Source organism: Leptospira weilii serovar Ranarum str. ICFT (assembly GCF_000332415.1).
Taxonomy (GTDB): Bacteria; Spirochaetota; Leptospiria; order Leptospirales; family Leptospiraceae; genus Leptospira; species Leptospira weilii_A.
The window spans coordinates 1-57,671 of the sequence record NZ_AOHC02000012.1; the positions used below are offsets into that span (position 1 = coordinate 1).

A 57,671-nucleotide genomic window follows, 5' to 3' on the forward strand; every position below is an offset into this window, starting at 1 on the left:
GTAGAATTGTTTCCCGCGGTTGTCATTCGATCCGAAGAGTGATTGTTCAAGCAGCTTGGAGCCTGGTCCGTTGTCAGCATGGCGGTAAGATTAAAGAGTTCTACGGAAGGTTATATGCTAAAAAAGGAGCAAAGAAATCGATCATTGCTACTTCACGTAAAATGATCGAAGTTCTTTTTTCTATGATTCGAACAGGGCAACTCTTCGACTCTATGCCCGAAAATGTTCTGAATCGGAAATTAGCTCAATATGGTCTTATGTAAAAAAAATAGCGGAGGGGCTTGACACAAGGAACATAGGAGGGAGCGAAATAGAGTTTCTTCCCTGAATTGCGCCCCTGAAACGCGATCCGTAGAAAGCGTTTCACTTACTTCTGAGAACGATTTATTGAAATAGGTGCCTCATTTTCTAAGGATCATTCGGCAGGAAGCAATTCATTGAGTTTTCCACCCAAAATCAGGGTGGGGCATAAGTTTCACGGAGGATTGTCGTAATTCCGACAGATTTATCTTGAGATCCAATTACTTGTGGGGTTGGTTATGAGAAAAAGGAAGGCCCGCATTTTGTGAAACGAAAGGGTCTCGTTTTTATCGGCGCTCGACGGGTTTTGGGACAAGTTCATAATCATAAATGCGAAATCGATTTATGATTTTGTTTCGAACATGTTCGCGGCGCAAAGCCAAACGCCCGCAAGAATGAGAAGGATCCCCACCCACTGAGGCCAGGTCAATCTTTCCTTAAACGCGATGGAAGATACAATGAGCACGATGATAAATCCCGCGCTCGTAAATACGGGATATGCAAGAGAGAGTTTTAAACCTTTCCCTAATACGAAACGATACCCTAAGAGCGCCAAACCGAAAGAAGCCAATCCTCCGATAAAAATCGGATTGAAAATCACTTGCAGAATTCCTTGTAGTCCTTCCGGTTTTTCGGAAGCGTCGCCTAAAGAGCTGGCCTTTATGAGAATGTTGGCAAGCGCGTTAAACGCAAGAGCGATGATAAAAACGATAAGAATTTGAATCTGCATGATAGGCTCCGGTTTTGGCTTTACGAAAACCAGTCCATCGAAGGAGTTGGAAAGATCAAGGTCAAATCTCTCCGTTATGCTCAGAAAAACATTCTCCTTTCAGGGACTCAATCTTTCTTATATCGATACGAACTCCAATTCCAATTCAAAACCGACGATCCTTCTCTGTCACGCAAACGGATATAGCGCGCTTACGTATAAGTTTTACATCGAGTCTTTACAAAAAACGCACAGGGTGATCGCGCTCGATTTTGCGGGCCATGGAGAATCCGAACCCACTTTAAATTTTCGAGATTGGTATTTTTTCAGAGACCAAGTTCTTTCTCTCATAAATGCGGAGCGCTTGGAGAACATCACCGGGATCGGACATTCCTTAGGGGGAGCGAGTCTTCTTTTAGCGTCGTATCATTCCCCCGAAAAGTTCAAAAAAGTGATCGCACACGATCCGGTTATATTAAATTTTCTGCAAGTAACTTTTTCTCGGATCTTTCACAACCCGCTTGCAAAGGTGGCGATCAAACGCAGAAGGGAATTCAAAGACTTGAATACCGTCCGCAAGATTTATAAAAGAACTCCTTCCTTTTCCCGTTGGGACGATCAAATTTACGAAGACTACATTCAAAGTTGTTTTCGAATCGGCGATAACGGAGAAGCCTTTTTACGTTGTCTGCCCGAAGTAGAAGCGAAAATTTTCGATTCGGTGAGTTATCGGAGTTTGTTCCAGTTCGGAAAAATCAAAACGGAAACTCATATCACGATTCCAAATCCGCACGAAGTTTGTTCTCCCAAAGGTGCAAGACGCATTCATTCGGGAAACGATAAATCGACCTTGGAGATTTGGCCGGGAACCTCTCATTTTTTTCCGTTTGAAGAAAAACAAAAAACTTTGGAAAGAATTTTAAACGTTCTCTGATTGAAAAAATTACGAAACGCGTCCTTATCTTACAACTAAGACTTATGCGTCGATATTCTCAAAAACTCCGGATAAAAAATTCCGGATTTATGATTTTACATTCTGTCCGCGCTTATTAATATCGGTTTATCATTAGTGACGATTCTACAAGATGATTGTAAAATGCCTCAAATCCGGATTTCTCGCTCTTTTGCTCGTTCTTTTTGCGAGTTCGGGATTTCATACCCACTCTGAAAAAGAATTTCAGTCCTTTTCCGGGCCATCCTATTCCGTTCATCAGGACGTAAAACAAACTCCTACTTGTCCGATCTGCCAGTTTCAAATCGAAACCCGGTCCGTCTGGAATCCGAATTTTTTAACGGAAAATTCCGTTCCTCTCCTTCAAATAGAGAATCCAATCTCTTTCGAAATTTTTATCCGTCCTTTCGATTGTTTCCAAATCCGACTCGGTCGCGCTCCTCCGCTTTCACTCCCCCTTTCTTAAATCAATCTTCTCTCGTTTGTTTTGATTTTTTAGGACTTTCGTCCGGGAGTTTCGCTTGAAAAAGCAATTGCATTCGTATTTTAAAATATTCTTATTTTCGATTTTTATTTCACCCGTTTCCGTTTTCGCTTTGGATGTCGTATTAACGGGAACCGTCAAGGGCAGAAACGGAAATCCGATTTCCAACGCGAGGGTTTTCATCCAGGAATCCAGAAAAAGCGCGGTTACGGACGACAAGGGTGAATTCGTTTTGGATCACGTTCCTCCGGGAAAATACACTCTCAGCGCGATCGCAAGAGGTCATCAATCCGAAACCCTTTCGGTTACGATCGGTGAAAAAGATCAAAGGATCCGGTTCACTCTCCTCGAAAGTTCCTTGGACGAATCCGCAATCAACGTCACCGCAAAGTCCACGATTTCGGACTTTCTAACCGCTCCCCAGCCGATTACGGTTTTGTCCGGCAGACAACTGGATCGTCAACGAGGCGAATCGGCGATGTCGGCAATCAACAACACTCCGGGGGTTTCCAACTTAACCACGGGTGCGGGGACTTCCAAACCGATCATCCGGGGTTTAACGGGTCAGAGAGTTCTCGTTATGACGGACGGTATCCGTCAGGAGGAACAACAGTTCGGAGACGACCACACGGTTGAATTAGACGCTTTTAATATTCAAAAAATTGAAATTATTAGAGGTCCGGGCAGTTTGCTTTACGGTTCGGACGCTCTCGGCGGCGTTGTCAACGTGATTCGGGACAAGGCTCCTCTTTCCGGCGAAGGTGTTCCCAAAACGGCGGGACTTTTCAATTCCAACAGTTATTCCAACAACAAACAGGACGCGGGCAACTTTGCGGTTTTCGGTAACATCGACGGTTTCGGTTATCGCGCCAGTTCCAACGTCAGAAAGGCGGGCAGAATCACAACTCCGAACGGCACGTTGCGTAATACGGGAATGATCGAAAAAAACCAAAACGCTTCCGTCGGTTTGGACGGGAAATGGGGAAATTTTTATCTGGATTCTTTTCGAAGAGAACAAACTCAAGATCTTTTGGACAATCCGAACGAAAATCCGGGAGCGACCGTTTCTCAAAAACTTCTGCATGAAAAATCTCACTTTCATTCCTTTTTTATTTTTTCAGCGGGTAATCTGGAACTTGATTTTTCGTATCAAAGGAACAACCGTAGAGAGATCGAATCCAAAAACAAACTTCTTCCGATCAAAGACGTTCTTTGGGACGAGAACGCGGATATCCTTGATAAATCGTTTCAATTTTATCAAACGACTTCCAGAGCAAAATATCAGGGTTTAAATCTTTTTTTGGATACGGCGACCGCGGACGCAAAATTTCATCACAAACCTATATTCAATTTTTTGAAAGGAACTTTCGGGTTATCCGGCTTGGAACAAAAAAACAGAACGATCGGAACGGAAGCCTTGACTCCTTCTTACGGTATCGTCAACGTTGCGGGTTATTTTTTGGAAGAACTCAAACTCGGTTCCTTAACTTTCAGCGCCGGGGCTCGAGGCGATAAACGATCGGCGGATATCCGGAATAACGAGACGTTAGGCGTCGCGGAACAAAACAAAAATTATTATGCGACGACGGGTTCCACCGGACTTGTCTGGAGAATCGATAAGTATTTTTCCGCGGTTTTTAATTTCGGCCGAGGTTTTAGAGCGCCTACCCCGTTCGAACTTTTTTCCCACGGAGTTCACGAAGGTACGGGTAAATTCGAGATCGGTAAGAACGATCTAAAACCTGAATATTCCAATAATATGGATTTCTCTCTGAGATACGGCTCTTCCAAAATTCAATCCGAAATCAGCGTGTTTCAAAATAACATTCAAAATTTCATATATTCTGCAAGTATTGCGGAGATCGACGTAGTTTCGGGTTTGCCGAAATACGCCTACAAACAGGGCGACGCGATTTTGCGCGGCGGAGAGTTTTCGATCCAAGCCGAACTGTCCCGCAAACTCGTCCTCTCCGGCGGAATCGATATCGTTCATGCTAGAAATCAGAACGATACAAATCCGCTTCCGCGTACGACCCCGAACCGCGCGCGCGCCGGTCTTCGGTGGACGGAAGATTCCGTTCTCGGCTTGAAGGATTTTTATTTTTCGATCAACGGTAGATTCTATGATTCCCAATTTCGCGTGGATCCGAAGGAGACACCGACAAAGGGTTATAACCTTACGGACATCGGACTCGGTTTCGAACTTCCTTATTTTGGAGACGGCATTTCCAAACCCACGGTGGATCTAAACGTTCAAAACGTATTCAATGTTTCTTATGTGGATCACCTGAGCAGATACAAGGACTACGCTTTAAATCCGGGCATAAACGCGATTCTTAAAATTTCTTTTCCGTTCACGGCGGTTCCGTAAAAGGTCATATGAAACAGTATATTCTAATATTCTTAATCGTTCCGATTCTTTTCTGTCAAAAGGACAAGGAGGAATACGACAAGGATCAACTCGTTCGTTTACTTGCAAGCGCGTTTTTCGAATCCCGTTCCGACTGCGTCTATTGTACGGATACTCAGGCTTTTCAAGGTAACTGTTCCTGTTTTTCGAACATTCCGGTTTGGAGTTGCCAAGGTTATTCTGCGGGACGTCAAAAATCGAATTCTGTGAAAGTTTCCTGCGAGGATTTGACTTCGAAAGGGATTTGGTCCGAAGATCCGGAGAACGCGGGAGCAAAGTCTTGTTCTTATTTAACTTGTCCGCCGGAAGCGTATCGGGCTGCGTTTTCTCCGGACGGAGTTTGACGTGGTCCGTCGTGAATTATCTTGACCGGATTGTAGTGTTAGTGCGTCGCTTCCATCGCCGACTCCGTGTTAGGTTCTAGAACTCGGATGCCGGTAAGGCCATTCTAATCGTCTAACGTCGTCTCGACCGCGTGAGGTTGCCCAATGCTGTCAAATTAGGATACGAACGTAGTCAAGATCGATTTGTCCTCGCCACTCGAAGTGTGGGAACTCCCGCTTGTTTCTTGATTTAGAATTCTTTACTCATTTTCCTAAAACAATGGGATGGATCCAAGTTCAGACTTTGAGTAAAAACACTTTTGTTTTTACGATGGAAACCAATCTCGATAATCCAATGTGTAAAAATAGGATCTCGGTTGACAGCGAAGTCTACGGATTACTTCATTTTCGACCAAGTTGACGTGGAGGACATAGGTGTAAGATCGATGAAATGCAGGAACTCCACCGTTTACCGTATAAAGGATCTCATCCCCGAACTCGACCTCATCTAACCGCAAGAGATAATTGAAAAGATAACAGCGAGAAACGCCGTGCGCCTGGGCGAGTGTCCCAAAAAGAGTCCAACTCCCGCTGCTCACACGGACGTTCACGCGTTTCATCTTTTGTTTTCCCGGACTGGGTTGGTATAAGGTTCGGCCGGCCTTCTTACCGAGACGTTGTGTTGAGGACAAATACTTTCCATACGTTCTCAAAAGTTCAGGAATTTTCCTAGGAAGCTCCTTCAAATCTTTCTCGGAGAAACACAACCAAGTATCTTCCGGGATCAAAAGAGTAACCGTCTCGGAACGTCCCTCATTAAGAGTGGAATTGATTTCAAAATCGGAGTTAAGTAACAAAGTTCCCATACCTAACACGGGTCTCGAAAAACGCAGAGTGGATTGAATTTGCCTGAAAAAAGGATGCCCCTTCCTAAAAAAACATAAGCTTAATTTGCAGGAGTTCCCACGTTTCAAGTGACTAGGGGATTAGTGGCGAGGAGTTAGGAGGGATTGTGACTTGAAAGAAAAGTCTTATCCTGTTCTAGGATGATACAAACGACTTTACAGGAAAGCCTAGCCCACAATTTTTCAACGTGTAATTTCTCTTAAAAAAATTGGACTTTTAAGACAAACCGTCATTTTTAAATTAAAAACTTGTCCGAAACTTAAAAGGAAATTTGCAGGAGTTCCCACGTTTCAAGTGACTAGGGATTAGTGACTAGGGGATTAGTGGCGAGGAGTTAGGAGGGATTGTGACTTGAAAGAAAAGTCTTATCCTGTTCTAGGATGATACAAACGACTTTTACAAGAAAGCCTAGGAACTCCCGCATTTTTCTTTTCAAACACCGACCCTATCTTAAAACCATTAGGAGAAACGGGACATTCAAGTCCCGACCAAACAAAACATGTCCACGATTTTATTCTCGATTTCAAAACTTGCGACCCTCGTTCTTTTCCCTTTGTCCCTGGTCCTTCTGATCCTCTTATTTGTGGGAGCAAAACTCAAGACCTGGAAAGAAAAATTTTCCGTCTGGATTCCCGTTCTGTTCCTTTGGATTTTATCCACGAGTACGGTTTCACAAAAGTTAATTCAATCCTTGGAAATTTATTATCCGCCGGTTTCTCTCGAGCAGCTCCCCAAAGCGGACGTAATACTCGTGTTAGGCGGAATGGTTTCCACCTTAAGCATCCACGACGAACCGGTCGATCTCTCGAACAGCGCGGAAAGACTAACGGAAACGGTAAGACTTTATAGGGCCAAAAAGGCGCCTAAAATTCTATTCTCCGGAGGTTCCGGAAATCTTATGTATCAGACGGTTCCCGAGTCCGAACCCGCAGGAAGGTTCCTAAAACAAATGGGTATACCCGATTCTTCTCTGATCTTGGAATCGAAAAGTAGAAACACCGCAGAGAACAAAAGATTTGCATTGGAGCTACTCAAAGAACAAGGTTGGACTTCCGTAATCCTGGTAACTTCTTCCTTTCATATGAAAAGATCGGTCGAAATTTTTCAGGAGAAGGGAATTACGATCCTTCCCTTTCCGACCGATTTCCGCACTCAGAAGGAAGTTTTGACCTTGGATAATTTTTTTCCTTCCACAGGCTGTCTCGAAAACTCCACGATCTCGATCAAGGAATGGATCGGAATTCTCGTCCATAAGATCCGAAATTACGGAAGCGCGGTTTGAACGGTGTTTGAAACACGGTTTGAACTGGGATATTTCCACTTTTCTCCGTCCATCCGTTCCGATTTTATGGTCTAAAACAAAAGACAATCGGAACTCTTACGATGAACATCAAATTTACGGTCCTCGCAGGGATCATTCTTCTTTCCCTCGGCTCCATCGCTTACTTCTCCTCCAAGGAAACATCTTATACACTTCTGGACGTTTCGGAACTGACCGCCGCTCCGGCAAAATACCAAGACGATCTTTTACGAGTGAGGGGTTTTGTGAAATTAGGATCGGTGGTTCGCGAGGGCAAAACCGCAAAGTTTGTCTTGGAATTTAACGAAAAACAAATCCCGGTTTTTTTTACGGGTAAAACCCTTCTGCCCGACGCTTTTAAAGAAGGAACCCGCGCGCGAGTCGACGGCTATATGAAAGACGGAGTGTTGGTCGCCGATCACGTCGAAGCGAAATGCGCTTCCAAGTACGAAGCCGACTACTCGGAAGAAAATAAGTAAATTCAACTTTTCTAAATCGCTGTTAAGCGAAAGGATCTGGACTCTCCGATATGAATGATTTTGGCGCCCTCTGTATTATAACCTCTTTCGCGATCCTTCTTTTTTCGATCGTTCAGACTTCTTACGGAATTTGGAAGCGAGACAAACAAGCGATCGAACTCGGAAGATACACCTTGATGACAAACACGGCCGTCATCCTACTGGCCTTTATCGTCCTACTCGTTCAACTTTTCAGAACGGATCTTTCCAACTACTACGTAGTGATGCACTCCAACGAACACCTACCGTTGTTTTACAGACTTACCGGAATTTGGTCCGGATCTTCCGGTTCTCTTCTTTTTTGGAATCTTTTACTTTCCCTCTTTACGTTCGTCGTTCTCTGGCAGACGAGACAACTCGTAGAGGATAGAATCCCGATCCTAAATCTTACGTTAGCCGTCACCTCTGCGTTCTTTTCTTATCTCGCGGTGTTTTATCCGGACGCTCAACCCTTTCGAGAATTTCAACCCGCCGCGGTCGCGGGCCGGGGCCTCAATCCTCTTTTACAACACTGGGCGATGGTCATTCATCCTCCGATTCTCTACATCGGTTACGTAAGTTTTGCGATCCCTTTTGCGATCGCGGCCTCCGCTCTGATCACGGGACATCTTTCCGAAAACTGGTTTCGTTTTGTAAGAAGATGGACCATCTTCTCTTGGTTCTTTTTGGGAACGGGAATTCTTCTCGGTTCCAAATGGGCTTACGAAGAATTGGGTTGGGGCGGTTATTGGGCCTGGGACCCCGTGGAAAACGCCTCTCTCATGCCCTGGCTTTTATCGACCGCGTTTCTTCATTCCATGATCATTCAGGAAAGAAGAGGTATGTTAAAGTTTTGGAATCTATTTTTGATCATCCTCGCCTTCCATTTCTGTTTATTAGGAACTTGGATAACACGAAGCGGAGTTCTCGAAGGTCCCCATAGTTTTTCAAAATCCACGATCGGAACTCCGTTTATCGTCTACATCGGACTCAGTTTCGTATTCTTTATCGGGTTTTTGATTTATAGAAGGGATTCCCTCAAACCCGAACGCAATCTCGAAGCGATGACTTCCAAAGAGGGAAGTTTTCTTTTTAACAACTTTCTTCTCGTGATCGCAACTCTCGCGATTTTACTCGGGGTTTTTTCCCCTCTTCTCTACGGAAGAGAATTCAAAGCACCTTGGTTCAACTCTTGGGGAGTTCCCGCGGGAATTCTTTTGATTTTTCTGATGGGTTCGGCGCCTCTTCTGGCCTGGAGAAAGGGCGCGGATAAAATTTTCTTTTCCACCCTCGTCAAACCGTTGTTAGTCGGTCTTGCCGGAGCGGGAGTTTACATACTTTTTTATACGCAGAACTTTACGATCTCCGATTACAGCCTCGGGGACGTTTTGGGCGAAGTGTATTCGGTGATCGCCGTCGGTCTCGGAATTTTTACGATCGCGGGTATCGCTCAGGAGTATCACAGAGGAATCGTCGCGAGAAAGGTTTCGTATCCTTCTGAAAATTATTTCTTTGCGGGTCTTAGAATGCTCTTAAAAAACAAAAGAAGATACGGAGGTTATCTCGTTCATTTGGCGATGGTGATTCTTTTTATCGGCTTTGCGGGGAACGCGTTCAAACAAAACACATCCATTAAGTTTTTCTACTTTTTAAACGTTCCCGAAAAAAACGAGATCGTCTATTCCAGTCAGGACACGGGAGTGCTCGGAAACTATCAGATTTCGGCGAACACACTCAAAATCAAACCTCTCGTAAACGGGGACGCAAAAAACGGACTCAACATTCAGAACGTGATCGTTTCTCACGAAGCGACCTTTCAGGTAAAACGTCATCTCAAGGAATTTTCCACGATGGTGACCGAAAGAAGATTTTATCCTCAGATCTCCCATTTGAGCGGCGACTTTGAAACTCATATTCCTACGAGCGAACCCGCGATCACTTCCACTCCGAAAGAGGATTTATACATTCAGTTGGGAGCGATCGAACACTCCGATCTTTCGGATGAAAATCCGGATCTTCCTCTTCTGTTTATGAACTATCTTTTTACGAACGAAAATCAACCGGTTCGTAAATTGGAAAACTTCAACCGGTTTCCGAGGCAGATCGTCGCCAATCTCGAAGTCTGGGTCAATCCTCTGGTAAAATTCATCTGGGTGGGTTCTCTTCTTTTTTTCTTTTCGGGTCTTTTGATCCTTCTTCCCATCGGAGAATCCAGACCATGAAAACAGTATTTCATAATATTCTAATTTTCATTATATTTCCGGGAGTTTGCGCCGTCGGTTCGTCTTTGTCCGCAGACTCCACGTTTACGAACCTGACGGAACCGGATCAGATCCGTACCTTTCACGAGGTCACTTCCAAAATCCGATGTATCTGCATCCCTTCGATCACGATCAAAAGTTGTTCGTTTAACAATTGTACCGTTTCCGCAAAACTGAAACTGTTTATCGAAAATCGGATTCAAAAAGGCGAAAACGCGGACGTAATCGTGGATAAAATGGTTCACGGTTTCGGAGAGGAAGCTCTGAGCGATCCGATCATCCAAAAGTTCGTGGAAGCGGGTAACACGGGTATGGCGAACTCGGTCGTTTTCGGATTCGGGGAGAATATTCTGGCCTCTCCCGATTCCACATGGATCGACCTGAGCCTTGCACTTGCGGGTTTGTTCGGAATTTTATCGATCTATCTTTACATCAAACGCAAAAACCCGAACGTTCCTAAACCGACCTCCGACAAACCCATTCAACATGGCGAAGATTCTTTCCGTAGATATCTTTCCGAAATACAGGAAAAACAAAAATAATGGATCTTCTACTCATTCCGTTTTACATCGTTCTTCTCGGGATCGTAGTCTCCCCTTTTTTATACGTTCGATTTGCAATCAACGCGAAAGCTTCCGAAACGGATTCTGAAAAATCGGAACTGATCCACCGAAGAGAAGTGATCTTGGAGAATCTAAGAGACATCAAAATCGAATTCGATACGGGCAAACTCACCGAACCCGAATTTCAATCCATCTCTTCCGGAATCGTAAAGGACCTGGAAGACTTCGACGAAAAAATTCGAACGATCGCGCAGAACATTCCCAAAGACGCGGTCTTACAAACTCCGGGTTCGTCTTCCTTTGTTTCCAAATACTGCCACGAATGCGGTTTTAAAATCGAAATCTATGGAGCCAAGTTTTGTCCTTCCTGCGGAACCAAATTGATCGTCTGACGGACTCGCCGCCGAAACCGTCCTCGAAAATCCTTTCGAAAGTATTTTCGATTTTTATTATATTCGTATATTCTATAATTCAAATTTCCTGTTCCGGCAAAAATCTGAAACTCCAAGGGGAACCGAACCGACTTGCCGAACTTCCTTTTTACGGCGGCGGCTTTTTCGTTTCCGCTTCCAAAATCGAAAAGGAGGATCTTGAGGAAATCCGAAAGGATCTTAAAAACGAATTGGCTTCCAGGATTCCCAAAAACGGCGTCGAAAAGTGGAAGGAATTGAACGCTCTCAACGGCTCGGAAGGGATTTATATCCTATTTCAGATCGTTCCGGAAACGAGGGTTCTTCCCGAATTTTTGGACTTTCAATTTTCCTTAAACGAGAAACCGCCGGAAAAAACTTGGAGTTATTACGTTCAAACCTTTACCGCGAGGGTTCGCAATTCCCGCTTTTCCGCTCTTCCCGTTTACGGAACGTTCGGTTATCCGTTTTATACGGTCCCTCCCGGAGTTTATCCTTCCGGAACGGTCCTTTACGATTCGGACGTAACCGCGGAGACCGAACATATCTATCGTTTTTTGGTTCGTTTTCCCAAGGACGTTTCGGCTCGTAACCCCCAGAGTAAGATTTTTTTTCAGGTCGTTACACCGGCCAAATCCATTCTTCTTTTTGAATATTAGAATTTGATCCAAACTTAAGGTTGAATGATAAACCGAATCGGATTTCCTTTTCTTTCGTCCAAGGCTTTAAGACATTCATTCAATTCCTCTAATGGATGATGGGAAGTGATCGAATGAGAAAGATCGATTTTTCCCTTCAGGTAGAGATCGATCAGTTCGGGAATCGCCCGGCGATCGGAACCGTAGGAACCTACAACCGAAATCATCTTTTCGATCAACAGAAAAGGAACCTGAAACTTCAAAGGTTGTTTTCCGATTCCCACGAGGACGATTCTTCCTCCGGGATTCATCGCACGAACCGACTCTTCCACGTTGGACATATGCGCCGAAAAGTCCGCGAGTAGATCCACTCCGTTCGTAACTTCTTTGAGAGCCTTTCCCGGATTTCGAACTTCTTTCAAATTGATCGTTTCATCGGCGCCGTACTTCGCCGCATTTTCCAAGGCGCCTTTGTCCACGTCCAAAGCGATCACCTTTCCGCCGGTCAAAGCCCTTGCAACCGCAACCGCGTGAATCCCAAGACCTCCACAACCGAAAACCGCGACCGTATCTCCGTCTTGTATGTTTCCCCTGTATCGAATCGCGTGATACGGTGTGGAAACCGCGTCCGCAAGAATCGCTCCTTGATCGAACGGAATCGTATCGGGAAGAGAATACAAATAACGTTCTTCCGCGATATTGTATTCCGCAAAACTTCCGTCCCGATCGAATCCGAAAACTCCTAGATCCTTACATAAATTCTCGCGGCCCGCTTTACAATAAGAACAAACTCCGCAGGAAGTTCCGGCTGCGATTACAACTCGATCGCCTTTTCGAAAGCGACTAACGTTCTCCCCTACTTCCTCGATTACACCCGAGGATTCGTGACCGGGAACCCTCGGAAAATGTTTACACTTGAGAGTTCCGTGGATCACGAGATGTACGTCCGAGCCGCAGATCCCGCAGGCTTTGATTTTTACTTTTACTTGTCCGGGTCCGAGTTGTGGAACGGGAACTTCTCTGATGTCTAAAACTTTTTTACCGGATTCTAATACCGCAGCTTTCATTTTCCATTCTCCCTAATAAGGCGCGAAGCCGACTAACGTGAGTTCGATGTAACCGATGCGAAAGCGATTGCAGCGGAATCAACAAATTGGAATGCCGAAAGATTTACGTTTTCGGGCAAACCGTCAATTTGTTGATTGGAGCGAAATTAAGAAACTCAATCTCGCTACGCGAGATAGGTCCAGCCCGGCCCTTGGAATCCAAGGGCCGGGCTGGATTCGCCCAAACTTTCTTAAGCCAAATCCGCGTTAGATTAAGATCATTGATAAGTCAGTCAAGATCATTTGGCGGAGAACTTACGTTATACATTCGGATTTTTAAAAATTCAAATCGCACAAAACGTCTTTGTACTTCGAAATTTTTCCGGGTTTCGCACTTGAATCCGGAAGAAGCGATTTTTTCATGGAAGTAGATTCGTTATCGGTGTAGAATCGACGATTCGATCGACGGATCCAACCGGAGGAACAACATGGAATCGGAAACAATTTTCCGGGAAATCAAAGCCAGCCAAAACGGTCAGGACTGGCATCATAAAAACTGCTTCGGTTGTGGTCCCGATAACGTAAAAGGGATTCACGCGAGTTTTCCATTTCACGAAGAAAGTGGAGAAGTTCGATTTCCGTTTAAAATTGAAAAGTCTTTCGAAGGCGCGCCCGGTTACGCTCACGGCGGAGTTCTTGCGACTCTTCTCGACGAGGCGCAAGGTGTTCTTTGTTTTCATCTCGGACATTTCGTGATGACCGATCAACTTTATATGCGTTATCACAAAGCGGTCCCTCTCAACGAAGAAGTAGAAGTTCGTTGTTGGGTTACGATGGTTAGAAGAAGAAGACTTTATACGAAAGCTACGATTCATCTTTCCAAAACCGGAGAACTTTTGGTTTCTTCCAAAGCGCGTTGGTATGATATGTCGGAAAGAACGATGAAAAGAATGTTCCAAGATTCCGTTTTCCCGATCGATACTCTTCTTCAAGTTTTAGAAGTGAATCAAAGACGCGGTAAGGAAATTCGTAAACGCCTCAAACTTCAAAAGATAGATCCCTGATTTCAATCGAAGCGTTATCTGGATGTTTCTAAAAACGGTCAGGAACTTCTTTTTATCGCCTTTGAAAAAAGGCCGGATCTAAAAGCGCTCGAATTCGGAATCAAAGCCGAACAAACAAATCTCGCCTTACAAAAGTCCTTGGCGATTCCCGATCTTAAACTCGGAGGAAATTGGGATCGCGCCGTTTTAAGATTGCGTTTTGTGATTCCTCTCACTTTATTTGCAATTTTTGTAATACTCTATACCATGTTTAAAAGTCCTCGATTGGTTTTACTCGCCATGTCCGGAATTCCGATCTCCATCAGCGGGGGCTTACTCGCGTTACTTTTCAGGGGAATGAATTTTTCCGTTTCGGCGGGTGTGGGTTTTATTTCCCTTTTTTTGATGTAACGCATGACGTGTGTACTTTTTATATCAATATTATTGAATATGATTGAGAAAAACAAAAAACGAAATCTCAAAACCTCGGTGATCTAGGCCACGGTCATTCAATTGAGGCCGAGAATTATGACGATTTTTTTGGATGTATTGGGTTTAATTCCCGCGACGATCGCGAGCGGAATCGGCTCCGACGTTCAAAGACCTCTGGCTACGGTCATCGTCGGCGGGCTTAGAGCCGGTCTCAAAACTATCTATTAAAGAAATTGAAAACAATAATAGAGCTCGCGAGGTAAAGAGAAGCCATATAATTTACCGATTTCCTTTCCCAACGGATGAGAATAGCTCTGAATCGATTGTGCCAACTGTTCGTACTTTCAACGACCCATCTTCGAGGCTTTCCTTTGTATTTACCGATCAATGGTTTCTCGCCTCTTCTTCGAATGTGAGGCCGGATATTCCTTCTTCTAATTAATTTTTCCGTATCTTTAAAGTCATATCCTTTATCAAGACAGAGATGTTTTGGTTTCTTTTTTCTTCTACCGGAAAAAATCAGGATTGAATTTAAAGTCTCTTTTACGTAATGCTTGTCATGAACATTGGCTCCACTCAATGTTATAGCCAATGGAATTCCATTTCCATCTGTAAGAATATGCCGTTTAACCCCCAATTTGGCGCGGTCCGTAGGGTTTTTCCCGGTTAAGCTCCCCCTTTTGGCACCTTAACCATTACGCTATCCATCGAAGCCCAGTCCCAAGCTATCTTATTCTTTACATCATAATATTTTAAAATAGATTTATAAATCTTTTTGAATACTCCGGCTCGTTCCCATTCTTGAAATCTCCTATGACAAGTTTGACCGGATCCAAACTCTTTCGGAATTGCACGCCACTGACAGCCTGTTTTCATTCGATAGATGATACCTGTCATTACTACTCTTGCAGGTACACGATTTCGCCCTCCTTCTGGCTTTCGCTTTTCTTTCGGGATCAATGGGGCTATTTTTTCCCAAAGTGCATCTGGAATCTCTGAATAATTTTTGTCCATTTCACAAGTAAATATTTACGATTCAAAAGTACAACCAGTTTTGAGACCGGCTCTTAGTTTGGAATGGTTGGTAACCTTGGTTTGTATCCCGTCTCTATTTTATCTTACGAAAAAAAGAGAAGATTGATTCTTTCGGAAAAACACAATGACAGAGACGCATAACGTGTAGGAACACGATCCTACAACGACCGCACTTGGCCTTGCAATTTTTGCCGATGTTTTTTAGGGTACACGGAAAATAAGAGTCTGTCGAATCATTGTCATTTTTTATAATATGATTGGAATCGAACTCTTCCGCATTTCAAGCTGCGCCCCTATAAAGATAGGCATTCATACCTTTGAACGCTTTCATCAAAATCCACTTTGAAAAAAGATCCCGAATACCGATTCGCGAGAAAAGAAATCGACTTTTCATAAACTGAGCCGTCACAACAGATCCTTAAAGACTTATATTCCGAAATAGATTTTCAAAAGCTCCTTGAGTTACATTGAAGAAACTTTTCCCAAACTTCCATTTATAATAAGCGGAAATGAAATTTTGTAAAATACACTCAAATTATAACCCGAAAGAAAAAAAGAATCCTTATAGCAATACATGAGAGGATTATTCAAAAATTAAAATAAACAAACGTGAAATTTGGCCGACGAAGAAATTACAAGAATTTAAAAAATTGAATGAATTCTATAACGTTCTATAAAATAATGTGCAAAATTTAACTCAATTTATATTTTTCAATAGTAGAACATTATAATTTTAGAAATTAAAACTATGCAATATCTTGAACTCAAATTTCCCATACAAGGCAAGTCCATACCGGCTGATCATGGATATAAACTCTACTCTGCGCTTTGCAAGCAGGAAAAAATCATTCACGAAACGGAAGAACTATCTATTTGCGGAATCTCCGGAGTCCCTGACAAAAATAGAACCTTACATTTAAACGCGGCGAGCAAATTGAGAATCCGAGCCACACAACCTCTACTATCTTCTTTATTGAAATTAGCGGGTAAAAGTTTTGAATTATCGCAGGATAAAATTCGGTTAGGGATTCCTACGATCACACTTTTGAAACCTCACAAAATTCTGTATAGCCGTTTAGTTACCATCAAAGGACATACGGAAGAAGCTGACTTTTTGGATTCCGTCCAAGATAAATTAAGAAAACTTGATATAACCTGCGAAACTCTTCTATTCAGAGGAAACATCTCGGAAAACAACCAACGAAGCATACGCAAAACGATTCGAATTCATGATAAGGAAGTCGTAGGTTTCCCTGTCTTACTTTTAAACCTCTCACCGCAGGATTCTATCAAAATACAACAAATAGGAGTGGGTGGCCGACGAAAGATGGGTTGCGGTCACTTCGTTGGAGTGCGTGTGTAATGGAAGGAAAGTTGTTGGCGAAAACTAAAACCAATGACGGCAGAGAAATTTCCCTTCAAGAACATTCATTGGATACGGAAACGGCCGGTAGCGCCATCTTCAAAAAAGGCTCGCGCTTTTTAAATAATTGGCTTCGATTTTTTAAAGTAAAAAAAGAAGACGAAGAGAAATTTCTTTTAAATCTTAGTGTGGCTTGCCTTTTTCATGATATAGGAAAAGCGAATGAAGATTTTCAAAAAGCGATTAATGAGACAACTTTTTTTCATCAGGGAATCAGACACGAACATTTAAGCGCGTTTGTGTTGCACTTACCAGAGATCAGAAAATGGCTTTCTCAAAATAAAAATTTAGATCTTCCTATCATTACTTCGGCGGTACTGTGCCATCATTTAAAAGCTACAGATAAAAATGAGCATCCGTATAAATGGTTAAAAAAACCACTTCGTGATTTAGTAATATTAAATCTTTCCCATGGGGAAGTAAAAAGAATTTTAGAAAAAGTAAATCAGCTTTTGAATGGAAGCTTATCCATTCCTCAACTAAATTATAAATCTTTTAGAATAGAAGATGAAAACTGGAATAAAGCGATTCAATCAGGAGCAAAAGAATCGGGAATACTTGTCTTTAAGTTAGATGAAGATAGAAAACAACTCTACCTTGCATTGAAAGCGGCATTGATCGTCTCAGATAGCGCCTCATCCGGTCTTGTGAGAGAAAATCATTTAATTGAAAAGTGGATACCAAATGTTATTCATTCCGATGAAATTAAAGAAAATGAAATCTTAAAAGAAATCATCGAAAAAAGAATGAATGATAAAAAAATCTCTACGCTTCATCAGTTTCAAAAGCAAGTAGTAACAAAAGGCAATCGAGTTTTACTGATGGCCGGCTGCGGCATGGGCAAGACATTGGCCGCTTGGAACTGGGCGAATGAAGTTTCTAAAAAGCAAAAAATTAGCAAAGTCATTTTTCTTTATCCTACTCGCGGAACTGCAGCAGAAGGGTTCAAGGATTACGCATCTTGGGCACCGGAGTCAGATGTCACGTTAATGCATGGAACCTCTGAATACGAATTGGATTCTATGTTTAAAAATCCCGAGGATGAAAAATCAAAAAAAGATTTCGGCATTTCAGAAGAGAATGAACGGTTATTTGCCCTTGCCTTCTGGTCTAAAAAATTCTTTAGTGCAACAGCGGATCAATTCTTAAGTTTCTTACAAAATAATTATAAAGGAATCTGTTTATTACCTGTTCTATCAGAATGCGCTTTGGTAGTGGACGAAGTGCATAGTTTCGATAAAGTAATGTTTGCCTCTCTACTAAGCTTTTTAAAACACTTTGATTTGCCTATTCTCTGTATGACTGCGACTCTTACTCCCAAGAATAAGCAGAGTCTATTAGAATTAGGTTTAGAACAATTTCCTAAAAATGAAGATAAAAAAGAGTTAGAAGATTTAATAAAATTAGAAAATCATCCAAGGTATAATAAAACAATTTTAGAAAATTCTAAACATGCTAAAGAAATCGCAATTAAAAGTTTTAGAGAAGGTAAACGAGTCCTTTGGGTTTTAAACACTGTTACTAGATGCCAGGAGATGTATAAAGAACTGACAGAAGAATTGCAAACAGAGGTTTATTGTTATCATAGTCGTTTTAAATTATCGGATAGAAAAGACATTCATGAAAAAACCGTAAATGCATTTCAAGGCTATAGTCAGAATTGCATTGCGGTAACAACTCAAGTTTGCGAGATGAGTTTGGATTTAGACGCAGATGTGTTAATTTCCGAGTATGCGCCAGTATCTTCGATGGTACAAAGATTTGGCAGAGCAAACCGACATTTAAAAAAAGGGGAAGATTTTAGGGCAGAACTCTATTTATACGAAGTAGTTGGATGTTTAAAGCCATATTTACCAAGTGACATTGCATCCGCAGAAAAATTCTTAAAGAATCTTCCTGATAAAGACATTAGCCAAAATTTACTTGCAACCAAATTAGAAGAATATTCAAACCAAGAATATAAAACCCTCCCGTCTGCTTCCTTTATTGATGGAGGATATTTTGCATTATCCAACGACTATCGAGATATTGAAGAGTTCACAGTTCAAGCAATTTTGGATGAGGATTTCGAAGAAGCAAATAAACTTTTACGATCTAAGAAACCGATTGATCCCTTTATCTTACCAGTTCCTTTCAAAAAAAATTTCAACTTACGCTCCGAAGAACATTCGATTTTGCCAAAATACTTATGGGTTGTTAGCGGACAAAACTACACGAACGAAAGAGGATTTGCTATATGAAAAAGCAGATAGCTTCGGATAAGGAAAAATTGCCTCTGACTCAAAATTCCAAAAGTAAAAAAGAGTCATTGGAAAAAATAGAAGAAATCACTCTAGAATATAAACTTCATGAACTTCCCTCTTCTCAACACAAAGCCGGGCTTGCTGGACTTTATCTAATCATTGATTGGTTAGATAAACAGGATATCAATAAAGATCTAATCAAAAAAACAGAAATTTCCGAAACCGGACTAAAGGTAACTCTTACTAAAAAAGATGTGAAGGATTTGTTTGATGAGATTTACAAGTTAGAAGATGTCGAGATAATGAACGGAACAAAACCTAAAAAGGGAGAGTTTCAATCTTTTGAAAAAATAGAAAAAACAACATTCTACTTTTATGAAGTTGAAACTAAATCAAAAAGGAAAGATAAAAAGACAAATGATATCTTGGAGCCTAACAACGAAATAGTTAAAAAAGAAAAGAATAAAAAAACAGGAAAACTTAAGGACGTTAAATATTATATCTATATAGATAAATTTCCAGAGAAAAAACTAGATAAGGATGAGGAAGAAATTGAACCAATTCATGAAGAAGAGATTGAAGATACAATAACATATTATAAATATAATATAACTTATCCGATGGGTTCCTTTATAAAAAGCTACGATCAATCATCGGAATCCTCTTGGACAAAGCTCTGGCGAGAAGCGCAATGGCTACTAAAAGGAGATAGGCAACGACTAATTTACGAGAACCCAAACAGCGAAATAGAAATCATTTGGGAGAAATTTACAAAAGATAAAAAAGAGAATAACTTATCCAAAGTACTATTTTTATCAGCACAAAATAGCAATGCGGAAAAAGTTGATTTTAAAGAAACAAATAAAAGTAAATTTTTACTCCATTTTTGGGTATTTATTTCTCAACCGTACGCTTATTGGACACAACGAAAAGAAAAAGATAAATATAAAACGGATGAACACGGATTCGTTATTACAATCCCTGATATTGCAAAATTAGAATCTTTTATTTTTATTTTCAACGATCTAATCCAGAATCAGGATAAAGAAATTAAAAAGTACCCTATTAAAAGACCAGATCAAGCAGTTGTTTATCTTCCAGGATTAGCAGGTTTACTACTACTTAAAAATATTCACGATACTTTAAAAAAGAAAATTCATTCCAATTTTTCCGACGTCGTGTTCGGTATAGATTTATTTCATTATGACTATGAATGGAAAAACGGGAAGGCCAAGAAAAATCGTGCATCTATTTTCAAAGGATACACTCGCATAAAGCCAGACATTGAGTTCGAAAATAAAGCAGCGAATATAAAGAAATTATATAATAACTTCTTTTTTCAAGAGCAGTTATTGCAAAATCTTTTTGATATAAGAGAACAACTTGAAGGATTCTACAATTTATTCTGTACGCGTGAATATGAATATTTTTTCCAGTATGGGAAAGGATTTTTTAAAACAGATGCTATCACATATTTCAAAGAAATAAAAATTAAAGGAGAACAAGATATGTCAGAAGAAGAAAAAATTCCAAAAGATATAAATGAATTAATTTATCAAATCATTTATACATATGTGCGAACTAAGCTAAAAACTAAATTTAATCAAGAATGGGGTGACACTTTTAAAGAAGGAACAGCACAAAAAAATCGAAATAAAATTGCTGCTGAAGCTTTTCTTTCAATTAGAAGTATAAAGGCTAAAGACGATTTTATTACATATTTTACTTCCACTATTTGCTCTGTCTCACAACGCTTAGGCGAAGATGGCTACACTACGTTGGCACAAGCTCTATATGATGAAAAATCTGAATCAGTACCCGGTTGGGAAAAAATACGAGTGTTAGCAATGCTCGCATTATCTGCAAATAGTTAAATTAAAAGGAGAAAAAATTATGACCACACAAAATAACAAAAACTTATTCTGCACAGTTCTTACTTATGCAGCACCATCTTCTAATTACAGAGGAGAGAGCGAAGAAAATAGAACAGTATTACAAAAGATAAATAAAAATGGAAAAGATTACGCAATTTTTAGCTCTGAATCTATTCGAAATGCAATTCGAGAAATAGTATCTAAAAAACTAAGTTCTAAAGAAATCAATCGAACAAGGCTTCATAATGAGGGTCAACCTACTGTGAAATTTAATGCACTCCCTGACGCAGAAAAATACGCTGATGATTTTATTTTTGGGTATTTGGTCACTGGAACGGTTTCAAAAAAGTTTGATAGTGTTTTAAGAACAAACTATGCAGTAGCTTTAAGTCCATATAAATACGAGGCTTCTTTTCACCAATCACCTGATATTAAAGATAGCCCATTTAAAAATCAAAAAAGCTCAGTCCTTCTTCATAAAGAAATTTCTCATACTGCAGTACAATATCCGTTTGCCTTAGCTGGACAAGATTGTCGTAAACATCCAGACTGGATTAAAGCTCTATTAGATTCCATTGGAGAGTTAAACAACGTTGCCGGAGGTCATACGAGAAACTTATATGATTTTACCCCTAAAAGCATAGTTGTTAGACTAACTCCGAAACTAGTGGCAGGATATGATGCTTATGGATTTAAAGAAGATGGTTCTTGGAGTGAATTAAGCAGAATTAAGGAAAACGATTTACCTCGTGATGAATTTTATTTTGCCGGGGAGATGGTTCGTAATATGAAAGATGAAGATAAGGCTAGACTCAATCCAAACCATCTATTTGAAAATCCGGATCATTTAATAGAAAAAGTCAAAACTGATTTTCTTGGCTAAAAAAATGGAAGAATTTTATATTCATGTAAAAGCTCCGTTTGCGGCCTATCGTTATTTTCAAGCAGGAAGTTATCGAGCCACTATGCCTACAATGCCCCATTCGGCGGCGTACGGTCTGCTCCTCAACTTAGCTGGTATTGAAATGAGAACGGCAGAAAATGAAGGAACTACTCTCATTAAGAATGTAACTACCGATTATTCTTTGGATAGAAAAGATTCGATTCCTTCTTTAGAAATTGCAATTGGAGATTTTGAAACCACTAAAAAAAGCACAGTGTATCAACAATTGCATGATTATCCACAGCAGATAGATCCAAAAAAACGGGGAATAATTTTAAAAAGATCCAAAGGTACCAAATCAAGGATTCTACCAGCTCGACGGGAATTTTTGATTGGTTTAAATACAATTATAGGAGTTAGATCCAACATATCTGGATTTATGAAAAAGATTCTGGATGGAATAAATGGAGATACTGAGAATCGGTATGGGCTTCCGTTTGCGGGTGATAATAACTATCTCTTTGATTTTTTAGAGATTTATGAAAAAGTAATTTATCCAACAACGTGGTATTATCCTGTCACGGATGATGAAATTCCTGAAACGGAAACAGCGAGACTTACCGTTGGGATTGATAGATTAGATAATAGTAATACTGTTTCTCCCCTCTTCGCTATCACAAAGGAAAAATCGCTCCAACCTCCCCCGAACGCGTGGGTTTGGACGCCGAAAGAACCCTAAACAATGTTTAAAATATATTTAGGCCTTTGGTTTCAACAGACCGTTTGACAATCAGGAACAGATCAGAATTCGCCTTGAATCCGAAGCAAAACTCGCAAGGGTAATTAATTCGAAGGGTATAAAAGAAAACGACGCCATACATATTACTTGCGCTATAGAAACCGATTGTAATTATTTTATAACAACAGATGATGGAATTCTAAAAAAAAAGAACTCTATATCGGATATTCTTATTTTAGATCCAATCGAATTTATAAAACTTATGGAGGCTACCCAGTGAAAAGCGATATGGAATTAAGGCACGAAGGATTTAAAGTATTATTTTCCGGAATGGATGACGTCGACGCGGAAAGATTTATAGCGCTCATCAATCGGGATCGATTCGATTATACCACCTGGCGTAAGGATCTGTTTCAAAATAAGAGTGTTGATGAAATTTTTACGGAAGCACGGAAGTTTGCCGTTGATTTTCGTAAAATCAAAGGATCTATATAAAAAATCTATTATTAAGTGTTAACGTATTCTTAAGCTCATCTCACACTGAATCCTACCTTTGATGCCGCGTTAGGCGTTGAAGATTCAAAAAATCCGTCCTTCAAAGAACTTCTTACTTTATCATTTAACAACAAACTAATCCCAGAAAGTTCAAAACTCAAACTATCTTTTATTATTTTCACACTAAAATTCTAAAAAACAAATATTTTAACTCATTTTTAGAATATTCCAAATCGATACTATTTAAAACTTATAATTCTTTCTTTAATCACTAAAAAACGTCATGGACTCTTACGGAAATATACGAGTTATGGGAATTCATTCCCTACTTTATTGTGAAAGACTTTTCTATTTGGAAGAAGTAGAGGGAGTTCTTGTTGCGAACGATCGCGTTTACGCAGGACGAACCTTACATGAAGAGTTAGAACCTAACAATGATTTGTCGGGAAGAATCGAATCCTTCCAGTACACAAGCGAAATATTAGGAATTTCAGGTAAAGTAGATCGTATTCAAAAAAGGGACGGAGAATGGATTCCTTATGAACATAAAAGAGGAAGGGCGAGAACCGGTGCAAACGGTCCTGAAGCCTGGGAATCGGATCAATGCCAAGTTGGCGTTTACGCACTTCTTTTAGAAGAAGCAACCGGTAGAAAAATCACGGAGGGTAAGATTCGTTATCATGGGAGTAAAGATTTAGTCAAAATCGAAATCGATGATGAATTGCGTTCGAAATCATTAAAAGCGATCGATCGTGCAAAAGAATTATCTGCGAGTACGGATAGACCGCCGGTTGCAGTGAATGAAAATTTATGCAAAAATTGTTCTTTAGCTCCCGCTTGTTTACCGGAAGAAACAAGAGTTGTTACGGAAGATGAATACGAACCCGTCAGACTCTTTCCTGAAAAACGGGAAAAAGCAACGATCCATGTTTTCGGTCATAATTCGAGAATCAAAAAATCGGCAAACGTCCTTTTAGTAGAAAAGGTTGCTGAAACGGGAGAAAAGTCAAAATCGGAAAAGATTCCTATTCAAGAAATCGAATCCGTAAATATTCACGGGAGTTGTCAAATTTCAAGCCAGATGATTCAATTTTTAGTTTCTGAAGAAATTCCTGTGCATTGGTTTTCTGGAGGTGGAAATTATATCGGCGGCATTAACATCAACCCATCCGGCGTTCAAAGAAGAATCAGACAATTCAAAGCTCTTACGGATGAAACAAACCGATTGAACTTGGCCAAAAAATTAGTGTCCGCAAAATGTGAATCTCAACTTCGTTATTTACTCAGGGCGACTCGTGGAAAGGACGAAACCAGAAACGAAACGGAAGGATTTTTAGGAACGATTCGAACGGGACTTAAAAATATCGAACTAGCGGATTCCGCCAGTCAACTTTTAGGGATCGAAGGTTCATCCGCACGAGCGTATTTTTCCGGCCTCCCTTCCTTAATTAAAAATTCCGATCCGTCTCTGATCCCCAACGGAAGAAGTAAAAGACCTCCTAAAGATCCTTTTAATGCGGCATTGAGTTTTTTATACTCTCTTCTTTACAAGTCGGTTCGTCAGGCGATCATATCGGTCGGCCTTGATCCGAGTTTCGGTTTTTATCATACTCCAAGATCTTCCGCGGAACCTCTTGTATTGGACTTAATGGAACTTTTCCGAGTCAGTGTTTGTGATATCCTCCTAGTAGGAAGTATCAATCGTAAATCTTGGATCGATGAAGATTTTGAAATTACAAAAAATAAAGTTTGGCTTTCGGAATCGGGCCGTAAAAAAGCCACACAACTTTATGAAACGAGGTTAGACGACACATGGAAACATCCGGTTGTAAACTATTCCCTTTCCTACTATCGTATGATTGAATTGGAAACAAGGCTCTTAGAAAAAGAATGGAGCGGCGAGGCCGGAATATTCGCACAAGCGAGGTTGAGATAACGTGAGTTCGGTATTTTACAAATGCGAAAGCGATTATTATGTTGTGACCTATCGAACGACCCATAGGGACTGAGATTGAGTTTAGGAAGCAACACTTTAGTTCAAGCGCGGTCCAGCCCAAAAACCCGAGCGGCGCCGCTCTCTATGGATCGCAGCCCCGGCTGGATTCGCCCAAACTTTCTCCACAAATTCACGTTAAGGAACATTAAGATAATGAAACATTGGAGATTAGTATCTTATGATATTCGAGAACCGAAACGACTTCGTAAGGTTGCAAAAATCATGGAAGGTTTCGGAGAAAGAATTCAATATAGTGTTTTTCGAATTTACTCTACGGATCGAGAATTAGAAAAACTCCGATGGAAATTGGCAAAAGTCACTGAAAAAGAAGACGATGTGTTCTATCTTACCCTTTGCGCCAAATGCGCGTCAGGCGCCCATACCCAAGAGAAAAAATCCGCTTGGCCGGAGGCTCCCAAAACTCTGAAAATTCTATAATTCAAGTATCTCTTCAGGGCATAGACATAATTCTCTTTTAAAACAAAGCTTAAGATCTAAGTTTACTTGCTGTATTCGTCAAGTTTCAAAGGGATTCGGAAATCCTACCGATTCAATTGGATCTCCGATGCTTTTTTTCTTCCTTGCGATAATTCGGGTTCCATTTAGGATTGATAATGAATTGAAACGTGCTTGAATCTCAAAATCTTAACGGTAAAGCCCCAGAGAAGCAAAATCCGATCCGTATCAAAATGCAGAAGATGAAAAAGAGAATGATCCAACGATATGCTTGTTTTCCCTTTACAGATTCCCCTACATCTGCAATCTCTCCTTATAAAAGCCGCAAATACAAAATGCTCTGAATTTAACTTTGATGCCGTTAGGCGTTGAGCACAAGAATCACATTCAACATCCATCCTTTGATCGGATTCTGAATTTAACTTTGATGCCGTTAGGCGTTGAGCACTGGAGTTTTAGCGGGAAGGGGAACGTATGTTTCGCCTGAATTTAACTTTGATGCCGTTAGGCGTTGAGCACAAAACAAGGTCAATTCAAAAACATTACGAAGATTTTGTCTGAATTTAACTTTGATGCCGTTAGGCGTTGAGCACAAAAAATTACGAATTCAGGGCGCGACTTCCAATCCTTCTGAATTTAACTTTGATGCCGTTAGGCGTTGAGCACCAGTATGAATCTTTTATTGAATCTTGCGGTTCAACTGAATTTAACTTTGATGCCGTTAGGCGTTGAGCACAATTAAGGGGTCTGAGTTATTTAGCTCATAGAGATACTGAATTTAACTTTGATGCCGTTAGGCGTTGAGCACCAACTCCTCCCCAATTAAAAAATGGGCAACTACAGAACTGAATTTAACTTTGATGCCGTTAGGCGTTGAGCACACGTATCTGCATCGGAAACAATCTTAATTAATCTTCTCTGAATTTAACTTTGATGCCGTTAGGCGTTGAGCACACAGATTGGGCGGAACTTTTTTAGTTTTAACTTGCCTGAATTTAACTTTGATGCCGTTAGGCGTTGAGCACATAAAAGACAGCACTTATGGATTCAGCAGTTTTAAACTGAATTTAACTTTGATGCCGTTAGGCGTTGAGCACAGAAAAAACTACAATAAAACAGGCGTTCAGACACAATCTGAATTTAACTTTGATGCCGTTAGGCGTTGAGCACAGATAAACCCCTGCGAATATGAAGTCCATTGATAGCCTGAATTTAACTTTGATGCCGTTAGGCGTTGAGCACAGATAAACCCCTGCGAATATGAAGTCCATTGATAGCCTGAATTTAACTTTGATGCCGTTAGGCGTTGAGCACAAGAAAAGGATTATTTAGAAAGACTGGTTTCTATTACTGAATTTAACTTTGATGCCGTTAGGCGTTGAGCACGTTAAAGTAGTTAGGGACGAGGCGTTAGGGGTTAGGACTTTACATCATGAATTTAAAACTTGTACCAAAATCCAAAAAGAAAAAACGTGGGAGTTCCCACATCGAACGGTTTTGAGCAAGTTCTTAACTTTGATGCCGTTAGGCGTTGAGCACGTTAAAGTAGTTAGGGACGAGCAGTTAGGGGTTAGGACTTTACGTCATGAATTTAAAACTTGTACCGAAATCCAAAAAGAAAAAACGTGGGAGTTCCCACATCGAACGGTTTTGAGCAAGTTCTTAACTTGGATGCCGTTAGGCGTTAAGCACGTTAAAGTAGTTAGGGACGAGGCGTTAGGGGTTAGGACCGATGAATTCTAACAACGACCAAGGACTTCTCTTACATCCTTCGATTGCGTTTACTGTGGACGGGGTTCCATTAGGCATATTAGACTTTCGCATCTGGACTCGCTCGAAGTTAGGCTCTAAACATTTGCCAAGAGATTTAAGAAAAAGAACTCCGATAGAGAACAAAGAAAGTATGAAGTGGATTCAAGGATATAGAACAACGTGTGAATTTTCCAAAGAGTCTGACGCAAAATACATATTTATCTGCGATAGAGAAGGAGATCTTTTCGAGCTATTCCAAGAACATAAGAATGCCGGAGAAAATGCTCCCGATCTGCTCGTTCGAGCCGTTCATGATAGAAGGATAGAAGAAGGCGAATATTCTTGGTCCTTTCTTAAAACCTTACAACCGGTTGATACATATACGATTTCAGTTCCTAGGAAAAAAGGAAAGCGAGCCAGAGAAGCCGAGATCGAACTTCGATTTGAAAAGCTATCCATGAAACCTCCTCGGTATAAGAAATTAGAAAATATAGAAATGTATGCGGTTTCGGCAACGGAGGTCGATGGATCTTCCGATGAAACAATTCATTGGAAATTTTTTACAACGATTCCGATTCATACTCCGGAAGAGGCCAAAAGAATCATCGCCTATTACAAAAGTCGCTGGGGAATTGAAGTTTTTTTCAAGATCTTAAAATCAGGATGTGCAATCGAATCTACTCAATTCAAATTTGGCAATCGATTCAAAGCGTGTATCGCCGTGAGTGCAATCGTTGCATGGCGGGTTATGATGTTAACATTCTTAGGAAGAAGTCTTACCGGTTTAAAAGCTTCCATTATGTTCGAACCTTTTGAATGGAAAGGCATTTATTGCAGAATCCACGAAACTCCAAAACCACCCAAGAAAGAACCCGAACTAGGTGCCGTTTTAGAATGGGTTGCAAAATTAGGAGGTTATCTAGGTCGGAAATCTGATTCTCCTCCCGGGCCTCTTACAATCTTCAAAGGAATCATGAGAGCGCTTGATATCGGATTTATGCTCAAATTACTTACACAAAGTCGTACTTATGGGTAACGTTATGCTGATTTTGGGTGGGTAAAACTCAATGAATTGCTTCCTGTCGAATGATCCTTAGAAAATGAGGCACCTATTTCAATAAATCGTTCTCAGAAGTAAGTGAAACGCTTTCTACGGATCGCGTTTCAGGGGCGCAATTCAGGGAAGAAACTCAATTTCGCTCTCTATGAGTCGCGAAATAGGAGGCGGGAAGACTAGGAGGTTTTTCTCTATCATAAAATCATACTTTTCGCAAGTAAAAAGTCCCATTCTTGTCGGAACACTTGAAAAATCCGCGAATTCGATCCTTTTTATTTCAAAGGCCGCTCCGATTAAACGCTTCAATTACAATGACAGAGACGCATAACGTGTAGGAACACGGTTCTACAACGACCGCACTTGGCCTTGCAATTTTTGCCGATGTTTTTTTCCACTTCAAAAGAAATTCGTTTGGCGACGATTTTTTTTGATGTAACGCATGAAAACTTTTTTTTGCGAAGGGAAAAAGTCTAATCTCCGCAACGAAAAAACTCAAAATTTTTAGGAGAAAAACTTTGATCGAGTTATATTCTGCGGCCACACCCAACGGAAGAAAAGTATCCATCATGCTGGAAGAATTAGGAATTCCTTATACGGTTCATCCGATTGATTTGGACAAACTGGAGCAAAAACAAGAATGGTTTTTGAAAATTAATCCCAACGGAAGAATCCCCGCCATCATCGACAAGGACAACGGAAGTTTTGCCGTATTCGAATCGGGCGCCATTCTGATTTATCTCGCCGAAAAAACGGGAAAACTATTACCGAAAGAACCGAAGGAAAGAAGTATCGCACTTCAATGGCTCATGTTTCAGATGGGCGGAGTCGGACCGATGCAAGGACAGGCCGGAGTATTCTTAAAATACGCGCCCGAAAAAATTCCTTTTGCGATTTCCAGATATCAAAACGAAACCAAACGGCTTTATTCCGTTTTGGACAGAAGACTCGGTGAAAGTAAATTTTTAGCCGGAAAAGAATTATCGATCGCCGACATCGCCACTTGGCCTTGGGTCAATATTCACGACTGGGCGGAAATATCTCTGGACGAATTTCCGAATTTAAAACGTTGGAACGAGGAACTCGCAAAACGCCCGGCCTTTATCAAAGGAAAGGATATTCCGGACAAAACGGACCACTAAAACAAAACGGAAGAAGTCGGCAAACAAACGCAAAATACATTAGAAAAGTATAATTTTCTAACTTTTGACGAGTTGTTTTTCGGAAATTTTATGAGGCGGTTCCGCAACGGGAAGAACCACAAAAAAAGTGGTCCCCTGTTTGGAAGTTTCAAAGAAGATTTTTCCGTTATGATCTTCGATGATTCTTCTGCATATGTCCAAACCTAAACCCGTCCCGGCGCCGGAAGGTTTAGTGGTAAAAAAAGGTTCGAAGATGCGGTCTCGTACCGCTTCTTCGATCCCGGTTCCGCTGTCTTTGATCGCGACTTCCCAACCCGTTAGGATTCTATTGCAGGAGATCACGATTTTTCCTTTATAACCCATCGCATAAAGCGCGTTCCCAATGAGATTCGTCCAAACTTGCGTGAGCGATTCCGCGTTTCCACGGACGTACGAAGTTTCGGGCATGTCGCGAACGATCTCCACTTGAGTTTTGTATTTCGAATAATAAAGAGTGAGAACGGTTTCCAATTGTTTACGTAGATCCACGGCTCCCATCGCCGTATCGGTCCGATCCCTGTACGCGTATTCCTTCAGAGCTTGGATTACGAGGGACGCTTTTTCAGCCGCCTTTTCGATCGTAAAACTCGCCCTAGCAAGACCGGAAAGAGAAAGAGCGTTCTGTGCGATCATTAGAAGTTTTTTCTTTTGAGGCAGATCCTTAAAATTCTCCGCGACGTAATCCGGATTAATTCCTAAATCGGTAAGGATGTCCGCAAGACGTATAAACTCGGAAAATCCGAAGTCGCTTAACAAACCTGCGATTTTTTTTCTTTTGATCCTTTCCTCTCTGGTATCGTAAAATTCTCTCAGGGAAATCGCTCTGGAAAAAAGTTTTTCCCAAATCGATTTTTCATCCTCCGTAAAATCGGAATAATCCCTTAAAAGGTCCTCCCAAGAATCGGATAATACGGATCGAATCGCTTCGTTTGAGGAAACGATAGCGCCTAACGGAGTGTTGAGTTCGTGCGCGATACCGGCGACCAACTGTCCGAGTACGGCCATCTTCTCGGAACGAATCAATTGTTTCTGCGTGTTTTTTACATTTTCGATCGCACGAATCACTTGTTCGTTTTTGGAAATAAGATATTGATTTACGGTCCTAAGTTCTTCCGTTCTTTTGGCGACGATCTCTTCGAGTCCCTCGTTGATCAAACGGATTTCCTGTTCCGCGTCCGTCATTTCTTTAACAAGGAAAGTTTGTCTCGCACTCGCGATCACAACCACGATCGTGGTTCCGGTCCAAGCGACGATTCGAACCCCCTCGGGCAACCCGCCGAGAGTTCCCGCAAGTACGATCGTAATCGAACTCGCAACCACTTCAAACAAAGGTAATAGACGAAGCGCAGCTTCGAACCTTCTCCCCCATACGGGATGATCGTTGAATCTGGGTTCCCAGGTCAAAACTCCGTATCCCAAAATCAAAGCGGCGACGGAAAAGCCCGCGTTCAACACGGTTCCGTCCGGAGGAATCTCCACGATAAACAACGCGTTCCATAACAACCAACAAAGCCCCGTTCCTCCCATACCGAGTATGAACGAAAACCAGGACTTATCGGGTTGTAATCTTAAAAGAGGGATGAGTAAAACTCCGAGAGCCGCAGCGGTTAAAAAGGAAACCGGATGATTGATCAAAGGAAGAAGTTGTGGAATTCCGACCCCTTCCCTTTGAGGAAGATACAACGCGAGCGAGAAAGTGAGAATCGCAGTGATGAGCCCGAGCGCGTCCAACACGGCCGCGCGGATTTTATTTCGATCACATTCAATAATTATAATAGAGTACCCGATGATAAAACAGGGGGCGACCCAAGGAAAAAGATAATCGCTCGGCGTCGGGGTGACGTAATAGTCCAGATAAACTTGAATCGCCCAGGAAAATTGTCCGAGTGCGTTGGCCGTGAGACCGAGAGCGAACCAAAGTCTAAAACGATGGATTTTACCCTCGCCGGAAAGATAACCGAACCAGGCAAGAACGGCCGCGCATACGTAAGAAACCGTCCAGTGAATATTGTCTATCAGTCTGTCTAAGTGTTTCTCTTCGTAATAATAATTACCGAAAAAAGATACCGCCACCAAAATCGTACTGATTCCGAAGATCCATAGCCCCACGTTGGGTATCGAAAATCGTAAATGACTTTTCAAATTTGTCATCAATCGCTCGCAGACGACGGACAGTCTAAGCGTTAATCGCCCGTTCCGTCGATCTTTTTCTCATACTTAAGATTCTCGGGAACCGATGATTCCCGAGTTACCATCCAAAACAGGGGCCTCATTTCGACAAGATTTTATACTTGTCTCAAAATTCCGCAGTTCCGATTAACAAAACCGCTTCAATCGACAAATTGATAGATCACCCTAAAAGCGAAATTCTTTCCTCATTCCAATTTGTTGATTCCGCTTCAATCGCTTTCGCATCGGTCCCGCGTTAAAAAAAAGTTCGATATAATTTATCGGGAAGATGCGGAACCCCGTTGATCGAAACCGGAAGATATCTTCCTTTCACCCATCGGAACGTACTCAAGGAAGTGTTCCAAATCCAAGGCATCCACGCAAAACAATCTTCGTCCTGACGCAGAAGACGATTTAATACCAGAGAAATCGGAGTTCCCGAAGTGAAAATGAAATTTCGTTCAGTCTCTCCGGGAGAAAACCAAACATTACAAGAATGGAATATTCTAGTCTCAAAATTTTTGAATGTTTCGATTCCTTCCGGAGTTTCCGTTCCTTCCCTCCAAAATCTTAAAATTTCCTCCGTCAATTTAAAAAATAAGGCGGCGGATCGGATTCCACCTTTGACTCGAACCTTACCGAATTGGGAAAGTGTTTTTGCGAACTCGGGTTTTACGGAAGAAAGAAGTTTGGAATAAGAACTCCAAAGTTCCGGAGCGAATTCGTTCCAACCCCCGTCTCGGCGAATGAAGGAATCCGTTCTGAATTTCTCGGAATCGCCGACGATCGAAATCACACCTTGTATAAAAGATTCCGCGGTTTCCATATGCCTTCGCATCGTGCCGGTCACGATCCGATCGGGTAGTTCTCCGTTTTGAGCCGTAAACCTTCCGAGCGCAAAGGCCTGATCTTTACCGCGCGGAGTCAGTAGATCGTAGTTTTCACCTTGAGAATTTGCCTGGCCGTGACGGATCAAATAAACAACCGACATGAGCGACTAACGTTCCGTGGTAAATCTCGGATTCGTAACCTCGACTTTTTCTCTTACGGTTTCCTTTACGTGATTCCACCACTGCGAATCTTCCAAGGAAAGTTTATCGTTTCGAATTTTATCCCTCAGTTCCAGGTTCCAAGTATGAGCCAGGTTTTTCTTTTCGTTCAGAGTGGAAGGTAAGGAAGAATTTTTATTTAGAAGTTTGACGAGACGGTTCAGTTCCTTATCGAGCAACTCTTCCCCCGAACGGAGCTCCCGGGAGACAACTCCCAACATATTCCAACTTACTAATGTTTTATAGGATAAAAGATCCTTATCCTTAAACTGAGGAAGGACTTCCTTCATTAGAAAATCCTGAATCGCTTCGAGTAAGTCCGTGGACGTCGGTTTATCCTGCATTTTCTATGATCCTCATCGCTTCGTATTCCATCTCGCAGGCCCTTCTTCCGATCGCAGCGAGTTCGATCCCCTTGTCCTTTCCGGAAAGATGTCTTTCCGCTTGGCCGATACATCCGATCGCCCATCTGAGATTTCCCATCACTTCCCAGTAAGTGATCATCGAAGGATCGAGTTTTACGCCGGATGATTTTTCATAGGCTTCGTAAAATTCGCTGCGATCCGCAAATCCTCCGGCTTCTTTGTTGAGTTTTCCGAATCTCCAATCTCTCATACAAAGCCAGGTAAGATCCTCGTGACGATCCCCCCAGTGAGCGAATTCCCAGTCCACGATTCCTTGCAATCCGTCCGGAGTTACCATAAAATTTCCGGTTCTGAAATCCCCGTGTATGAATACGATATCGTCGGAGGGTTTCGCTTTTTTTTCCAACCAGTTGAGAATCATCTCCATTGCGGGATACGCTTCCGTCATTCTTTCCAATTGCAATCGAAGAGAACGGATCGATCCGTTTGCCACGATCTTGTCGTTGGGATCCTGATCCATCCACAGAGTTTTACGAAGTTTTTCGTCCTTACAATCCGACGGTTTTACCGAATGAAGTTGGGCGAGATTTTCCGCGAGATCCACGGCGAGTTGTTTTCTCATTTTGTTAAGCGAAGGATCTTTGACGACGTATCTTCCGGTCGCCTTTCCGGAAATCTTCTGCATAAAGTAAAAAGGACTTCCGGTGATCGTCCGGTCGGTTTCCAACCAAAAAGGTCTGGGAGTATTAACTCCGGCTTTGTAAGCCAGATCACAAACGCCGAACTCGTCCTCGCGACTTAAGGAAGCAAGAAGCGCCGCGCCTTTATCGGTTCGAAATACCGTATCGTAAGAACCTTTTTCCGGTCCGTCCCATACTTGAAGCTGCGCGGAAAAATTTTCCTGACAGGCCCCGCCGCTGAGGGATATCATGGAATGGATCTCGGTTTTTCCCTTCAACCTTTCGGAAAGATAACCCTCTAAAACGTTTTTCAGTTCTGTATCGTTCATAATATTCGTATATTTTAATATTAGAAATCGTTTTTGCCGCTGACCAGATTTCTTCCGATCACCATCTTATGAACCTCGCTCGGTCCGTCCGCGATCCTGGCGGCTCTGGCGTCCCTATAAAACAGTTCGAGTTTCATATCTCTTCCGTATCCGTGTGATCCGCAGATTTGAATCGCTCGATCCACCACCTTACCGAGCGTTTCGGAAACCTGCCACTTAGCCATCGATATAATCTGTCTCGCGTCCTCTCCGGCTCTCAAAGTATGGGCGGCTTTTAAGGTCAGCATATATCCCGATTCGATTTCGAGCGCGGACTCGGCAAACATCCACTGAATTCCTTGATGATCCGCGATCCTTTGACCGAACACTTCCCGTTTGATCGCGTATTCTCTTGCGATTTCCATGGATCTTCTCGCAAGTCCGATCCATCGCATACAGTGTGTTAGTCGAGCCGGACCCAGACGTTCCTGAGACCATTTAAATCCTTCTCCCACTCTTCCTAAGATCGCGGACTCGGGAACTCGGACGTTGTCGAATTTTAATTCGCAGTGACCGCCCGGCCCGTGAGAACCCATGACACCGATTTCTCTCACCATCGTATAACCGGGAGCGTCCGTCGGCACGAGAAACATCGTAGTTCTTCGAAAAGAATCGGCGACCTTGGACATCACGATCAAAAAACCCGCGCCGTTGGCGCCGGTGCAATACCATTTGTGTCCGTTGATTATATAATCGGTTCCGTCTTTGACCGCGTTGGTCGTAAGCGTCTGCGGATCGGCGCCGGCTCCCGGAGGAGGTTCGGTCATCGCAAACGCGGAACGGATCTTTCCTTGTATAAGAGGATAATAATATTTTTCTTTTTGTTCTTTGTTGGCCGCTATATGCAGAAGATGCATATTACCCTCGTCGGGCGCGTCGCAGTTGCAGAGATAAGGAGCAACCGGAGAACGTCCGAGTTCGGAAAAGATGATCGCAGTTCCGACCATGTCGAGCCCGAGACCGCCTTCGGATTTCGGAAGATGAGGCGTCCAAAGGCCGAGTTCTTTTACTTTTTTTCTGAGTTCTTCCGTGACCTTTTCGGGCATTCTTCCGTGATCGTAATCGTAGTGATCCTCGGCCGGTATCGCATAGTTCTCGACAAAGTCTCGGATTTTCTTTTTGGTTTCTTCGACTTCTTTAGGTATCGTAAAATCCATATTCTCTTCCTTAAACGCCGATCCATAGAGAGGCGTTTATTGTAGTTCACGCCGATCCATAGAGAGGCGTTTATTGTAGTTTCCTGGCGCGCAATTCAGGGCGGAAAGAAGCTCTATTTCAACTCCCTGGTGCTGCGACCCATCGGGAGCAGTGCCACTTTAGTTACCTGGGTCGTTCGTAACTCAATCTCACTCCCTATGGGTCGTTCGGAACTCAATCTCACTCCCTATGGGTCGTTCGGAACTCAATCTCACTCCCTATGGGTCGTTCGGAACTCAATCTCACTCCCTATGGGTCGTTCGGAACTCAATCTCACTCCCTATGGGTCGTTCGGAACTCAATCTCACTCCCTATGGGTCGTTCGATAGGTTGTGGGAAAACTCCGGAAATCTTCTCTATCAGAAAATTATACTTTTTGCAAGTACAAACCTACGAACTCGCACGTAGTCGAGATGTTAGGCGGTTAGGTTCGAAAATCCGAACCCTAACCGCTGGTATCTAAAATGTGGGAACTCCCGCATTTTTTATTCGGAACTGCAAAAAAAGTATCTAAAACCCGGTCACCAAATCCCTCGCCACTTGGAACTCTTATGTGTTAGGAATCATAACTTCACCCACTGATCCTTAATTCTTATCCACTGAGTTCTAACATGTGGAAGAAAAATGAAAGGACAAATCCCAGAAAATTATTTTAGAAGGGCTCCAAGTCAACAGCAATTTCGGTTTCCAATCCTAACAACTAACATCTCGCCGACTCACCCCTCGAAATGTGGGAACTCCGGCGTTTCCAGTGACGAGTGATTAGAATTTAGGGGTTAGCGTACTAGGAATCAGCGGGTAAAATTCGGAGTTCAGCTATATTTTCCTAATAGAGCGATTGAACTTTAGCAAAGGCTGATTCCCCTCTTCTGTAAAATCCACTGAAATCTGATTCCGGACCATTCATATCTCGCCTTCTATAAATCGCTTATAAAATTCGATCTTCGGATTTTAGTTGATTTCGACTCACAATCATCCAAGCTGGTGCAGACTTTCTAGATCCTAAAAACCGTCGGAGTTGTTGCGAGATTATAATTAAGGTCCATTAAGAATTATGAAAATAACCGAATCCATGGTCCAGAAATTGGGCGTCGAGTTCAAAGAATCCGATATTATTTTTGAGGAGAATCAGGAAGCCGAAGAGATGTACCTGATCGTCAAAGGAAAAGTAGGAATTCACAAAAAAGTGAAAGAGGCTTATAAACTCCTCGTAGAATTAAAAGAGGGAGATATGTTCGGCGAAATGGCATTGATCGATAGGACGCCTCGAAGTGCGAAGGCCGTTGCAAGGACGGACGTTTCGCTCATCGCAATCAACGAAGGCGCGTTTTTCAATCTGATACGGACGAATCCCGGATTCTCCATGAAGATCGTAAAAATTCTCACATCCAGATTGAGGGAAACCAACAAGACGATCGCCATACTATTAAAAGCGGATAAAAAGAATTTAGTGACCTCCGCTTTGATTACTTTTTCGCAAACGAACGGACAACAGGAAGGAAGTAATTATCGAATTCATCTGAATCATTTTATCAGATGGGCGATCCTTAGAGTGGGATTGGAACACCAGGACTTGGTGAGTGCGATCAATCTATTAGTAAAAGATAAAATGGTGGAACAAAAAAAAGAGGACCCTTCGACCTTGATCCTTCGAGATTCCCTTTTTAAATATACGGTGGATGTTTGAGCCTTAAGCCGATCTTATCAAAAACTCGAAAGAGACTTTTTTATTTAGACAATCTTCGTTCTTTTGCTCTTTTAATCGGTCTCGTATTTCACGTAGCGATCGTTTACGCCGCTGAAATCAAATATCCACTACGAAACGAACAAAGATCGGAGGTCTTCGACGTATTCGGGGAATGGGTGCACGTTTTTAGAATGCCCCTTTTTTTCTTCCTTTCCGGCTACTTTACGGAAGCGATCTTTCGCGCCAAAACCCTCAAAGAGTTTTTAAGGATGAGAATTTTCAGGATTTTCATTCCGACGGTGGTCGGGATTTTCCTTTTCGCGCCCATGCAATCCTACATTTCCCTATTACAAGCGGGAGGGGAAATTTCCTATCTGGATTTCTATTTTAAAATATTCTTAAATTTTAATATTCGACCTTCCCATATCTGGTTCCTTTACTTTCTGATTCTATTTACGATCCTGCATCTTTTTGTCCGAAAGATAACGCTTCCGTTGACGACACTTTTAAAAGAAGAACCCGATCAAAAAGGATTCGTGCAGGAATGGAAAACGATCGTCGTATTCACCTTCGTCAGTTTTGCCGGAACGTGTATGATCAATTTATACTTTATGAAAGACGAATCCTGGTTTGCGATCGAACCCGTCAACTTCGTCTACAACTACACGTTTTTTCTTTGCGGAAGTCTTTTGATCTCGAAGGAAAATCTACTTTTGGAACCTCAATCGGATCGATTTTGGATCTGGGCCCCGCTTGCTTTTTTTGCGTTCTGGGGATATTACGAAATCAGCAGGATCGATCCGTTCTGGTCTTACTTCGGTTATACGGGAGATTGGAGAAGGATTCTACACATACTTTCCAAATGCGCCGCCGGTTGGCTGATGATCCGTCTTTTGATCGGACTCTTTCAGAAATTTTTCGATTTTAGAAACGATAAAACCGAATACATGAGAACCGCGAGTCTTCCGATTTATCTCGTACACCATCCGGTTTCGCTTTTAACCGGATATTTTACGGTTCATACTTCCTTAGGACTTACGGAGAAATTTCTTTTACATCTCTTATCGGTTTTCGGAATCACATTCGCAATTTATCATTTTCTAATACGCCCTTTCCGTTGGATCAACCTGATCCTCGGAAATCAAACACAAACGAAAAAAAAATCATAATCCAAGGTTAAGGGGAACGTCCAGTGAACTCGAATCTCAAAAAAATCCTTCTGAAACTCGTCCAACCCGATGCGGCGCTTTTAATCCCGATCTTCCTGATTTTAGTCTGCTGCAAAAGCGGAAACTCCTCCCTGATTTCCTCTCCGGCCTTTAGGGAAAAAAGCGGAACTACGATCGTTAAATTCAGCGTTCATCCTTACAAGGGAACCGTGATCCGATCGGAAGAAGAGGTCCTGCCTTTTAAGGTTTTGGAAACGGATAAGAACGTCGGCCTCGTGGAAATGGAAACTCCCGTTTACAAGGACGGCAAGGGAATCGAATTGAAACTTACCTCTCCGGGTTTTCAAAATTCCTCCTATCGAATCAAAACCGCGGAGGAACTGAACGAAAAGTTGATCGCTCTCGACAAAGAGGGCATAACGCATCGTTTTACCGCAAAGTTCAAAACGGGTATACAACCCAAAAGTGTACGTTTTATCGACAACACAAGACTTGCAATTCCCCTATTGGAAGACGAAGGGATGGACGTTTTGGATATAAGAACGGGCGAAACGGTCAGACTTGCGCCTCCCGAAAAATACAGAAAGAAATTGGGTTTTGTGGAAACGATCGCGATCCCCGAACACAACGAACTCTGGGTAAGTCAGATGCAGGCGAATGCGGTTCACGTATTCGATTTAAAAACTCTCGCGTATAAAGCGACAGTGGACCTTACCGGAAAGTGGTCCAAGATTCTACTTTACGATCCGATCCGAGATCTTGTCTACTGTTCGAACTGGATCAGCGAAGACATTTCCGTCATCGACAGAAAAACGAAAACGGAAACTCGCAAGACCGAAAAAATCGGATTACCTCGAGGGCTTCTACTTTCCAAAGACGGAAAAGAATTGTACATCGCTCAATTTTCCGCGAGCAACCAGGAGTCCGGAGGCGGTCGACTCGGAATTTATTCCATGGAAAAGGAAAAGCTGATCGATACGATCGGACCTCCGGGTAACAAACGACATATCGTTTCGGGTAACGTGGAAAATAAAATCTACGTCTCGGACATGTGTTGCGGCAAAATCGAAGTTTACGATTTAAAGGAAAAAAAAGTTCAAAAGACAATTCCCGTATTCGATAAACCGAATACGATCGCGCTTTCACCGGACGGCAAATATCTTTACGTTTCTTGCAGAGGTCCGAACCATCCGACCGAAGGTTATCTCAAAAAAGGAATGGTACTCGGAAAAGTTTACGTGATCGACACAACAACCGACACGGTAAAGGAATTTTGGGAAGCGGGAAATCAACCCACGGGGCTTGACGTCTCGCCTGATAATCGTTACTTAGTGATCTCGGATTTTTTGGATCATCAAATTCGAGTTTATCGCAGAGACGGATTTTAACCCGGAACCCAAAAGCGTTTTTTGACAAAAAACTGTTTGCATTTGAAGGCGCGGTCAAAAACATATCCCTTACCGGGCCTGTAGCTCAGCTGGTTAGAGCACACGCTTGATAAGCGTGGGGTCATGTGTTCAAATCACATCAGGCCCATCCGGTATTCGACAAGGGGCTTTAGCTCAGCTGGGAGAGCATCTGATTTGCATTCAGAAGGTCGTCGGTTCGATCCCGACAAGCTCCATACCGAATCTTCCCACTTGGATTCGGTAAAAATTCCTTCCTCTTCTATCTCGCTTTTAACATAACCGATCCGAAAAGAAAATTGTCTTGAGATTAAGTTTTGGGCGCTCCTGCGCCAATCGATTGAAAAACAAAATCGACGCGTTTTAGGCGCAGGCCAGGCTGGCTCCGCGCTTCGGCGTTCGCCTTCGGTTGTCTCTGACGAGACAACTGCTACGCACGCTCCGCATCCTTAGCGCGGTAAAACCGTAAAACAAGGTTTTGATTCAATTCAAATAATATTATAATTTTCTAAACTGAGTCTGTTCCAAAAAAGGATTTGTAACTTTTCGATCGGAAAGACGAATTGAAATCACGGCGGGTTTATCGTATAATCGAAGAACGGCCAATGGCACTGCTCCCGATGGGTCGCAGCACCAGGGAGTGAGATTGAGTTTAGGCAGCAACACTTTAGTTCAAGCGCGTTCCCAATGAGATTCGCCCAGATTTTCTTAAACTGAACTCACGTTAATTAGAATAGGCAAATATGAACGTAAAAATCCCGCTGATCTCGCGTTATTTCTCTTGGCTTCACAACAACACACCCGAGGGCAAAGTGGAAATATATCCCGAGGTTTCGGAATCCTATGAAAGTTCGATTCCCGGAATTCGAGTGATCGGAGACTTGACCGGCCTTCCTCTATTAAAGTTCGCGGTCAAAAGCGGAGCCGAGGTCGTCCGAACAATCGGAGAAAAAACTCGAAAAGAAAACCGAACCGCCTTTGTAAAAGAAACCGCCGTTTACGATATTTTGATCGTAGGCGCGGGACCGGCCGGAATATCCGCCGGAATCGAATGTAAAAAATTAAATTATAAATTTATTATATTAGAATCCAATGAACCGTTTCATACGGTAAGAAGTTATCCGAAAGCAAAACCGATTTTTGCGGAACCGAAAGATCTGAAAACGAACTCCGAATTACCGATCGTGGACGGAACCAAAGAAAGCCTATTACGAGACCTACAAAACACCCTCGATCGATGGGAACTTCCGATTCAAACGAACGTAAAAGTTACCGAAATTCAAACCGAAGATTTCGGATTTAGCGTTTTTTGCGAAAACGGAGAAAAATTCAAAACAAAGGAATTGGTTATCGCGGTCGGCAAAAGCGGGAACGCGAGAAATCTGCAAGTATCCGGGGAAAAATTGTCGAAAGTTTTTTATAGACTGATCGACCCGAAAGATTTTGAAAAAGAGGACGTACTCGTTGTCGGGGGCGGAGACTCGGCGTTAGAAGCGGCGATCGCAGTGAGCGAATATGCGAACTCGACTCGACTTTCCTATCGAGGAAAAGAATTGGTTCGTCCGAAGTCGACTAACAAACAAAAATTCGAATCCCTCGTTACGTCGGGAAAAATAGAATTCTTAAAAGAAACGGTCGTTGAAGAAATTTTAGACAAAGAAGTTCGATTGAAACGAATCGGTTCTTCCGATTCTCCTACTTCTTCCGATTCTTCCCGCCGAAGTTCGGAAAAAATTCCGAATACGAGCATACTCGTCCAAATCGGTTCCGGCGCGCCGATCGAGTTTTTAAAACAAATCGGGCTTCGGATTCAAAGTCAAAAACGTTTTTGGGATTGGATCGGTTTTTTAGAGATGATCCTTTTTGCAAACGTAATCTATTGGGGAAAGGCCTCCTTTGACGGAAATTCTTTTTATACTCGGATCGCTTTCGTTTCGTTGTTAGGTTTCATCGTTCTGGGAATTCCGTTCTCGATTTATCTGTTTCAAAAAAGAAAAGAGCTTTTTAAAAACGGTTGGAATACATTCAAAAATTCTTATTTATTTTTAGCGGCGTCTTATTTCTGCCTTGTTTACGTAGGGAACAAATATTTCGGTTTTTTATTATCGGGAAAACAACCCGCCTTTCACTACACACTTTTGTATTCGCTCACCATCCTCGTTTTCGGTTTGCGGAGAATCAAAATAAAACCCACTCAATATATTCGAAAACAAACCTGGACTTTGATCCTGATTCAGATCTTTCCGTTGTTTTTGTTACCCGAGATCATACTCCCCTTTTTAGGACAAAACGGTCTATTAGGAAATTCGAATGGATTTTTATTAACTCAAGTGTTTCCCAACGGCGCCTATTGGAACGCTTACGGTTTCATTCTCGCTTGGCCTTTGAACCTGGGAATTTTTTACAACGCCGGAATCACTTCTTTCTGGCTGATCTACGGAACGGTTCAGACATTCGGGGTGATTCCGTTACTCGTGTATCGTTTCGGCAAGGGAGCGTATTGCGGTTGGATCTGCTCTTGCGGAGGACTTGCGGAAACTCTCGGAGACGAAACAAGAACCGAAATGCCTCACGGAAAATTCGCCAATCAATTGGAAAATTCGGGTCAATGGATCCTTTTGTTCGCCTCGATCATTACGATCTTGAAACTCAGTGAAATCTTTTTATCTCCTTGGTTTCCCTTTACCCACGTTTTAGGAAACGTCGGAGACAACGGGAAAAAAATCTACGACGTCGCCGTCGATTTGTTGTTAGCCGGCGTTCTGGGACTCGGAGCGTATTTCTTTTTGAGCGGAAGGGTCTGGTGCCGTTTTTTTTGCCCGCTCGCCGCTCTTATGCACATCTACGGAAGATTCAGCAAGTTTAGGATCCTCTCGGAAAAGAAAAAATGTATCTCCTGCAATATCTGCACCAAAGTCTGTCACCAAGGAATCGACGTGATGGGTTACGCAAACAAGGGAATCCCCATGGACAACGTTCAATGTGTTCGTTGTTCGGAATGTGTAATCAAATGCCCCACCAACGTTTTGTCCTTCGGAGAATGGAAACGCTAAGTTGTACGATCCTTGAGAAGGATTTCGGAAAAACAAGAGTTAAGATTACACAACCGTATAAGAAAACTCCAAACAAAATTGAATTTATAATAAATCGACTTCGTTTAACGATTGTCGTTTTAAATTTTTAATAACAAGAGTTCAATTCAAAAATAAAACCCACCGCTCCCTGTGGAACGCACTCAAACATTAGTCGAATTATAAAACGTCAACAAGTTCATTATAAGTTTCACGAAGATCACATTGAGATAAAATTATTAATATCCTATCTCAAAATCGTCCATGATCCCATAAAACGACGTTTTGCACTACTATAAGCGACCTTGGGAATCCACCGATCCCACAGGAGACTTGAATATTCAAAAAATACGATTTGATTTTCGTTTTTTGATTCAAAGAAATTCAAAAAAGTTTTTGAAAAACACGTTGTTTGAAATTTCACTCCCGTTTTCAGTATTTTATTGACTCAATATACGAATGCCCCCAGTAGTGTTCAGGACAACTATTTTTAGGAGATTGTATGCGTTTTTTAAAGTTTGGAGCCTGGATGCTTCCATTATTATTCGCTGTAAATTGTGCCTGGTATCATGTCGGCTCTGGGGCATTCGCAGGAGATCGTCTTTACCTTCTTGTTGATAAAGATACCAGAAACCCTTACGATCCGAACCGATTTTCAAGTCAATTGGTACTTTGTAACATCGAGGCTAACGATTCCCTTGATTGCAAACCGGCCGTGATAAGAGGTCTAAAATAACATGAAAAAGAATCTGATTCCATTTTTCTTTTTAGCCAGTGTAATATCCGCTTTAGTGGAATGTAAACTTTACGTTGCAAAAGTAAACGTTTTTGATAAGGACAAAATCGTTCTTCATAGAAATTTCTGCGCTGCAAGCACCTTACAAGGTTGTACCGGCTATGTTGAAGATAATATTTGTGTCGTTGAAAAAAACGGGGACCTAACTTGTAACGACGCAAATGAAAAATATAAAAATCCAAGTACCAAGGAAGCATATTAAAATGAAAATATTCACTAGCACACTCTTTGTTATGTTTGCTCTTCTGATGACGGATTGTAAATCCGTGTGGTCAATCGATACAGTCAAAACTTCGAAAGGGTTTTACAGATTCTATAAAACGACCGACGATATTCATAATTCCAAAGCCGAGTTTTGCGCGGTAGACGCAAAAACAAGTGCAATCACTTGTAAGGACGTAACAATCAATTTCGGATTCTAATATCCGAGTTTTTGCCATAGGAAATTGAATTTTTCGATTTCCTATGGACTTCCATTCCCACTTTTTAATCCGATCATGAACAAAACCTTTTTTACAATATTTCTTGGAACCTGCCTCTTATTTACCGACTGCCGTAAAGAAGAAAATGACAAACCCCAATCCTCTCCTCTCCGCAAAATCAATCTTCAAACGTTTCTCAATTCCTCCGAATCTAAGAAGTTTTCCATCGAACTCGCTCAAGGTAAAATCGGCGTAAACGTATTGAACGTGCCGAAACTACCGAGAAAAATAAATCTTGTACTCAAAAACGACGATTGTACTTACTACGTGATCCGTGGAAATCTACAAGTCACTCTCCCGCCGAATGCGAAACCGATCGAAGTTCAACCGGAAGAAGTTCTTTATATCCCGACCGGAGTCGTTCATTCCGTTTCCTCGACTCAAACGAATTCAAAAGTTCTAATGGTCAAGAGTTCAAACTCCTCCGAAATAGAATATCTGCAAAAATCGGAAATCGCCCCGTTAAATGAGGAACTTGTCCGATAACTTCTTTTCCAATTTGATAAAACGATTACTTGATGATTTCGGTTCTCTAAGAGTTTGTCCGCCAACCGTCCGATTTTATCGGAATGGCCGCAAATCTCTGCGATTGTTTTAAGTTTTGGGACAGGCTCTAAGTCTTAAAACCGACTTCGCGGAAATTCACTATCGATCCATTATAAAATCTTAATAAATCGACTTCGTTTAACGATTGTCGTTTTAAATTTTTAATAACAAGAGTTCCAACTCTTCCGAAATAGAATACCCGTAAGAAGAAGTTATTGCCGAATCGTTTCCGCATATTCTAGAACCCTCTGAAAAAACTTCGGATCCTTCAATACGGAAGCGAACTCATCGAATTCGTTTTTCAAATTTTCGTATAAGTTTCCCGTAAAATAGTTATTCGAAATTCCCTTTAAAACGGATAACATATTCAAATCCCATTGTGAAAGTTTGGAAGCGACTCGAACCGCGTGTTGCAAAACGTCTTCTCCCTCGTAAATCTCGTCTATAATTCCCAAACTCAAAGCTTGGGAAGATCGAATCGGATCCCCTTTTAAGGTCAAACTCAACGCTCGGGAAGGACCGACCTTTCTGGCGAGAGTTGTAATCAACGGCGGACCTCCAAAACGAATCTCGGGTCGGAAAAGAATCGCCTTTTTTTCGGATATTATGTAATCTCCGCAAAGAGCCAGATCAAAACCTCCGGCGGACGCAAAACCTTTTAAAATCGTGATCACCGGTTTCGGAAAACTATAAAGAGAATAATGATATTCTAATATTCTATGACGAAACGATTCGAGTTTCGTTTGAACGACTTCCTCCAAATCGTAACCGCTCGAAAAATGTTTACTCGAAGAATTCAAAACGATCGCCTTAACGGAATCGTTTTTTGCGTTCTCATTGAACACGTTTTCAAGTTCGTCCCTGATTTGTACGTTCAATGCGTTGGATTTTTCGGGTCGGTTGAGAGTGACGACAAGAACCTTGTCCCTCGGTTCGATAAGTAAACACTGATACTTCATGATTCGATCCTTTTGAATATGTTTTTAGTTTCTCTACTTCGATTTCGATCCGAAGACATTTTCCCCGATATTTTTTGATTTCGAAAAATTGGATCTACTCTTCTTTTCTTACGATATCCATTATGGATTGATCGTCCGATAAGGCAATCGATCCATTTTCATAAAATTTAAAGTAAGCGTAAATCTTTTTTTGAGGAACGCACCCATAGACGAAAAATACTAAAAAATGAAAGACAAATATACGCCGATTTACTTTCCTAAAAGTTTAAAGAGTATATTCTAATATACTTTCATACCCGGGCCTTTCTATCGAACGTCCTTACAAACCGCGAAACTTTACCAAGAATGTACTTTCAAAGAACGTTATCGTTCGATCGAAAGCCGACTCAATTGATCCAAAAAGTTGACCGCAAAACTTCCGGGGCCGTTCGATTCTTTCGCGGCGCGGGAACCCGCGATCGCAAAAACCGCCGACGCCGACGCGGTTGCGCGTAACGGATCTTTTTGAACTCCTAAAAAAGAAGCGATGAGAGAGCCCAAGGAACAACCGACACCGGTAACTTTGGTCATCATCGGATCTCCGCCCGGAACCGCGATCACGTCGATTCCGTTCGTAACGTAATCCACTTCGCCGCTTACGGCGACAACCGCGCCGGAGTTTTCGGAAAGTATTTTCGCAAAAGGTAAAACATCCGAGGAACGGGCGGTCGAATCGACACCTTTTCCTCCGCTACCTGTTCCGCCTAACGCAAGTATTTCGGAAGCGTTTCCTCTAATTACGGAAGGTTTTAAATCGAGCAACTCCTTTACCACATCCGTCCTAAAACCGAGGACGCCTACGGCGACGGGGTCCATTACCCAGGGAATATTTTTTTGACGAGCCGCGGCCGCCGCGATCTTCATCGCCCTTGCGTCGTTCCCAGTAACCGTGCCGACGTTGATCGATAAGGCGCTTGCAATCTTTGCGAACTCTCCCGCTTCCTCTTCTGCGATCACCATCGCCGGAGAAGCGCCGACCGCAAGTAAAACGTTTGCGGTCCAATTTGTGACCACGACGTTCGTTATAACATGTGTTAGGGGGGAATGTTTTTTCAGTTCGAAAAGGTCTTCTACGATTTCCTTTGCGGGCCAGACTCTTTCTAAGATTATATCTTTTGACATGGTATTGGGTTAAATCTAAAAAAGAGAATGAAATCTTGTAAAGAGTTTTCGTTCTTCGGTTTAAAAAGAAAGGACCGATCCGATATCGAACCCGGCCCGCAAAACTTTCAGAAAATGTTTAGGGCATTCCCCGCCTGTGAACTTACCGTTTCAAAAAATCAAAACCGAAAAAGCGCAGGCGGGTCGGGCTACTCCAGGTTCGTCGCAAAGCGACTCATCTCGAACCTTCGGTTCGAGACGCGGACGCGCCTTCCGTATCCCTAATGCGTTGTCATACGCGAAAATCATTGACTTACCACGGAATCGTTAAAAAATCATCGGAGCTTACGATCTAAAACATTTTGGAAATCAAATGCGACTCAAAACCGTACTACTGATCTTTTACGTATTACAGATTTTATTCACAGTTACGATGAAGTTTCTTTCGTATCAAGGGGACAACTCTCTCCAACTACATGAGCAAATTCTAAAGTATTTTACGCAGGAAGACGTTCAAAAAGGAATCGAATACGCAAGAAGGGGATTTTTCGCCTCGGTCCTTTCCGATCTAATCGATTTCGTCGTTGCCGGGTTTTTTGTTTTTTCTCCCCTTTCCGCTCGTTTGGAAGAACGGATCGAAAAAAAAACCGGAGGTCGTTTTTATCTTACGGTTTTGTTTTTCTTTTTCGTCTTCTGCGCGATTCAATTTTTAATTTCCGTTCCCTTTCAGTATTATTTCGGATTCGTATTGGAACACCGATTCGGTTTTTCAAAAATGACTTTTTTGGATTGGGTCGTATACACCACAAAAGGACTTGGGATCGGAATCGTGAGCGGAAGTGTCGCCGTATTGGGAATCTCATTCGTCTTAAAAAAATTCGAAAGAGTTTGGAAAATTTTAATACCCGCAACCTCTTTGGTACTCGGACTTTTAATCTCCGTTCTTTTTCCGATCGTGATCACACCCTTGTTTTATGAATACAAACCGATCGAAGAAGGAAGTCTCAAATCAAAAATCTTCACACTCTGCAATCAGGCAAACATCCAAGTGGAAAACGTATATGTGATCAACGAGAGTAAATACTCGGGGCATACGAACGCATACTTCACCGGCTGGGGTGAAAATCGAAAAATCTTTTTATACGACACGCTGATTCAAAATCATACGGAAGAGGAAATCATAAGCGTACTCGGACACGAAATCGGACACTGGACTTACGATCATCAGATCAAGGACATTCTGATCAGTACGTTCGAGACGTTCGTTCTTTGTATCCTACTGGGGTTCCTATTTCAAAAATTCAAAACGGAAAAGTCGATCCCATTGCGGGAATTGTATTCTCCCTCCACTCTTCCCTTTTTGTTTTTACTCCTTTCGCTCTTTGGAACTTTAACAAGACCCGTTTGGAGCGCATTGAGCCGAAGTCAGGAAACGGAAGCGGATCTGGAAGCGCTCGTTCTTACCAAAGATAAAAAATCTTTTATCGGCGCCGAAATCAAAATGGCAAAGGACAATCGGGGAAGGCTCGATCCGCATCCGAGCGAAGTGTTGTATTATCATTCGCATCCGACCACTCTTCAACGAATTCAATTCGCCGAAAAGTGGAAGGAATGAATTTCGTTTAACGATAGATGAGATCCGCCCTCCAATCTATTTCGGGAGTGGAATTGAATCGGAGATAAAAGGTTTCTCTCGGACTAACGGATCTCGCCCAAAGAAAGAGATATTCGTTCCAGTTTCCCGTGTTCCAAACGGTAAGATAGTAATATTTTGCCAAAGACGTATTATAATCTTTGAATGCGATGAGACTGCCGTCTCGTAGACATTCTCCGAGGACGTTTACGATTTCGATTCGATTGGAACCGTTATTGAAACTGGGATAATAGGCGTAGTTCGCGTTTCCGCCGCCAAACCACCAATTCCAAAAATGATTCAAATAAAAAGAGGATTCGATTCGTACAAATCCGCCCGTAATACAGGAGGGGTTCGAGTCCGGATCACTTTCCTGCAATAAATTAAATTTCGTTAAATTCGTTTCCGTCGCCGAATCCGCTTTCAACCAACCGTTCGATTTTTTAGAATCCGCTTGAATTCTTTTTCCGGTAGCCGCCGATACGAAGGAAACTTGATCGTATTTTCTTCTATGTCCCGATTTCGTCGGAGTGAATGCGTCCGCATAAACAAAACCGTAGACGGGATAACGTTCCGAAAATTCGTAACTCGTATATCCGCCCGGTCTTTTCCAGGTTTTCGGCGAAATGGGATCGTAAGCCAAATTTTGCCAGACGGGCGGTTGGGCGTGAGATTTTGAAACGAGTATATAAGCCGAATATGCGGGCGCCTCGTTCGGTTGTCTAAAAGCGGCCATTCCGTTGGTTTTTGTGTTCCATGTAAAAGGGACTCCCGCGTATCTGGACGGGTTTACATTCAAGCTATTAAGCATATCATAATATTCATCACTACCTTTATGTACGTTCAAATCTCCCGCGATCAACACGGTTTCGTTGTTCGGGATTTTTTTTACGTTGATAAAGTTTTTAATATCGTCGAATTGTTCCGCTCTTACGGGTTTTCCCGAATCGGCACACGCCGCGTCCTTTGTTTGGACTTGGGTTCCTACGATGTGAAACTTTTTTCCGCCTTTAACGATTCTCACGTAAGCGAATCCTTTATGATAAGAAGCATCCGCGCCGCATCCGGGATTATTAAAAATGTATTGTATCCTTTCTTCGATGGGCCATTTACTTACGATGACAACCCCTCCGTTGGTGGAAGTGGATCTTCTGTAGGTTCCGAAAGTCGCGTTCCAACCCTCTTGGGTTCTTCCGATCACATCGGTTTGATGCGGATACTCCGCACGAATTCCGTCCAAGAGAATTTTTCTCCCGTTATCATCGGAAAGACCTTCAAACACGATCACGTCTTGATCCTTTATATAGTTCGCACTCGCGATTCGTTCGGCTCTTTCGTTTTGTCCCCAATTTCCCCAACCTGCAAGTCTGGTCGACATAATGGAAACGTTGTGACTTAGCACTTTAATTTCTACATTTGTAGAACCCGAACTTGTAGAACCCGAACTTGTAGAACCCGAACCTGTAGAACCTGAACTTGTAGAACCTGAACTTGTAGAACCTGAACTTGTGGAACCTGAACTTGTAGAACCTGAACTTGTAGAACCTGAACTTGTAGAACCTGAACTTGCAGAACCCGAACTTGTAGAACCTGAACTTGCAGAACCTGAACTTGTAGAACCTGAACTTGCAGAACCTGAACTTGTAGAACCTGAACTTGTAGAACCTGAACTTGTAGAACCTGAACTTGTAGAACCTGAATCCGTGGAACCTGAATCCGTGGAACCGGAACTTGTAGAACCTGAACTTGTGGAACCTGAACCTGTGGAACCGGAACTTGTAGAACCTGAACTTGTGGAACCGGAATCCGTGGAACCTGAACTTGTGGAACCGGAATCCGTGGAACCTGAACTTGTAGAACCTGAACTTGTAGAACCTGAACTTGTAGAACCGGAACCTGTGGAACCTGAACTTGTAGAACCCGAACTTGTAGAACCGGAACCTGTGGAACCGGAACTTGTAGAACCTGAATCCGTGGAACCGGAACCTGTGGAACCGGAACTTGCTACGCCTGAATCACTTTGATCAACTCTTGGTAAATCGGCACCTGAATCAACTGGATTCGGGTTCCCAGCAGCACGGGGCGTTGCAGAATCCGGATTTTCAGTACCGGAATTTTCCGGGCCAAGATTTTCACTATTTGTATTTTCGTTTCCTAAAGCGACAAACAACATCAAAAGTAAATCGAAGTAAGAGGTTTGTTTATCGGCCGTACAACTTAAGCAAAGAAATAAAACGACGCAACAACTTACAAGGCGTCTCGGTTTTTTGAGTCTCTCCATTCTCATATATAATCTCCATTCTTTATCTTTGTGTCTTATTAATATACACGGCTAAAAAAATAAGAATAGCGTTTTATTAAGAAAAGCTTAATGAGAATCGATCTTATACGACTTAAGTAAGGTTAAGAATATCATTCTTTAGTAATACGCTTTACGTTTATTACGATATCTTTTGAAATAAGGAAAAGTAAAACTCCGCAAGTTCCAAGTCTTCCTTGCGCGTTATCTTGAGATTAAACGGATGCGATTCTACGATGGAGGATTTTATTCCCGCGCTCAAGGCCCAGGAACAAAGATCGGTGGGAATCGAATCCGTCGGAAAAGTCAACAGCTCTTTCAAAACGTCGCCTCTAATTCCCTGAGGAGTTTTTATAAACCGAATACGTTCCCGATCCAAAAAAGACGCTGTTTTTCCATTCCATTCTTCTAATACGGTTTCGGAAGTGCGGGAGGCCAGAGTGGCGATCCCGTCGGAACGAACACTTTCGCAAAGTCGATCCAATTCTTCCGCAAGCACAAAAGGCCGAGCCGCGTCGTGAACCAATACTATGTCGTCGTTTTGAAGATCCAAAACGGACAAACCGCAAAACATGGAAGCGTGTCTCGTATCACCTCCCTCCACGATCCGGTCCTCGTCCCGCAAAAAGGGAGCACAGATCGTTTCGGTCCGTTCGATCGAATGAGAAACCAAAACGATCCGTTTTTGTTTTCCCCAGTTTTGAAACCGTTTTAAAGAATGAAGTAAAACGGGTTCGCCGTTCAATTCCAAAAACTGTTTCGGAATCTGCGAACCCATTCTCGAACCGGTTCCACCGGCGAGTATCAAAACGTAAATTTTTTCAGAGAGAAACAGGGACTTCATTCTGAAAGATCTGTTCCAAGTTCTGACGTTTCCGAATGAGTCGAAAACTTCCGTCCAAATCCGCCAGAACCTCCGCCGTTTCGGGAAACGAGTTGTAATTTTTCGTGGACATGGAAGAACAATACGCGCCCGCTCCTTCCATAACAACATAATCTCCTAATTTAGCTTTTCCTGTTATTCGTGTGACCGGACCTCCGCCTTCCGCCTGGGTGAACAAATCGCCGCTTTCGCAGCAGTGTCCCACGTAAACGTATTCCGAAGTTTTTCCGGAATGGGAACCTTCCTTGGCAACGACGACTAACGGATGTCTCGCGGCGTAAAGGGAAGGTCTCGTATTTACGTCCATTCCCGCGTCCAGTTTTACGAACGTATAACCGCCGTTACCCGTAGAAACGACGTCGTCCACGGTCGCCACAATCGCTCCGTTATTCACCATTAGAAAAGAACCGGGTTCGATCTCCAGATGCAATTCGGTTCCGTTCTTCTTTGCAAACTCTTGAAAGAGTTCGACCACGGGTTTGCCGATCGTTTGGAAATCGGTGGTTCTTTCGTCTTCCATTCTTCCGACCTTAAAACCTCCGCCTAGATTCAAGATCCTGCACTCCGGAAATTGTGCGGCAATATCCAAAGAAACCTGAGCGACCGTTCTCCATACTTCCGGATCGCTACCCGATCCGATATGCGTATGAATCTTAAAAATTTTGAGATCGTATCGGGAGGCGATCTCCTTCACCTTGTCGAGTTCTTCGTGCCAAACTCCGAAAGAAGAAGTTTTACCGCCCACATCGGTTTTTTTAGTCTGCCCCGAACCGAGTCCCGGATTAAAACGAACGCTGACTTCCTTTCCCGGAAATAAATTTCCAAAAGCTTCAAGCTGGCGCAAAGAACAAGCGTTGAAGATCACTCCCTTGTTCACCAAATCCTTCAGGCCCTTGGCGAGCTCCTGAGAAGTCAACATGATGTCTTCCGGTTTGAAACCGTAGTGAATCGCTCTCAACACTTCGAATTCCGAACTCGCGTCGATCCGAATTCCCTTTCGTTTCATAATTTCCAAAATGGTTCGATTGGGATTGGCTTTCATCGCGTAACGTACGGTAAGTCCGTAACCGTTCGGAAACGCAAGCGCGGTATCGCAGCTTTTTTCGATTCTTTCCCGCGAATATACGAAAACGGGAGTTCCAAATTGTTGCGCGATCGAACGCACCTGAGACTCTGTCAAAAATTTTAATTTTTCTATTGATTGCATAGTGAAACGTACAATTCTAAATGGTTTTAGAACAAGCTCCGAAAGAGTTCCGTTTTTTTAAAGGCATTTTCCGTCATGGCTGGCAAAATCACTCATCTTGAAGTTCTTTCCCAGGTTTGCAAACATCTGGATCACGGAACCGCGGATCAAAGAAAAATTGCAATCCTCATGCGCGCGGAGTCCAACCGCAAGTTCGCAAACATAGGAGCCGTCGCTCCGGATATATTTTATTTTTATCATGTTCTTTCTCCTCGGAAAACGAAAAAAGCCACAACCTGGGGAGACATGAGTCACCATAACTCCGTCGCGGAACTCGTTTTGAGTTTTTTGGATCTCATTTTACAAACCGAAGAGGGAATTCACAGGGATCGTTACATCGCGTTTACTCTCGGTTACATCTGTCACTGCGTCGTGGACATCGTCACACATCCGTATATCTTTTACATCTCCGGAGACTTTTACAACAAGGACAAAAAGATCAGCAGCCTCGCGCAATACAATCATATGAGAGTGGAGAACGCCCTCGATTCCTGGTTGCTCGATTACAGATGGGGAATGACTCCGAAAGAGTACGACTTCGTACACCACGTAGACGCCATCTTCAAATCCGAAAAAAAAATCTGGAAGATGGACCCTATGCTCTGGCACTTTTGGCTCCGCGGACTCAAATCCACCTTCTCGGAAGAATTCAAAAAACATTATATAGGTTCGGAAGACAAAATCATCCCGGGCGATTTGTTAAACGAATCCTTTCTGGGTTATTTAGAATTCCATAAAATAATGGATTCGAGAAGTAGATGGGTGCGGGGTACTTTGAAGTTCCTGGATCGGATCACGTTCCACAAAGTTCGCTCCTCGGTTCTGATGCTTCCGCTCAAGGAACATATAGACAAACGGATCATGAACGAGGAAAAAAAGAAATGGAACTACCCGGCCGATCCTTCGATCGTACGGGAGGATTCCTTTGTGGAACTAATCAACCGTTCGGCGCAAAACGGCAAGGACGCGCTGACCCACGCGTGGAATTATCTCGAAAACAAAATGAGCCGCGCAGCATTTTTAAAGGAATACCAAGGATACAACTTGGACACGGGACTCCGCTTTCAAGGAGTGGACAGTATGAAGGAATTTTCGCCGTTGGAAGAAGTTTAATCGAACATGAAACAAGAACCAGTCAGTTATCTTTTCCGTTTTTTCGTCATTCATTTCCGAGATCAGGTTCTTCGGAGAATTGTAAACTCCGAAAATCCGCTGAAACAACTCGTCAAACTCTGCGCGGCTCTGTTGTTTCTAAACGGATTTTTATTCGTGTTTTCCATTAAGGATTTATGGAGAGTTCCCGAATCCAACCAGTACGAAAAACCTTCCGTACTTTACGGACTGAACGACAAAAACGAGTACGAACCGATCGCGGAGTTCTACCGTTTTTCCCGCGTCGTATTGAACATCAAAGAACTTCCTCCCGAAGCGGACGGAAAACAAAACAAACTCATCCGCAGTTTTGTTTCCACCGAGGACAATCAATTTTATTCTCATTGGGGACTGGATCTACGCGGAATATTCCGGGCCTTTATGGTCAACCTTCTCGCGGGAAGAATCAAGGAAGGGGCCTCGACGATCACACAACAGGTCGCCCGTTTAAAGTTTTTAAACACGGAACGATCGTTTTTAAGAAAGGCGAGAGAAGCCTGGCTCGCACTTTTATTGGAAGCGGTCTTCGACAAAGACACTTTGATGGAAATTTATCTGAACGAAATCCCCCTCGGACACGGAACGATCGGAGTCGGAGCCGCGGCGAGATTTTATTTTAGAAAGGACGTAAAGGATTTAACCTGGGGAGAATCGGCCTTACTCGCAAGCCTCACCACGAGGCCCACGGAATTTTCGCCCTTGGTCAATCCCAATTCTTCCAGCGCGAAGGTGCGGGTCGTATTCAAGAAGTTCGTGGAAAACGGAATCCTGGACGTCGAAACCGCGGAAAAAGAATACGAAAGTTTTTCTGAATATTATATAACTCTAAACCGTTCGCCGAACGATTCCGCGTTCGGAGACAGGCTCAACCGTTTTCCTTACTTTACGGAATACGTGCGTAAAAACCTGACGCGTTACATTCCCAAAACGACACTTTACAGCGGCGGTCTCAAGATCTATTCCACTTTGAACATACAACACCAGACTCAGGCGGAAAAGGCTTTGTATGCCGGATTAAAAAATCAAACGGCCCAATCCAACCAAAGAACGTTTACAAAGATAGACGCCTTCGACGACGCCTACGGAGATATCTACGATCTATTGTCGATGTTAAACGAAATCCCGGATTTTAAGTTCAAAATTTCCAGATCCGCACGAACGTTCAACCGCGCTTGGCAGGAGGATCTACGGGACGAACTTAGCGCGCTCAATCTTTTGAGCGGAACGGAAACACTGGGAGAAGCGATCGATTGGAGTTATAGAAGTCAACAAACCGAGGACTTTCTTCTACCCGTGGAAGGAGCCTTGATTTCGATACGTCCGGATACGGGATATATCACGGCCATGGTGGGAGGTTCGGGTTTTCGATCGGACAACCAGCAGATCCGAGCCTTCCAAGCGTATCGCCAACCGGGCTCCGCGTTCAAACCTCTCGTGTATGCGGCCGCGATGGAATACTACAATCAACATCCCGATCCAAAGAAAAACGTCACAGCCGCTACGCTCTTCTCCGATTCTCCTCTTCAATACGTATTAGAAGACGGTGATGAATGGAATCCTTCCAATTACACGGGAGAATATTCAGGATTTATAAAGCTTCGGGAAGCGCTCGAACTTTCCAGAAACAGCGTAGCGGTCCGCGTCCTCGAACATACGGGGATCAGCAATCTCATGCCGAACCTCGAAAAAATTCTACAGATCGAAAACAGATCCATTCCCAGAAACTATTCCATCTCTTTGGGAACCTTCGAAGTTTCTCCGTACGAATTGGCCCGCGCTTACGCGGTGATCGCGTCCGGAGGAAAACAAGTGTTTCCGTTAAGCGTACTTTACGTCGAAGACGGTTCCGGAAATACGATCCGGGATTTTCGGGACGAAGCGAGTAAACAGGAGAGGAAACAAATTCTTTCCCCGGAGATTTGTTTTATTCTCACGTCGATGATGGAGGACGTGATCAAAAAAGGAACCGGAACCGGCGCGACCTCTTACGGACTCAGCCGTCCCGCCGCGGGAAAAACCGGAACGACAAATAACTTTCGAGACGCGTGGTTTGCCGGTTATTCCTCCGAACTTGTGAGTGTGGTTTGGCTCGGATATGATACCGGAACTCTTTCTATGGGTAAGGGAATGTCCGGAGGTGTGGTTGCAGCTCCGATCTGGGGAAGGTTTATGTCCAATGCGCTTTCTCGGGAAAAATCGAAACCCTTTCACTTCGGAGAAACGGGGGTCATTCGAAAACAAATCTGTTCCATCTCCGGGAAACTTCCGGGTTCACACTGCAATCAAACCGAAGAAGAATATTTTACCAAGGAAACCGTTCCCAAAGAAATTTGCGACGATCATCGCGGCGCGGGTTTTATACAGGAACCCGATCCGCAACCCACCCACACAACTCAAGTGAAAAAGAAGCAGAAAACCAATATTTTCCAGGGTGACGATGATTTGATTCGGTAATTCCGAACAAAAATACTTGTCGTTTTGGGATTGAGTACACAAATAGATTTACCGCCTATCCCGATCCAGGGATAGGTTTTGATTGTTAGCAGGAGTTTTAGATGGCCATCGGCAGGGAAAATAATAATAGCGTAATCGGTCCAGGGTCCATTTTCGAAGGGAAATTTTATATCGCGGGTTCTCTTCGCATCGACGGCAAATTCGAAGGAGAGATCAAAACGGATGATACTCTTTATATCGGAGAAACCGGAAAGGTAAGAACCAATATCTCGGCCAAAGAAGTGACCGTTTCCGGAACGATGATCGGAAATATCAAAGCCGAAAACGAAGTTCGTCTGGAAGAAACCGGAAGACTTCTCGGAGATATCATCGCCCCTACTCTTCATCTTGCCAAAGGAGTGGTTGCAAAAGGGAACATAACGATCACCGGCGGACAGAAAAAAGACGCGAAAAAAATCGTGGAAGAATCTTTCGGCGGAACCCGGACTTTGGACAACGGAAAGGACGAATAAGTCCTTTTCTTTCTATAGGAAAGGCCGCTTGGCGGCCGATATTTTCCCTGTATGATCTTTAAAAAGCCCAGACAACTGACCGCGGGAAAAGAACTCCTTCGGACGGAAAATTTTACGCTGATCTACCTGGGCGCATTCCATTTTCATTATTCGTTTTATTTTAGAGGAAATCTTTATCACGGAAATCTGGACTTCCGAAGAAGAAAGTTCCGGCTCATTCCCGTATTCGCATCCGTCGCGCTTTTTCTCGCGTTTTTGGGATTCGGAATGAATCCGAGCAACGCAATGATGGATTCTTCCGGGCACGAAGTCATCGAAAACGATTCCGAGGACTTAAAGGCAAAGTCGGGAGACGAAAAATTTTTGGAGGAATCCGAAAAGGCTAAACTCACGATTTTGATGGCGAAGGAACTCAAGAACCCTTCCGAAAAGAAAAAACAACTCAAGGTTACCTCGTATCGAGTAAAACGGAACGAAACGTTAGCCGAAATCGCAACTCGTTTTAAGGTTTCTACGGAATCCATCGCGGGTTCGTCCAACATCAAAATCGACGATACTCTTTATCCCGGTCAAATATTAAGTATTCCTAATAAACAAGGTCTACTTTACAAGATGAAAACGGGGGACACGGTCGCCAAGGTCGCCAATCTTTATAAGGTCAATCTGGACGAGATCCTATCGGAAAACAAACTGGAAGATCTGGATATTCTTAGGCCCGGCCAAAAAGTATTTTTACCCGGCGCGGTAATTCCGGACCCCGCTCCCAAATGGGTGATCCCGGTCGGTTCGAGAGTTGTAACTTCCAATTTCGGTTTTAGAACCTTCCCCAGAAAAAAGTTTCACGAGGGTCTCGACTTAAAAGCGTTTTACGAACCCATCGCCGCCGCAAGAAACGGTAAGGTGATTTACGCCGGATGGATGGGCGGTTACGGAAACGTGGTCGTCATCGAACACACGGACGATTTCAAAACTCTCTACGCTCACAATTCCAAACTGTTCGTTC

At 42.7% G+C, this 57,671-nt stretch carries 47 protein-coding genes, 2 tRNA genes, 4 pseudogenes and 1 CRISPR repeat array (1 of these 54 running past the window's edge); of the genes and pseudogenes, 38 read left to right on the forward strand and 15 right to left on the reverse strand.

The genetic code is table 11. The features are described from left to right. A pseudogene (locus tag LEP1GSC060_RS01210) lies at positions 1–263 on the forward strand (IS110 family transposase); the annotation flags it as partial. A 380-nt stretch (positions 264–643) separates the two neighbouring features. On the opposite strand, the gene LEP1GSC060_RS01215 reads toward LEP1GSC060_RS01210, so the two are convergent. Next, positions 644–1,030, reverse strand: a complete 387-nt coding sequence (locus LEP1GSC060_RS01215) for a DMT family transporter (protein ID WP_002995204.1) — start codon at positions 1,028–1,030, stop codon at positions 644–646. Between the two features lie 76 nt (positions 1,031–1,106). On the opposite strand from LEP1GSC060_RS01215, the gene LEP1GSC060_RS01220 reads away from it, so the two are divergent. From LEP1GSC060_RS01220 to LEP1GSC060_RS01235, 4 genes are all read left to right on the forward strand, one after another. Further along, positions 1,107–1,943 (forward strand): alpha/beta fold hydrolase, encoded by an 837-nt coding sequence (locus LEP1GSC060_RS01220; protein ID WP_002995343.1) that lies wholly within the window; start codon positions 1,107–1,109, stop codon positions 1,941–1,943. A gap of 151 nt (positions 1,944–2,094) precedes the next feature. Beyond that, complete coding sequence (locus LEP1GSC060_RS01225; RefSeq protein WP_002994972.1) at positions 2,095–2,427, forward strand: LIC10965 family protein; 333 nt, start codon at positions 2,095–2,097, stop codon at positions 2,425–2,427. 55 nt (positions 2,428–2,482) lie between these two features. After that, the gene (locus tag LEP1GSC060_RS01230) at positions 2,483–4,816 is read left to right on the forward strand and encodes a TonB-dependent receptor (RefSeq protein WP_002994928.1); all 2,334 of its coding nucleotides are present in this window, start codon (positions 2,483–2,485) and stop codon (positions 4,814–4,816) included. 8 nt (positions 4,817–4,824) lie between these two features. Beyond that, positions 4,825–5,199 carry a hypothetical protein gene (locus tag LEP1GSC060_RS01235; protein WP_002995180.1) on the forward strand — a complete coding sequence of 125 codons (375 nt, stop codon included), beginning with the start codon at positions 4,825–4,827 and terminating at the stop codon, positions 5,197–5,199. A 305-nt stretch (positions 5,200–5,504) separates the two neighbouring features. On the opposite strand, the gene LEP1GSC060_RS01240 is transcribed toward LEP1GSC060_RS01235, so the two are convergent. Beyond that, positions 5,505–6,044: a DUF1564 domain-containing protein gene (locus LEP1GSC060_RS01240; RefSeq protein ID WP_036095082.1), complete on the reverse strand. Its 540-nt coding sequence runs from the start codon at positions 6,042–6,044 to the stop codon at positions 5,505–5,507. 539 nt (positions 6,045–6,583) lie between these two features. Here LEP1GSC060_RS01240 and LEP1GSC060_RS01245 point away from each other — a divergent pair. From LEP1GSC060_RS01245 to LEP1GSC060_RS01270, 6 genes are all read left to right on the forward strand, one after another. Further along, positions 6,584–7,366, forward strand: coding sequence for a YdcF family protein (locus LEP1GSC060_RS01245; protein WP_002995150.1), 783 nt, complete (start codon positions 6,584–6,586; stop codon positions 7,364–7,366). Between the two features lie 101 nt (positions 7,367–7,467). Next, complete coding sequence (locus LEP1GSC060_RS01250) at positions 7,468–7,863, forward strand: cytochrome c maturation protein CcmE domain-containing protein (RefSeq protein ID WP_002995186.1); 396 nt, start codon at positions 7,468–7,470, stop codon at positions 7,861–7,863. Between the two features lie 50 nt (positions 7,864–7,913). Then, positions 7,914–10,103, forward strand: coding sequence for a heme lyase CcmF/NrfE family subunit (locus LEP1GSC060_RS01255; protein ID WP_002994953.1), 2,190 nt, complete (start codon positions 7,914–7,916; stop codon positions 10,101–10,103). Then, complete coding sequence (locus LEP1GSC060_RS01260) at positions 10,100–10,684, forward strand: cytochrome c-type biogenesis protein (protein WP_002995104.1); 585 nt, start codon at positions 10,100–10,102, stop codon at positions 10,682–10,684. Before LEP1GSC060_RS01255 ends, LEP1GSC060_RS01260 begins: the two co-directional genes overlap by 4 nt. Further along, entirely contained in the window at positions 10,684–11,097 is a 414-nt protein-coding gene (locus LEP1GSC060_RS01265) for a zinc ribbon domain-containing protein (RefSeq protein WP_002995483.1), read from the forward strand. The genes LEP1GSC060_RS01260 and LEP1GSC060_RS01265 overlap by 1 nt, the downstream gene beginning before the upstream one ends. Beyond that, positions 11,064–11,774: a hypothetical protein gene (locus LEP1GSC060_RS01270; RefSeq protein ID WP_002995046.1), complete on the forward strand. Its 711-nt coding sequence runs from the start codon at positions 11,064–11,066 to the stop codon at positions 11,772–11,774. Before LEP1GSC060_RS01265 ends, LEP1GSC060_RS01270 begins: the two co-directional genes overlap by 34 nt. 14 nt (positions 11,775–11,788) lie before the next feature. On the opposite strand, the gene LEP1GSC060_RS01275 is transcribed toward LEP1GSC060_RS01270, so the two are convergent. After that, a complete protein-coding gene (locus tag LEP1GSC060_RS01275) occupies positions 11,789–12,820 on the reverse strand; it encodes a zinc-binding dehydrogenase (RefSeq protein WP_002995219.1) in 1,032 nt (343 codons plus the stop codon). Between the two features lie 467 nt (positions 12,821–13,287). On the opposite strand from LEP1GSC060_RS01275, the gene LEP1GSC060_RS01280 reads away from it, so the two are divergent. Both LEP1GSC060_RS01280 and LEP1GSC060_RS20220 read left to right on the forward strand, forming a co-directional pair. Further along, positions 13,288–13,863, forward strand: coding sequence for a PaaI family thioesterase (locus LEP1GSC060_RS01280; RefSeq protein WP_002995447.1), 576 nt, complete (start codon positions 13,288–13,290; stop codon positions 13,861–13,863). A 201-nt stretch (positions 13,864–14,064) separates the two neighbouring features. Continuing rightward, positions 14,065–14,502 (forward strand): annotated as a pseudogene (locus tag LEP1GSC060_RS20220) (efflux RND transporter permease subunit). On the opposite strand, the gene LEP1GSC060_RS20710 reads toward LEP1GSC060_RS20220, so the two are convergent. Continuing rightward, complete coding sequence (locus LEP1GSC060_RS20710; RefSeq protein WP_036095085.1) at positions 14,492–14,911, reverse strand: IS5 family transposase; 420 nt, start codon at positions 14,909–14,911, stop codon at positions 14,492–14,494. The pseudogene LEP1GSC060_RS20220 and the gene LEP1GSC060_RS20710 sit on opposite strands and share 11 nt — an antisense overlap. A 29-nt stretch (positions 14,912–14,940) precedes the next feature. Further along, a complete protein-coding gene (locus LEP1GSC060_RS20715; protein ID WP_036095088.1) occupies positions 14,941–15,288 on the reverse strand; it encodes an IS5 family transposase in 348 nt (115 codons plus the stop codon). Between the two features lie 769 nt (positions 15,289–16,057). Between LEP1GSC060_RS20715 and cas6 the strand changes: the two genes are divergently transcribed. From cas6 to LEP1GSC060_RS01355, 10 genes and pseudogenes are all read left to right on the forward strand, one after another. Beyond that, a complete protein-coding gene (cas6, locus tag LEP1GSC060_RS01300) occupies positions 16,058–16,672 on the forward strand; it encodes a type I-MYXAN CRISPR-associated protein Cas6/Cmx6 (protein WP_036095089.1) in 615 nt (204 codons plus the stop codon). Further along, on the forward strand, positions 16,672–18,972 hold the full coding sequence (locus LEP1GSC060_RS01305; RefSeq protein WP_036095094.1) for a CRISPR-associated helicase/endonuclease Cas3: 2,301 nt from the start codon (positions 16,672–16,674) through the stop codon (positions 18,970–18,972). The genes cas6 and LEP1GSC060_RS01305 overlap by 1 nt, the downstream gene beginning before the upstream one ends. Beyond that, positions 18,969–20,849, forward strand: a complete 1,881-nt coding sequence (gene cmx8, locus LEP1GSC060_RS01310; RefSeq protein ID WP_002994970.1) for a type I-MYXAN CRISPR-associated protein Cmx8 — start codon at positions 18,969–18,971, stop codon at positions 20,847–20,849. Before LEP1GSC060_RS01305 ends, cmx8 begins: the two co-directional genes overlap by 4 nt. Positions 20,850–20,868: 19 nt before the next feature. Continuing rightward, positions 20,869–21,732, forward strand: a complete 864-nt coding sequence (gene cas7i, locus LEP1GSC060_RS01315) for a type I-B CRISPR-associated protein Cas7/Cst2/DevR (RefSeq protein ID WP_002995522.1) — start codon at positions 20,869–20,871, stop codon at positions 21,730–21,732. 4 nt (positions 21,733–21,736) lie between these two features. Continuing rightward, a complete protein-coding gene (gene cas5, locus LEP1GSC060_RS01320; protein WP_002995350.1) occupies positions 21,737–22,471 on the forward strand; it encodes a CRISPR-associated protein Cas5 in 735 nt (244 codons plus the stop codon). A gap of 288 nt (positions 22,472–22,759) precedes the next feature. Beyond that, positions 22,760–22,966, forward strand: coding sequence for a hypothetical protein (locus LEP1GSC060_RS01325; RefSeq protein WP_230458288.1), 207 nt, complete (start codon positions 22,760–22,762; stop codon positions 22,964–22,966). A gap of 310 nt (positions 22,967–23,276) precedes the next feature. Beyond that, complete coding sequence (locus LEP1GSC060_RS01330; protein WP_002994933.1) at positions 23,277–24,902, forward strand: type I-MYXAN CRISPR-associated endonuclease Cas4/Cas1; 1,626 nt, start codon at positions 23,277–23,279, stop codon at positions 24,900–24,902. 213 nt (positions 24,903–25,115) lie between these two features. After that, a complete protein-coding gene (gene cas2, locus LEP1GSC060_RS01335) occupies positions 25,116–25,400 on the forward strand; it encodes a CRISPR-associated endonuclease Cas2 (protein WP_002995554.1) in 285 nt (94 codons plus the stop codon). Between the two features lie 358 nt (positions 25,401–25,758). After that, a CRISPR array of direct repeats spans positions 25,759–26,804; the repeat unit is 36 nt; unit sequence CTGAATTTAACTTTGATGCCGTTAGGCGTTGAGCAC. Positions 26,805–27,138: 334 nt separating this feature from the next. Then, a pseudogene (locus tag LEP1GSC060_RS01345) lies at positions 27,139–28,206 on the forward strand (IS4 family transposase); the annotation flags it as partial. Positions 28,207–28,742: 536 nt separating this feature from the next. Further along, positions 28,743–29,366 (forward strand): glutathione S-transferase family protein, encoded by a 624-nt coding sequence (locus LEP1GSC060_RS01355; protein ID WP_002995175.1) that lies wholly within the window; start codon positions 28,743–28,745, stop codon positions 29,364–29,366. Positions 29,367–29,423: 57 nt separating this feature from the next. Here LEP1GSC060_RS01355 and LEP1GSC060_RS01360 read toward each other — a convergent pair whose 3' ends face one another. The 5 genes from LEP1GSC060_RS01360 to LEP1GSC060_RS01380 form a co-directional block, all read right to left on the reverse strand. Further along, complete coding sequence (locus LEP1GSC060_RS01360) at positions 29,424–31,556, reverse strand: sensor histidine kinase (RefSeq protein WP_002995539.1); 2,133 nt, start codon at positions 31,554–31,556, stop codon at positions 29,424–29,426. A gap of 274 nt (positions 31,557–31,830) precedes the next feature. Beyond that, positions 31,831–32,565, reverse strand: a complete 735-nt coding sequence (locus tag LEP1GSC060_RS01365) for a histidine phosphatase family protein (RefSeq protein WP_002995208.1) — start codon at positions 32,563–32,565, stop codon at positions 31,831–31,833. A 6-nt stretch (positions 32,566–32,571) separates the two neighbouring features. Continuing rightward, positions 32,572–32,967, reverse strand: a complete 396-nt coding sequence (locus LEP1GSC060_RS01370) for a DUF6285 domain-containing protein (RefSeq protein WP_002995528.1) — start codon at positions 32,965–32,967, stop codon at positions 32,572–32,574. Further along, on the reverse strand, positions 32,957–33,997 hold the full coding sequence (locus tag LEP1GSC060_RS01375; protein ID WP_002995212.1) for a phosphotransferase family protein: 1,041 nt from the start codon (positions 33,995–33,997) through the stop codon (positions 32,957–32,959). Before LEP1GSC060_RS01375 ends, LEP1GSC060_RS01370 begins: the two co-directional genes overlap by 11 nt. 20 nt (positions 33,998–34,017) lie before the next feature. Then, positions 34,018–35,193: an acyl-CoA dehydrogenase family protein gene (locus LEP1GSC060_RS01380; protein ID WP_002995076.1), complete on the reverse strand. Its 1,176-nt coding sequence runs from the start codon at positions 35,191–35,193 to the stop codon at positions 34,018–34,020. Positions 35,194–36,287: 1,094 nt separating this feature from the next. Here LEP1GSC060_RS01380 and LEP1GSC060_RS01385 point away from each other — a divergent pair. From LEP1GSC060_RS01385 to LEP1GSC060_RS01430, 10 genes are all read left to right on the forward strand, one after another. Further along, positions 36,288–36,920: a Crp/Fnr family transcriptional regulator gene (locus LEP1GSC060_RS01385; RefSeq protein WP_002995429.1), complete on the forward strand. Its 633-nt coding sequence runs from the start codon at positions 36,288–36,290 to the stop codon at positions 36,918–36,920. Further along, positions 36,917–38,089 carry an acyltransferase family protein gene (locus LEP1GSC060_RS01390; protein ID WP_002995102.1) on the forward strand — a complete coding sequence of 391 codons (1,173 nt, stop codon included), beginning with the start codon at positions 36,917–36,919 and terminating at the stop codon, positions 38,087–38,089. Before LEP1GSC060_RS01385 ends, LEP1GSC060_RS01390 begins: the two co-directional genes overlap by 4 nt. Before the next feature lie 23 nt (positions 38,090–38,112). Further along, entirely contained in the window at positions 38,113–39,477 is a 1,365-nt protein-coding gene (locus LEP1GSC060_RS01395) for a YncE family protein (protein WP_002995319.1), read from the forward strand. Between the two features lie 74 nt (positions 39,478–39,551). Then, a tRNA-Ile gene (locus LEP1GSC060_RS01400) sits at positions 39,552–39,625 on the forward strand. A 15-nt stretch (positions 39,626–39,640) separates the two neighbouring features. After that, positions 39,641–39,713: transfer RNA gene (locus LEP1GSC060_RS01405), tRNA-Ala, on the forward strand. Positions 39,714–40,238: 525 nt separating this feature from the next. Continuing rightward, positions 40,239–42,548 carry an NAD(P)-binding domain-containing protein gene (locus LEP1GSC060_RS01410; RefSeq protein ID WP_002994937.1) on the forward strand — a complete coding sequence of 770 codons (2,310 nt, stop codon included), beginning with the start codon at positions 40,239–40,241 and terminating at the stop codon, positions 42,546–42,548. A 520-nt stretch (positions 42,549–43,068) separates the two neighbouring features. Further along, on the forward strand, positions 43,069–43,302 hold the full coding sequence (locus tag LEP1GSC060_RS01415; protein WP_036095104.1) for a hypothetical protein: 234 nt from the start codon (positions 43,069–43,071) through the stop codon (positions 43,300–43,302). Position 43,303: 1 nt separating this feature from the next. Further along, entirely contained in the window at positions 43,304–43,564 is a 261-nt protein-coding gene (locus LEP1GSC060_RS01420; protein ID WP_002995269.1) for a hypothetical protein, read from the forward strand. A 1-nt stretch (position 43,565) separates the two neighbouring features. Next, on the forward strand, positions 43,566–43,784 hold the full coding sequence (locus LEP1GSC060_RS01425) for a hypothetical protein (protein ID WP_036095105.1): 219 nt from the start codon (positions 43,566–43,568) through the stop codon (positions 43,782–43,784). 75 nt (positions 43,785–43,859) lie between these two features. Further along, a complete protein-coding gene (locus LEP1GSC060_RS01430) occupies positions 43,860–44,330 on the forward strand; it encodes a cupin domain-containing protein (protein ID WP_036095177.1) in 471 nt (156 codons plus the stop codon). 272 nt (positions 44,331–44,602) lie between these two features. Here the strand turns inward: LEP1GSC060_RS01430 and LEP1GSC060_RS01435 are convergent, their stop codons facing one another. Further along, positions 44,603–45,349 carry an enoyl-CoA hydratase/isomerase family protein gene (locus tag LEP1GSC060_RS01435; RefSeq protein WP_002994964.1) on the reverse strand — a complete coding sequence of 249 codons (747 nt, stop codon included), beginning with the start codon at positions 45,347–45,349 and terminating at the stop codon, positions 44,603–44,605. A 363-nt stretch (positions 45,350–45,712) separates the two neighbouring features. Beyond that, entirely contained in the window at positions 45,713–46,510 is a 798-nt protein-coding gene (gene thiM / locus LEP1GSC060_RS01440) for a hydroxyethylthiazole kinase (RefSeq protein ID WP_002995132.1), read from the reverse strand. Positions 46,511–46,862: 352 nt separating this feature from the next. Here thiM and LEP1GSC060_RS01450 point away from each other — a divergent pair, with 352 nt between their 5' ends. Then, positions 46,863–48,104 carry a M48 family metallopeptidase gene (locus tag LEP1GSC060_RS01450; RefSeq protein ID WP_002995305.1) on the forward strand — a complete coding sequence of 414 codons (1,242 nt, stop codon included), beginning with the start codon at positions 46,863–46,865 and terminating at the stop codon, positions 48,102–48,104. 7 nt (positions 48,105–48,111) lie between these two features. On the opposite strand, the pseudogene sph reads toward LEP1GSC060_RS01450, so the two are convergent. The 3 genes and pseudogenes from sph to LEP1GSC060_RS01470 all read right to left on the reverse strand — a co-directional run. Next, positions 48,112–50,031, reverse strand: a pseudogene (sph, locus tag LEP1GSC060_RS20910) (sphingomyelin phosphodiesterase); the annotation flags it as partial. Between the two features lie 532 nt (positions 50,032–50,563). Then, positions 50,564–51,265, reverse strand: a complete 702-nt coding sequence (locus LEP1GSC060_RS01465; protein WP_002995245.1) for an IspD/TarI family cytidylyltransferase — start codon at positions 51,263–51,265, stop codon at positions 50,564–50,566. Beyond that, positions 51,243–52,511 (reverse strand): diaminopimelate decarboxylase, encoded by a 1,269-nt coding sequence (locus tag LEP1GSC060_RS01470; protein WP_002995284.1) that lies wholly within the window; start codon positions 52,509–52,511, stop codon positions 51,243–51,245. Before LEP1GSC060_RS01470 ends, LEP1GSC060_RS01465 begins: the two co-directional genes overlap by 23 nt. 75 nt (positions 52,512–52,586) lie before the next feature. Here LEP1GSC060_RS01470 and LEP1GSC060_RS01475 point away from each other — a divergent pair, with 75 nt between their 5' ends. The 4 genes from LEP1GSC060_RS01475 to LEP1GSC060_RS01490 form a co-directional block, all read left to right on the forward strand. Continuing rightward, positions 52,587–53,663, forward strand: coding sequence for a zinc dependent phospholipase C family protein (locus tag LEP1GSC060_RS01475; protein ID WP_002994832.1), 1,077 nt, complete (start codon positions 52,587–52,589; stop codon positions 53,661–53,663). 6 nt (positions 53,664–53,669) lie between these two features. Further along, positions 53,670–56,156 (forward strand): penicillin-binding protein 1A, encoded by a 2,487-nt coding sequence (locus tag LEP1GSC060_RS01480; RefSeq protein WP_002994929.1) that lies wholly within the window; start codon positions 53,670–53,672, stop codon positions 56,154–56,156. Between the two features lie 101 nt (positions 56,157–56,257). After that, positions 56,258–56,668, forward strand: coding sequence for a bactofilin family protein (locus LEP1GSC060_RS01485; protein WP_002995359.1), 411 nt, complete (start codon positions 56,258–56,260; stop codon positions 56,666–56,668). Between the two features lie 51 nt (positions 56,669–56,719). Beyond that, positions 56,720–57,671: the 5' portion of a peptidoglycan DD-metalloendopeptidase family protein gene (locus LEP1GSC060_RS01490; RefSeq protein WP_002994891.1), read on the forward strand. It continues 167 nt past the right edge of the window; 952 of the gene's 1,119 nt are visible here — the first part of the coding sequence; its start codon is at positions 56,720–56,722; the stop codon falls past the right edge of the window.

Coding starts and splice junctions, on each gene's coding strand:
- LEP1GSC060_RS01215 (WP_002995204.1), bottom strand. CDS start 1,030: ATGCAGATTCAAATTCTTATCGTTTTTATCATCGCTCTTGCGTTTAAC.
- LEP1GSC060_RS01220 (WP_002995343.1), top strand. CDS start 1,107: ATGCTCAGAAAAACATTCTCCTTTCAGGGACTCAATCTTTCTTATATC.
- LEP1GSC060_RS01225 (WP_002994972.1), top strand. CDS start 2,095: ATGATTGTAAAATGCCTCAAATCCGGATTTCTCGCTCTTTTGCTCGTT.
- LEP1GSC060_RS01235 (WP_002995180.1), top strand. CDS start 4,825: ATGAAACAGTATATTCTAATATTCTTAATCGTTCCGATTCTTTTCTGT.
- LEP1GSC060_RS01240 (WP_036095082.1), bottom strand. CDS start 6,044: ATGGGAACTTTGTTACTTAACTCCGATTTTGAAATCAATTCCACTCTT.
- LEP1GSC060_RS01245 (WP_002995150.1), top strand. CDS start 6,584: ATGTCCACGATTTTATTCTCGATTTCAAAACTTGCGACCCTCGTTCTT.
- LEP1GSC060_RS01250 (WP_002995186.1), top strand. CDS start 7,468: ATGAACATCAAATTTACGGTCCTCGCAGGGATCATTCTTCTTTCCCTC.
- LEP1GSC060_RS01255 (WP_002994953.1), top strand. CDS start 7,914: ATGAATGATTTTGGCGCCCTCTGTATTATAACCTCTTTCGCGATCCTT.
- LEP1GSC060_RS01260 (WP_002995104.1), top strand. CDS start 10,100: ATGAAAACAGTATTTCATAATATTCTAATTTTCATTATATTTCCGGGA.
- LEP1GSC060_RS01265 (WP_002995483.1), top strand. CDS start 10,684: ATGGATCTTCTACTCATTCCGTTTTACATCGTTCTTCTCGGGATCGTA.
- LEP1GSC060_RS01275 (WP_002995219.1), bottom strand. CDS start 12,820: ATGAAAGCTGCGGTATTAGAATCCGGTAAAAAAGTTTTAGACATCAGA.
- LEP1GSC060_RS01280 (WP_002995447.1), top strand. CDS start 13,288: ATGGAATCGGAAACAATTTTCCGGGAAATCAAAGCCAGCCAAAACGGT.
- LEP1GSC060_RS20715 (WP_036095088.1), bottom strand. CDS start 15,288: ATGGACAAAAATTATTCAGAGATTCCAGATGCACTTTGGGAAAAAATA.
- cas6 (WP_036095089.1), top strand. CDS start 16,058: ATGCAATATCTTGAACTCAAATTTCCCATACAAGGCAAGTCCATACCG.
- LEP1GSC060_RS01305 (WP_036095094.1), top strand. CDS start 16,672: ATGGAAGGAAAGTTGTTGGCGAAAACTAAAACCAATGACGGCAGAGAA.
- cmx8 (WP_002994970.1), top strand. CDS start 18,969: ATGAAAAAGCAGATAGCTTCGGATAAGGAAAAATTGCCTCTGACTCAA.
- cas7i (WP_002995522.1), top strand. CDS start 20,869: ATGACCACACAAAATAACAAAAACTTATTCTGCACAGTTCTTACTTAT.
- cas5 (WP_002995350.1), top strand. CDS start 21,737: ATGGAAGAATTTTATATTCATGTAAAAGCTCCGTTTGCGGCCTATCGT.
- LEP1GSC060_RS01325 (WP_230458288.1), top strand. CDS start 22,760: ATGGAATTAAGGCACGAAGGATTTAAAGTATTATTTTCCGGAATGGAT.
- LEP1GSC060_RS01330 (WP_002994933.1), top strand. CDS start 23,277: ATGGGAATTCATTCCCTACTTTATTGTGAAAGACTTTTCTATTTGGAA.
- cas2 (WP_002995554.1), top strand. CDS start 25,116: ATGAAACATTGGAGATTAGTATCTTATGATATTCGAGAACCGAAACGA.
- LEP1GSC060_RS01360 (WP_002995539.1), bottom strand. CDS start 31,556: ATGACAAATTTGAAAAGTCATTTACGATTTTCGATACCCAACGTGGGG.
- LEP1GSC060_RS01365 (WP_002995208.1), bottom strand. CDS start 32,565: ATGTCGGTTGTTTATTTGATCCGTCACGGCCAGGCAAATTCTCAAGGT.
- LEP1GSC060_RS01370 (WP_002995528.1), bottom strand. CDS start 32,967: ATGCAGGATAAACCGACGTCCACGGACTTACTCGAAGCGATTCAGGAT.
- LEP1GSC060_RS01375 (WP_002995212.1), bottom strand. CDS start 33,997: ATGAACGATACAGAACTGAAAAACGTTTTAGAGGGTTATCTTTCCGAA.
- LEP1GSC060_RS01380 (WP_002995076.1), bottom strand. CDS start 35,193: ATGGATTTTACGATACCTAAAGAAGTCGAAGAAACCAAAAAGAAAATC.
- LEP1GSC060_RS01385 (WP_002995429.1), top strand. CDS start 36,288: ATGAAAATAACCGAATCCATGGTCCAGAAATTGGGCGTCGAGTTCAAA.
- LEP1GSC060_RS01410 (WP_002994937.1), top strand. CDS start 40,239: ATGAACGTAAAAATCCCGCTGATCTCGCGTTATTTCTCTTGGCTTCAC.
- LEP1GSC060_RS01415 (WP_036095104.1), top strand. CDS start 43,069: ATGCGTTTTTTAAAGTTTGGAGCCTGGATGCTTCCATTATTATTCGCT.
- LEP1GSC060_RS01420 (WP_002995269.1), top strand. CDS start 43,304: ATGAAAAAGAATCTGATTCCATTTTTCTTTTTAGCCAGTGTAATATCC.
- LEP1GSC060_RS01425 (WP_036095105.1), top strand. CDS start 43,566: ATGAAAATATTCACTAGCACACTCTTTGTTATGTTTGCTCTTCTGATG.
- LEP1GSC060_RS01430 (WP_036095177.1), top strand. CDS start 43,860: ATGAACAAAACCTTTTTTACAATATTTCTTGGAACCTGCCTCTTATTT.
- LEP1GSC060_RS01435 (WP_002994964.1), bottom strand. CDS start 45,349: ATGAAGTATCAGTGTTTACTTATCGAACCGAGGGACAAGGTTCTTGTC.
- thiM (WP_002995132.1), bottom strand. CDS start 46,510: ATGTCAAAAGATATAATCTTAGAAAGAGTCTGGCCCGCAAAGGAAATC.
- LEP1GSC060_RS01450 (WP_002995305.1), top strand. CDS start 46,863: ATGCGACTCAAAACCGTACTACTGATCTTTTACGTATTACAGATTTTA.
- LEP1GSC060_RS01465 (WP_002995245.1), bottom strand. CDS start 51,265: ATGAAGTCCCTGTTTCTCTCTGAAAAAATTTACGTTTTGATACTCGCC.
- LEP1GSC060_RS01470 (WP_002995284.1), bottom strand. CDS start 52,511: ATGCAATCAATAGAAAAATTAAAATTTTTGACAGAGTCTCAGGTGCGT.
- LEP1GSC060_RS01475 (WP_002994832.1), top strand. CDS start 52,587: ATGGCTGGCAAAATCACTCATCTTGAAGTTCTTTCCCAGGTTTGCAAA.
- LEP1GSC060_RS01480 (WP_002994929.1), top strand. CDS start 53,670: ATGAAACAAGAACCAGTCAGTTATCTTTTCCGTTTTTTCGTCATTCAT.
- LEP1GSC060_RS01485 (WP_002995359.1), top strand. CDS start 56,258: ATGGCCATCGGCAGGGAAAATAATAATAGCGTAATCGGTCCAGGGTCC.